This is a genomic window from Staphylococcus argensis (assembly GCF_002902305.1).
Classification (GTDB): Bacteria; Bacillota; Bacilli; order Staphylococcales; family Staphylococcaceae; genus Staphylococcus; species Staphylococcus argensis.
The window spans coordinates 1,129,404-1,187,074 of sequence record NZ_PPPX01000001.1 but is presented as its reverse complement, the minus strand read 5'-3'; the positions used below and the strand labels follow the sequence as shown (position 1 = coordinate 1,187,074).

43 protein-coding genes (2 of these 43 cut by a window edge) are annotated in these 57,671 nt (G+C 39.3%); 31 read left to right on the top strand and 12 right to left on the bottom strand.

What is annotated here, in order from left to right:
* From CD039_RS05680 to ccpA, 8 genes are all read left to right on the top strand, one after another.
* Positions 1-604, top strand: the 3' portion of a protein-coding gene (locus CD039_RS05680; protein WP_103371492.1) for a DUF1444 domain-containing protein. 260 nt of this gene lie to the left of the window's left edge; 604 of the gene's 864 nt are visible here — the last part of the coding sequence; the start codon falls outside the window, past its left edge; its stop codon occupies positions 602-604.
* Between the two features lie 12 nt (positions 605-616).
* A complete protein-coding gene (gene ytpR, locus CD039_RS05675; RefSeq protein WP_103371491.1) occupies positions 617-1,213 on the top strand; it encodes a YtpR family tRNA-binding protein in 597 nt (198 codons plus the stop codon).
* 18 nt (positions 1,214-1,231) lie between these two features.
* Complete coding sequence (locus tag CD039_RS05670) at positions 1,232-5,215, top strand: DNA translocase FtsK (protein WP_103371490.1); 3,984 nt, start codon at positions 1,232-1,234, stop codon at positions 5,213-5,215.
* A 26-nt stretch (positions 5,216-5,241) separates the two neighbouring features.
* Complete coding sequence (gene murC, locus CD039_RS05665; RefSeq protein WP_103371489.1) at positions 5,242-6,555, top strand: UDP-N-acetylmuramate--L-alanine ligase; 1,314 nt, start codon at positions 5,242-5,244, stop codon at positions 6,553-6,555.
* An 80-nt stretch (positions 6,556-6,635) separates the two neighbouring features.
* Positions 6,636-7,130, top strand: coding sequence for a DUF948 domain-containing protein (locus tag CD039_RS05660; protein ID WP_002471234.1), 495 nt, complete (start codon positions 6,636-6,638; stop codon positions 7,128-7,130).
* A gap of 78 nt (positions 7,131-7,208) precedes the next feature.
* A complete protein-coding gene (locus CD039_RS05655; RefSeq protein ID WP_103371488.1) occupies positions 7,209-8,969 on the top strand; it encodes a coiled-coil domain-containing protein in 1,761 nt (586 codons plus the stop codon).
* A gap of 312 nt (positions 8,970-9,281) precedes the next feature.
* A complete protein-coding gene (locus CD039_RS05650; RefSeq protein WP_103371487.1) occupies positions 9,282-10,370 on the top strand; it encodes a bifunctional 3-deoxy-7-phosphoheptulonate synthase/chorismate mutase in 1,089 nt (362 codons plus the stop codon).
* Between the two features lie 402 nt (positions 10,371-10,772).
* Complete coding sequence (gene ccpA / locus CD039_RS05645) at positions 10,773-11,762, top strand: catabolite control protein A (protein WP_103371486.1); 990 nt, start codon at positions 10,773-10,775, stop codon at positions 11,760-11,762.
* Positions 11,763-11,933: 171 nt separating this feature from the next.
* Here ccpA and CD039_RS05640 read toward each other — a convergent pair whose 3' ends face one another.
* Together CD039_RS05640 and CD039_RS05635 are read right to left on the bottom strand one after the other, a co-directional pair.
* Complete coding sequence (locus CD039_RS05640; protein WP_103371485.1) at positions 11,934-13,085, bottom strand: acetoin utilization protein AcuC; 1,152 nt, start codon at positions 13,083-13,085, stop codon at positions 11,934-11,936.
* A gap of 71 nt (positions 13,086-13,156) precedes the next feature.
* Entirely contained in the window at positions 13,157-13,789 is a 633-nt protein-coding gene (locus tag CD039_RS05635; protein WP_103371484.1) for a GNAT family N-acetyltransferase, read from the bottom strand.
* Positions 13,790-13,983: 194 nt separating this feature from the next.
* On the opposite strand from CD039_RS05635, the gene acsA reads away from it, so the two are divergent.
* Together acsA and CD039_RS05625 are read left to right on the top strand one after the other, a co-directional pair.
* Complete coding sequence (gene acsA / locus CD039_RS05630) at positions 13,984-15,693, top strand: acetate--CoA ligase (protein WP_103371483.1); 1,710 nt, start codon at positions 13,984-13,986, stop codon at positions 15,691-15,693.
* Positions 15,694-16,244: 551 nt separating this feature from the next.
* A complete protein-coding gene (locus CD039_RS05625) occupies positions 16,245-17,912 on the top strand; it encodes a formate--tetrahydrofolate ligase (protein ID WP_103371482.1) in 1,668 nt (555 codons plus the stop codon).
* Between the two features lie 100 nt (positions 17,913-18,012).
* Here the strand turns inward: CD039_RS05625 and CD039_RS05620 are convergent, their stop codons facing one another.
* Entirely contained in the window at positions 18,013-18,921 is a 909-nt protein-coding gene (locus tag CD039_RS05620) for a transglycosylase domain-containing protein (protein WP_103371481.1), read from the bottom strand.
* Positions 18,922-19,324: 403 nt separating this feature from the next.
* Between CD039_RS05620 and tyrS the strand changes: the two genes are divergently transcribed.
* Positions 19,325-20,587 (top strand): tyrosine--tRNA ligase, encoded by a 1,263-nt coding sequence (gene tyrS / locus CD039_RS05615; RefSeq protein ID WP_103371480.1) that lies wholly within the window; start codon positions 19,325-19,327, stop codon positions 20,585-20,587.
* Between the two features lie 489 nt (positions 20,588-21,076).
* Here the strand turns inward: tyrS and CD039_RS05610 are convergent, their stop codons facing one another.
* A complete protein-coding gene (locus CD039_RS05610) occupies positions 21,077-22,354 on the bottom strand; it encodes a S1C family serine protease (RefSeq protein ID WP_103371479.1) in 1,278 nt (425 codons plus the stop codon).
* Positions 22,355-22,516: 162 nt separating this feature from the next.
* Here CD039_RS05610 and CD039_RS05605 point away from each other — a divergent pair, with 162 nt between their 5' ends.
* From CD039_RS05605 to CD039_RS05595, 3 genes are all read left to right on the top strand, one after another.
* A complete protein-coding gene (locus tag CD039_RS05605; protein ID WP_103371478.1) occupies positions 22,517-23,134 on the top strand; it encodes a lysophospholipid acyltransferase family protein in 618 nt (205 codons plus the stop codon).
* A 234-nt stretch (positions 23,135-23,368) separates the two neighbouring features.
* Complete coding sequence (gene nagE, locus CD039_RS05600; RefSeq protein ID WP_103371477.1) at positions 23,369-24,850, top strand: N-acetylglucosamine-specific PTS transporter subunit IIBC; 1,482 nt, start codon at positions 23,369-23,371, stop codon at positions 24,848-24,850.
* Positions 24,851-25,084: 234 nt separating this feature from the next.
* Positions 25,085-26,116, top strand: coding sequence for an HAD family hydrolase (locus CD039_RS05595; protein ID WP_338112676.1), 1,032 nt, complete (start codon positions 25,085-25,087; stop codon positions 26,114-26,116).
* 274 nt (positions 26,117-26,390) lie between these two features.
* Here the strand turns inward: CD039_RS05595 and CD039_RS05590 are convergent, their stop codons facing one another.
* Positions 26,391-26,843 carry an SACOL1771 family peroxiredoxin gene (locus CD039_RS05590; protein WP_103371476.1) on the bottom strand — a complete coding sequence of 151 codons (453 nt, stop codon included), beginning with the start codon at positions 26,841-26,843 and terminating at the stop codon, positions 26,391-26,393.
* 75 nt (positions 26,844-26,918) lie between these two features.
* Between CD039_RS05590 and CD039_RS05585 the strand changes: the two genes are divergently transcribed.
* Positions 26,919-27,692 (top strand): glycerophosphodiester phosphodiesterase, encoded by a 774-nt coding sequence (locus CD039_RS05585; protein ID WP_103371475.1) that lies wholly within the window; start codon positions 26,919-26,921, stop codon positions 27,690-27,692.
* A 90-nt stretch (positions 27,693-27,782) separates the two neighbouring features.
* Here CD039_RS05585 and rpsD read toward each other — a convergent pair whose 3' ends face one another.
* Together rpsD and CD039_RS05575 are read right to left on the bottom strand one after the other, a co-directional pair.
* Positions 27,783-28,385 carry a 30S ribosomal protein S4 gene (rpsD, locus tag CD039_RS05580; RefSeq protein ID WP_103371474.1) on the bottom strand — a complete coding sequence of 201 codons (603 nt, stop codon included), beginning with the start codon at positions 28,383-28,385 and terminating at the stop codon, positions 27,783-27,785.
* 228 nt (positions 28,386-28,613) lie between these two features.
* Complete coding sequence (locus CD039_RS05575) at positions 28,614-29,078, bottom strand: GAF domain-containing protein (protein WP_103371473.1); 465 nt, start codon at positions 29,076-29,078, stop codon at positions 28,614-28,616.
* A 269-nt stretch (positions 29,079-29,347) separates the two neighbouring features.
* Here CD039_RS05575 and ezrA point away from each other — a divergent pair, with 269 nt between their 5' ends.
* From ezrA to CD039_RS05535, 8 genes are all read left to right on the top strand, one after another.
* Entirely contained in the window at positions 29,348-31,054 is a 1,707-nt protein-coding gene (gene ezrA, locus CD039_RS05570) for a septation ring formation regulator EzrA (RefSeq protein WP_103371472.1), read from the top strand.
* Positions 31,055-31,422: 368 nt separating this feature from the next.
* Positions 31,423-32,559 carry a cysteine desulfurase family protein gene (locus CD039_RS05565; RefSeq protein ID WP_103371471.1) on the top strand — a complete coding sequence of 379 codons (1,137 nt, stop codon included), beginning with the start codon at positions 31,423-31,425 and terminating at the stop codon, positions 32,557-32,559.
* Complete coding sequence (thiI, locus tag CD039_RS05560; protein ID WP_103371470.1) at positions 32,556-33,779, top strand: tRNA uracil 4-sulfurtransferase ThiI; 1,224 nt, start codon at positions 32,556-32,558, stop codon at positions 33,777-33,779. The genes CD039_RS05565 and thiI overlap by 4 nt, the downstream gene beginning before the upstream one ends.
* A 44-nt stretch (positions 33,780-33,823) precedes the next feature.
* A complete protein-coding gene (locus CD039_RS05555) occupies positions 33,824-34,597 on the top strand; it encodes a sulfite exporter TauE/SafE family protein (protein ID WP_103371469.1) in 774 nt (257 codons plus the stop codon).
* A gap of 158 nt (positions 34,598-34,755) precedes the next feature.
* Complete coding sequence (gene sppA / locus CD039_RS05550; RefSeq protein ID WP_103371468.1) at positions 34,756-35,751, top strand: signal peptide peptidase SppA; 996 nt, start codon at positions 34,756-34,758, stop codon at positions 35,749-35,751.
* 9 nt (positions 35,752-35,760) lie between these two features.
* Positions 35,761-36,315, top strand: a complete 555-nt coding sequence (locus tag CD039_RS05545) for an RDD family protein (RefSeq protein ID WP_103371467.1) — start codon at positions 35,761-35,763, stop codon at positions 36,313-36,315.
* Between the two features lie 664 nt (positions 36,316-36,979).
* Positions 36,980-37,927, top strand: a complete 948-nt coding sequence (locus tag CD039_RS05540) for a class I SAM-dependent methyltransferase (RefSeq protein WP_103371466.1) — start codon at positions 36,980-36,982, stop codon at positions 37,925-37,927.
* An 81-nt stretch (positions 37,928-38,008) separates the two neighbouring features.
* A complete protein-coding gene (locus CD039_RS05535) occupies positions 38,009-39,205 on the top strand; it encodes an acetate kinase (RefSeq protein WP_002471232.1) in 1,197 nt (398 codons plus the stop codon).
* A 251-nt stretch (positions 39,206-39,456) separates the two neighbouring features.
* Here CD039_RS05535 and CD039_RS05530 read toward each other — a convergent pair whose 3' ends face one another.
* The 3 genes from CD039_RS05530 to CD039_RS05520 form a co-directional block, all read right to left on the bottom strand.
* Positions 39,457-43,218: a putative mucin/carbohydrate-binding domain-containing protein gene (locus CD039_RS05530; RefSeq protein WP_142384372.1), complete on the bottom strand. Its 3,762-nt coding sequence runs from the start codon at positions 43,216-43,218 to the stop codon at positions 39,457-39,459.
* Positions 43,149-43,937 carry a hypothetical protein gene (locus CD039_RS05525; RefSeq protein WP_103371464.1) on the bottom strand — a complete coding sequence of 263 codons (789 nt, stop codon included), beginning with the start codon at positions 43,935-43,937 and terminating at the stop codon, positions 43,149-43,151. Before CD039_RS05525 ends, CD039_RS05530 begins: the two co-directional genes overlap by 70 nt.
* Positions 43,938-44,206: 269 nt before the next feature.
* Positions 44,207-44,710 carry a universal stress protein gene (locus CD039_RS05520; RefSeq protein ID WP_103371463.1) on the bottom strand — a complete coding sequence of 168 codons (504 nt, stop codon included), beginning with the start codon at positions 44,708-44,710 and terminating at the stop codon, positions 44,207-44,209.
* A 144-nt stretch (positions 44,711-44,854) separates the two neighbouring features.
* On the opposite strand from CD039_RS05520, the gene ald reads away from it, so the two are divergent.
* On the top strand, positions 44,855-45,970 hold the full coding sequence (gene ald, locus CD039_RS05515) for an alanine dehydrogenase (RefSeq protein WP_002471233.1): 1,116 nt from the start codon (positions 44,855-44,857) through the stop codon (positions 45,968-45,970).
* Between the two features lie 51 nt (positions 45,971-46,021).
* Here the strand turns inward: ald and CD039_RS05510 are convergent, their stop codons facing one another.
* A complete protein-coding gene (locus CD039_RS05510; protein WP_103371462.1) occupies positions 46,022-47,077 on the bottom strand; it encodes a M24 family metallopeptidase in 1,056 nt (351 codons plus the stop codon).
* A gap of 159 nt (positions 47,078-47,236) precedes the next feature.
* Here CD039_RS05510 and CD039_RS05505 point away from each other — a divergent pair, with 159 nt between their 5' ends.
* Complete coding sequence (locus CD039_RS05505; protein WP_103371461.1) at positions 47,237-47,926, top strand: metal-dependent hydrolase; 690 nt, start codon at positions 47,237-47,239, stop codon at positions 47,924-47,926.
* 180 nt (positions 47,927-48,106) lie between these two features.
* Here CD039_RS05505 and CD039_RS05500 read toward each other — a convergent pair whose 3' ends face one another.
* Positions 48,107-48,520, bottom strand: a complete 414-nt coding sequence (locus tag CD039_RS05500; protein WP_103371460.1) for a universal stress protein — start codon at positions 48,518-48,520, stop codon at positions 48,107-48,109.
* 215 nt (positions 48,521-48,735) lie between these two features.
* On the opposite strand from CD039_RS05500, the gene CD039_RS05495 reads away from it, so the two are divergent.
* The 6 genes from CD039_RS05495 to CD039_RS05470 form a co-directional block, all read left to right on the top strand.
* Entirely contained in the window at positions 48,736-50,028 is a 1,293-nt protein-coding gene (locus CD039_RS05495; protein ID WP_103371459.1) for a DRTGG domain-containing protein, read from the top strand.
* 202 nt (positions 50,029-50,230) lie between these two features.
* Positions 50,231-51,166: a DHH family phosphoesterase gene (locus CD039_RS05490; protein ID WP_103371458.1), complete on the top strand. Its 936-nt coding sequence runs from the start codon at positions 50,231-50,233 to the stop codon at positions 51,164-51,166.
* Between the two features lie 15 nt (positions 51,167-51,181).
* Positions 51,182-54,376: a DNA polymerase III subunit alpha gene (locus CD039_RS05485; protein ID WP_103371457.1), complete on the top strand. Its 3,195-nt coding sequence runs from the start codon at positions 51,182-51,184 to the stop codon at positions 54,374-54,376.
* Positions 54,377-54,587: 211 nt separating this feature from the next.
* Complete coding sequence (gene ystJ / locus CD039_RS05480; protein WP_103371456.1) at positions 54,588-55,823, top strand: NADP-dependent malic enzyme; 1,236 nt, start codon at positions 54,588-54,590, stop codon at positions 55,821-55,823.
* A gap of 288 nt (positions 55,824-56,111) precedes the next feature.
* Positions 56,112-56,978, top strand: coding sequence for an acetyl-CoA carboxylase, carboxyltransferase subunit beta (gene accD, locus CD039_RS05475; protein WP_103371455.1), 867 nt, complete (start codon positions 56,112-56,114; stop codon positions 56,976-56,978).
* A protein-coding gene (locus tag CD039_RS05470) for an acetyl-CoA carboxylase carboxyltransferase subunit alpha (RefSeq protein WP_103371454.1) crosses the window boundary here: on the top strand, positions 56,971-57,671 show its 5' portion. It continues 247 nt past the right edge of the window; 701 of the gene's 948 nt are visible here — the first part of the coding sequence; its start codon is at positions 56,971-56,973; the stop codon falls past the right edge of the window. The genes accD and CD039_RS05470 overlap by 8 nt, the downstream gene beginning before the upstream one ends.

The following is a 57,671-nucleotide window of genomic DNA, read 5'->3' as shown; positions in this document are numbered from 1 at the left end:
GATGCCAGTTATGAGAGCACCCAGCTTTCAAAAGGAAAATAATGAAGGCACACCTTTCATTTACGAAGAACATACTGCAGAAACATTAACATACTACGCGTTAGATCTTGGTAAATCTTATCGCCTAATCGATGAAGACATGTTGAAAGAACTTCAAATTACGAAACAACAACTGAAAGAAATGGCATTATTTAATGTCCGTAAATTAGATAATCCCTATAAGACTGACGAAGTGAAAGGGAATATCTTTTATTTTGTCAATTCCAATGATGGTTATGATGCAAGTCGTATTCTCAACACGCGTTTTCTTAACGAATTCGAACAACAATGTGAAGGTGAAATGCTTGTAGCAATTCCTCACCAAGATGTGCTGATCATCGCAGATATCCGTAACAAGACGGGCTATGACGTGATGGCACATTTAACGATGGAATTTTTCACTAAAGGACTTGTTCCTATTACGTCACTATCATTTGGTTATGAGCAAGGTCATTTAGAACCTATCTTTATTTTAGGTAAAAATAATAAACAGAAGAGAAATCCTAACGTGATTCAACGCTTAGAGGCGACACGTCAGAAATATAATAATAAAGATCAGAAATAAGGAGTTTGTCCAATGAATTTATTCTATAATCCAGAAGGTGTAGGGGATGTTGCATTTCTTCAATTAGAACCTGTGACAGGCCCTGTTAATTATGACAAGAAAGGAAACGTTGTAACGCTTTATCAAGATGATCAAGTTGTCGGCTTTAATATATTTGAAGCAAGTCAAGCAGGCGTTGAAGGTAATGGTCACATTAAATTAACAGAAGATCTTGTAAATGCTTTTCAACAACAACTCGACAAAGCAGGCGTAAACTATCAATTATCTGTTGATTTATCACCGAAATTCGTAGTGGGATACGTCGAAAGTAAAGAAAAACATCCTAATGCGGATAAATTAAGTATTCTCAAAGTAGATGTCGGTGACGAGCAATTACAAATCGTTTGTGGTGCGCCTAACGTCGAAGCTGAACAAAAAGTTGTAGTAGCTAAAGTGGGCGCAGTCATGCCAAGTGGAATGGTAATTAAAGATGCTGAACTTAGAGGTGTACCAAGTAGTGGAATGGTATGCTCAATGAAAGAACTCAACTTACCTAATGCACCGAAAGAAAAAGGAATCATGGTGCTTGACGATAGTTATTCAGTAGGTCAACCGTTTTTCGAAGACTAGAAGGAGGTAACGAACAGTATGAGCTGGTTCGATAAACTATTTGGAGAACAAGATAATCCTAATAAAGATTATCTCAACAAACGTAGCCATAGAAGACAAAAAGCCAAATATGATAATCAACATACGTTATTACCTCAAAATAATGATATTTACGAACGACCTAAAGGTAAGTTTAGATTTCCAATGCGTGTGCTAGAAGAGGAGCAACGTGAGACAACTTCGCATGACGATATGACTGAGAAGAGCTTTACACCTCATCAACAAGAGGAAGATACAACGCCTTCACGTAGCAGAAAACGTCATCGACATCGTGTGGAACCTCATGTTGAAGAACATAACAATGACACACCATCATTCGAGCGTGCAAGCGCTTCAACACGTACACGACGTCAAACTCAACCTAATAGTTCACATCAGCGTAAAAGTATTCAGACGGAAGCATTACGTGCTCATTCTAATCGAAGTCAAGATACTCAACCTCGTAACTATGCAACGAGAGAATTCAAAGCGTCTGAAGTACCGTCAGCCATCTTCGGAACACATCAACGCAGAAAGCTTGATAATGGTGTGATTCCACCGGTTGAAGAGGATAATGCACATGAAGATTCACGTCAGAATATCTCTCATAATACAAAGGATAATGACGCATTTAATCATTCTGATAGAGAGCTTCATGAACGTAGCGAGTCTTCAGAAACGAATGCGCAATCAACTAAGACGTCACAGAATGAGGCACCATCTCAGTCAGAACGAAGTGGACAACACAACGAAGCGCCTTCATCACGTTCAACTGCGTCATCAAACAATAGAACATCACAGCGTCCTAATACACGTGCACGTTCTCGTAACAATACGATTAATATTGAGAACATTTATGCGTCTCAAATTGTGGAAGAAATTCGTCGTGAACGTGAACGTAAAGTATTACAGAAGCGTCAGTTTAAGAAAGCACTACAACAGAAACGTCAACAACAACACGATGAAGAGGAAGATAGCGTACAACGTGCTATAGATGAAATGTATGCCAATCAAGCGAAACGTTACATAGGTGAAAGTTCACTAGATGAGGACGCAGACGAACAAGAGCAGTTACAACAAGGTGAGATGTATAATGAGGTCGATGAGGATACACCTTCTCATTTTAACTATGAAGAGGTGAACCTGGATGATGTGCGTAATGTGCAACAGGTAGATGATAGCGACGTCACAGTGGATGCCACTACTACAGATTCTGCAAACGATGAAACAGCTAATGATTCATCTTCAGAGTCGCATCAACTATCTGATGAAGGGGAAACGGCTGATCAGTCAGAAGATGAGTCTGAAATGCATGATGTGGAAGAAAAAGTTGAGGATGTTCAAGAAGCACCGCATGTATCTCAAGAAAATCATGAGGATTCTAATTCGAACGTTGAATCTCAAGATAGCTTCAATCAACAAGAGGTGACTGATGCACAGTACCGTGACTTAGACGAAGATGAGTCTAAAGATGAAGCTGAAGATCTTGCAGGAGCTGAAGAGGTTAAAAGTGCAGATCAAACTGCATCTTCTGAAGAAAGTATGTCATCTGAAAACGGATTAGATGCAAAAGAAGATAATGATAAAACAGCACAGCATCAAAAAGACGCTCAGCTACAAAATGATGCGCAACCTCAACTGGAAGAAACAGATGATCAATCATCAGCAGATAGCTCAGACGATGTATTTGATCAAACAGTTGATGCAGAACGTCAAGATGAAGCTACTGTAACTACTACGGATCAAACGCAACAGAAACAAGAACAGTCTGACGAGCAAGTTGCTACAACAACTGGTGAGCAGGAAGACGAAAAACAGGAAAAATCATCTCATTCAGAAGAACGCAATCATGATGATCAACAATCTCAGCCACAAGAACAGAAAGTTCAACATGCTACACCTAAGCAAAAACCAAAAATCCGTAAAGGTGCAAAACCGTTTAACGTTTTAATGACACCATCGGATCGTAAACGTGCAATGGATCGTAAGAAGAAAGACTATACAGTGAAAGAACCAGAGTTGAAACCTGAAATGAATTCGTCTCAAACAGAAAGAACTCAAACAGGTAAAGCGCAATCATCTCAAGGCTCTACTCAGCAACCAACGTCTTCTGAAAAAACGATGTCATCTGAAAATGAAACTCAAAAGAGTGACACACAAGAAGCAAAAACTAACACTGTAGCAGAAACAGAGACTCACAATCAGCCACAACAACAGAATGAGAACACTACTCACGCACACACGGATACGAGTCATGAATCTTCTGAAGCGCATCATAGACATGAACAAGATGTGAATAATCATTTAGGTGTTGAAACTGATACCCAATATAGAGATACTGAAGCGCTCTCGTCATCACAGGAAGATATGCATGAAGAGAATGAGCAGAATCAACAGAATGAACACCATCAACCACAAACGCAACAGCCTTATACCCAATCATCTCAAGAAATGAGTGGAAGCCAAGACGATGCTGCTGAAAGTGACCACTCAAATGCTCTAAATATGACAGATGCACAACAAACAGGGTCGGCTGCACAACAATCAGAAACTTCATCTACGCAACAGCCAAAGCAACAAATTCGCAAAGGGCCGAATTTAAACTTACCTAATATTAATTTACTAGAAGAACCAGAAGCACATGAAATTGATGAAGCGTGGATTAATGAGAAGAAAGAAGAGCTCAACGATGCATTCTATTACTTCAATGTGCCTGCTGAAGTACAACACGTCACTGAAGGTCCAAGTGTGACACGTTTTGAACTTTCCGTTGAAAAAGGTGTGAAAGTCTCACGTATTACAGCACTACAAGACGATATTAAGATGGCACTTGCTGCGAAAGATATTCGTATCGAAGCTCCGATACCTGGAACGAGCTTAGTCGGTATCGAAGTACCTAATAATTCAGCTACGAAAGTGAATTTACGCTCTATCATCGAAACAGATAGCTTTAAGAATGCAGAGTCTAAACTAACAGTAGCGATGGGTTATCGTATCAACAATGAGCCATTATTGATGGATATTGCGAAGACGCCACACGCACTCATTGCTGGGGCAACAGGTTCAGGTAAGTCGGTTTGTATCAATAGTATATTGATGTCCTTACTTTATAAGAACCATCCTGAAGAATTGCGACTATTACTTATCGATCCGAAGATGGTTGAACTCGCGCCTTATAACGATTTACCACATCTTGTTTCGCCAGTAATTACCGATGTTAAAGCGGCGACACAAAGCTTGAAGTGGGCTGTAGATGAGATGGAACGTCGTTATAAACTATTTGCGAAATATCACGTACGTAACATCAGTGCTTTCAATAAGAAAGCAGCATATGAAGATCGTATGCCTAAAATTGTAATCGTGATCGATGAGTTGGCAGATCTGATGATGATGTCACCACAAGAGGTTGAGCAATCGATCGCACGTATCGCTCAAAAAGCACGTGCCTGTGGTATTCACATGTTAGTGGCGACACAACGTCCTTCAGTGAATGTCATCACAGGATTGATTAAAGCTAACATTCCGACACGTATCGCCTTTATGGTGTCTTCAAGTGTCGATTCACGTACCATCTTAGATTGCGGTGGCGCTGAAAGATTGTTAGGTTACGGCGATATGTTATATCTAGGAAGCGGTATGAACAAACCAATTCGAGTTCAAGGTACCTTTGTTTCTGATGAGGAAATTGATGAGGTTGTCGACTACATTAAGAAACAACGTGAACCAGATTATCTATTTGAAGAGCAAGAACTGTTAAAGAAGAATGAAAATCAACCTAAAGATGAACTCTTTATGGATGTATGTCACTTTATGGTTCAAGAGGGTAATATATCAACTTCACTTATACAAAGACATTTCCAGATTGGATATAATCGTGCAGCACGTATCGTAGACCAACTAGAGCAACTCGGTTATATCTCAGGAGCAAACGGGTCTAAACCAAGAGATGTATATATAACCGAAGCTGATTTAGAACAGATTTAATTAAAGGATTTAAGGAGTTGTTAATTATGACCCACTATCACTTCGTTGGTATCAAAGGCTCAGGAATGAGTTCTTTGGCTCAAATCATGCACGATTTAAGCCATGAAGTTCAAGGCTCAGATATCGATCAGTATGTATTTACCGAAGTGGCTTTAAAGAATAAAGGAATCAAAGTGCTTCCTTTCAGTGCGGAGAATATTCACGAAGGTATGACCGTGATTCAAGGGAATGCATTTCCAGATACACACGAAGAAATTGTCAGAGCACGTGATTTGAACTTAGAAATCATTCGTTATCATGATTTCTTAGCTCACGTGATTAATCAATATACTTCAGTAGCTGTGACAGGCGCACATGGCAAGACTTCAACGACAGGGTTATTATCACATGTAATGAATGGCGACAAGAAGACGTCGTTCCTCATTGGTGACGGCACTGGTTTAGGTATTCCAGCGAGCGATTACTTTGCTTTCGAAGCTTGTGAATACCGTCGTCATTTCCTTAGCTACCATCCTGACTACGCGATTATGACAAATGTGGATTTCGATCATCCGGATTACTTTAAAGATATCGATGATGTCTTTAGCGCTTTCCAAGAGATGGCTGCTAATGTTAAAAAAGCGATTATTGCGTGGGGCGGCGACGAGTACCTCCGTAAATTATCCGCTGATGTACCTATCTATTACTATGGATTAGATAGTGAGAATGATATTTACGCGCAAAATATTCAAATTAGTGATGTAGGTACACAATTTGACGTTTATATTAAAGGTCAATATTATGATACATTCTTATCTCCTCAATATGGCGACCACAATATTCTCAACGCGCTCGCGGTGATTGCAGTATGCTATTTCGAAGGTTTAGATGTTGAGAATATTAAGGAAGCGCTAGAAACTTTTGGTGGTGTGAAACGTCGCTTCAATGAAACAGAGCTTGGAGATCAAGTTCTCGTAGACGATTATGCTCACCATCCGAGAGAGATTAATGCTACAATTGAATCAGCACGTAAGAAATATCCGAACAAGAAAGTCATCTCTGTCTTTCAACCACATACATTCACACGTACGAAAGCCTTCCTCGATGAGTTTGCGGAAAGCTTAAGCGAATCTGACCATGTCTTCTTATGCGACATCTTTGGTTCGATACGTGAGAACAGTGGCGAGCTAACGATTCAAGATTTAATCGACCGTATCGATGGAGCAGAGTTGATTAGTGAAGATACCGTTGATCAACTCGACGACTATCCTTCAGCGGTCATCTTGTTCATGGGTGCAGGAGACATTCAGAAGGTCTTACGGGCCTACACCGCACATGCCGGTAAAATAAGTGAATTTTAATACCATAACTGATGTTTATGTTAAAATAAGTTGGGTATTTAAAATAAATAACAACATATGTATTTTAGGAGGCGTTTTTAATGGAATGGATTTTACCCATTGCTGGAATCATCGCAGCGATTGCATTCTTAATTCTATGTATTGGAATCGTTGTCGTGCTCGTTTCAGTTAAGAAAAACTTAGACCATGTTGCGAAAACACTTGATGGTGTAGAAGGTCAAGTTCAAGGTATTACGCGTGAATCAACTGATTTATTACACAAAGTAAACCGTTTAACTGAAGATATCCAAGGCAAAGTTGAACGTTTAAATTCAGTAGTAGATGCTGTGAAAGGTATCGGCGACTCAGTTCAAACTCTTAACGGTTCAGTTGACCGTGTAACAAACTCTATTACGCATAATATTTCTCAAAACGAAGACAAAATTTCACAAGTTGTCCAATGGTCAAATGTCGCAATGGAAATTGCTGACAAATGGCAAAACAGAAGACAACGTAGAGAAAGTGCAAACTACAAATCAAACAGTGTAGCTAATGACCGCAATGCAAGCTATACTACACACGTAGAGAAAAAATAAATTATACTTAATATCATAATGCACTTAAATGAGGTATTACACTTTGTTTAAGTGCATTTGTTATAGGAGGCTTTAATTATGCAACACTATAATCGCGACGACTTTGAAAGAGGCGAACAAGATTTCAATATGAGACCCCATACGAGTCGCTATCAACCTAATAATTTCGTCTTTGGTTTCGTCTTCGGCACAGTAATTGGTTCAGCTATTGGCTTATTTGCTAATAATAAAGCAAAAAAGAAAAAGCAAGTACCTCAAGAAGAAGTGCAATTTAACCAACACCTTCACGAGATGACACGTCAAGAACAAGCTTTAGCTGAAGATCAAGTTGAAACAATCAAAGGTCGCATCGGCCATGCTTACAATCAAGATCAAACTCCAACTTCGGATGAACTCAGTGCCCAACAAGCAGCAATTCAACAAGAAAGTTCAGATCACCAACTCGCTGATACGTCACCAGTGGGTCAAGAGAACATTATATCTGAACGAGAAACGACTGATTCAGATCTTGAAAATATTGATGAAACAGAAACGCCATCACAACAAGAGTTAAACGCTCAACAAAGAGCGATTCAAGAAGAGACGTCTGATTTAGCGGATAGTACAACAACTGCAGATCCACAAGAATCTACGACTTCCTCATCTTCAGATGCGCAACACAAGCAAGGAACTGAATTGAATCAAATCAATTCAAATCAAGAACCTACAGCGCAAGAACGAGAAGCGCAACAAGCGGCGATTCAACAAGAAGAAGAAGAGAAGAATGATGCCTTACATCAAGTAGAAAAAGGTCAATATTCTTCAGCTCATCGTCTCGCTCAAGCGTCTCAACAGAAACGTTCTCAGCTTGAGAAAGATAATACAGTAGCGCAACGTACTGAAGCATTACTTGCAAGCCCAGGAATTGCATCATCTCGCAAAGGTTTTGAAGTACCCAACTTACTAGGTTCAAATAAAGGTAGTACTGAATTGGCTCGTGCAGCTAAAGATAAAAAGCAGGCGATGAACACCAATTCTAAGGTAGCTGAACAAACGCGTCAATTGTTTGCTGAAGCACCTATTGCGAGCCCTGGTAAGTCATTTAAGTTGCAACACTTAGTCGGTAAACAAAGCACGTCAATTCAAGGCCAAAGCCTTGCGAAAGCTGCTAAAGATAAACAAGCGCGTATGAAGCAAGATACTAAAGTAGCAACACGTACTGAGGCATTATTGACTGAAACACCGATTACGAAAGTTGCTAAACCTTACATCGTTCCAGCACTCACAGCTGAATCTATCGAGAAAGTGCCATCTTATGCAAAAGCAGTTGTTGCTTATACTGAAGCTCAAAAAGCAGCGAAAAAAGATGCTCAAAAGCAAGGTCAAGCTAAAAAAGCCCAAGCATCTAAAAAATCTGCTTCTACCAATAAAAAATCTGAAGCTAAGACAAAATCATCTCCATCAAATACTAAGAAGACGAAGAAATCATCCACGTCTTCTAATCAATCAAATGCTAAGAAGAAAACAACAGGTTCTCAAAAGAAATCAAACGCTAAAGGTACAAAGTCACAATCTAAATCATCATCTAAAAAACAAAATGTAACTAAACCTAAAGATGCTAAAAAATCAGCACCACAAACACATTCAAAAGCATCATTTGAAGATGGTCACATCCAACACGATAAAGCTGACAAATCATCAAAACAAAGTAAAAATAACATTGCTTCAGCTACAGAAAGCTCAACTGTAGATACAACGAAAGATCAACAATCTGTACCTTCTTACAACAATAAACAAAATAATACAAAAGGTAAGAAGACAAAGAACAAAATCGAAAAACGCACTTTCGACGATAAATAAAAAGTGATAACTACGAAATGATGAGTCATAAGAGACATATTCATATTACAACTCGAGTTACTCACTGTGTGCTCAAGGTTCAAGTCAAACGTATCAATCTGACTTGAACCTTTTTACTTTGAATAGAGTAGGAGAAAGTAATGGATCTAACGTTTTAAGAGCATGCTTGCTCATGACTTTAAAGCTATTGAATAACAAAAGAAAAATGTAACTTATTTGAAGTGTTTCACGTTAATTGTTAGAATGGACAATACTTAATATTTTATCGCTTTAAAGCAAGATATAACATGATTAAACATAGAGGTGATTATTATGGCTGACGAATTACAACAATTCAGAGAAGAAATTTTTGATATCAATGAACAGTTACTTGATTTATTAACTCAAAGAGGGAAGGTCGCTAAAAAAATAGGCGACGTCAAACGTAAACAGGGCATTACAGTTTATGATCCGAAACGTGAAAAGGAAATGTTAAATGCGTTAATCGATAAGAATGAAGGACCATTCTCAGATAGCGTAATCAAGCAATTATTTAAAGAAATCTTCAAAGCTTCTACAGATTTACAGAAAGCAGACAATGAAAAACACTTATACGTTTCACGTAAACTGAAACCAGAAGATACTGTCGTTCATTTTGAAAATGGTGGCGCAATAGGGGACGGCAACAAGTCATTCGTCTTCGGGCCTTGTTCTGTTGAATCTCAAGAACAAGTAGATGCTGTAGCTGAAGACTTAGCGAGCAAAGGTGAGAAATTTATTCGTGGCGGTGCTTTCAAACCACGTACATCGCCTTACGATTTCCAAGGTTTAGGTGAAGAAGGACTCAAGATCTTAAAGAACACGAAAGATAAATATAATTTAAATATTGTAAGTGAAATCGTAAATCCTGCAGACTTTGAGATGGCAGATCAATATGTGGATGTGTTCCAAATTGGTGCACGTAATATGCATAACTTTGAGCTATTGAAAGAAGCAGGACGTACGAATAAACCGATACTACTTAAACGTGGATTATCAGCAACAATCGAAGAATTTATTAAAGCAGCAGAATACATTGCTTCAGAAGGTAACCAGAACATCATCCTTTGCGAACGGGGTATCCGTACTTACGAGAATGCAACGCGTAACACACTAGACATTTCTTCAGTGCCTATTCTTAAACAAGGTACGCATCTACCTGTAATGGTTGATGTGACACATAGTACAGGACGCAAAGATATTATGCTACCAACTGCTAAAGCGGCATTAGCTGTAGGTGCAGACGGTGTAATGGCAGAAGTTCACCCTGATCCATCTGTCGCGCTAAGTGACAGTGGTCAACAAATGGATCTCAACGAGTTCAACCACTTCTACGATGAGTTAAAGCCTTTAATCGACAAGTACAATAACGGTGAGCTTTAGTCGATGATGGATAGTGAGCTATAGCGTAATTTTTACCCCACATCGTTGAGTAATAGTAAAATGAATAGTAATGACGAGGTTGTCAAAGGCAGATGTAGCTTTTGGCAACCTCGCATTGTCTTGGTGTGTCATAATTCTTGAGAATAATAGTGATACTTCAAACGTTGCAATAACTTGATTATTTTTCACGACTAGTCAAAATTAATAGGTTTAAAATTTAATTAATGTGTAAAAATAAAAGAAAGTCATATCGTTAATATGGAATTATTAATTTACTGGGTTTGACATGATTGTGACAAACGAGACGGAATCATTTTACTCAAACGGTATTTATGATAAACTATGAAAACAATTATGAAAGCGTATATGGCATACGTTGAAACGCTTACGAGGAGGTCGCTTATGACAGTAACGATATATGATGTAGCGAGAGAAGCTCATGTATCAATGGCCACAGTTTCAAGAGTTGTAAATGGAAATCAGAACGTGAAACCCGAAACACGTGATAAAGTAAATGAGGTTATCAAGAAATTAAATTATCGTCCGAATGCAGTTGCACGAGGTTTAGCGAGTAAACGTACGACAACTGTCGGAGTGATTATCCCTGACATTTCTAACGTTTATTATTCTCAACTCGCACGTGGTTTAGAAGATATTGCCACAATGTATCAATATCACTCTATCATTTCAAATTCGGATAATGATCCGGTGAAAGAAAAAGAAATCTTTAATAACTTACTAAGTAAACAAGTCGATGGCATCATCTTCTTAGGTGGTACGATTTCTGAAGAAATGAAAGACTTGATTAACAAAGCTTCTATTCCAGTAGTCGTTTCTGGAACGAACGGTAAGGATGACAATATCGCCTCTGTTAACATTGATTTCCAAAGTGCAGCAGAAGAAATTACACAGCATCTTATTGAGTCATGTGCACAATCATTCGCGTTTGTTGGAGGAGATTATTCTAAGAAAGCGCAAGAAGATGTACTCACAGGCTTAAAGCATGTATTATCTCAACACGATTTACAGCTCGACGATAAGATGATCTACAATGGAGACGAAACATATAAAGATGGTTTACGCGCTTATCAACAGCTCGATTTAACACAAGTCGATGCCTTATTATCTATCAGTGATGAACAAGCAATCGGTATCGTTCACAGTGCACAAGATAATGGTGTGAAGGTACCAGAAGAATTACAAGTGATTAGTTTCAATAATACACGTTTAGTTGAAATGGTACGTCCTCAACTTTCTAGCGTGATTCAACCGCTCTATGATATTGGGGCAGTAGGTATGCGTTTATTGACGAAGTATATGAAAGAGGAAGAAATCGAGGATCCAAACGTAATCTTGCCTCATCGCATTGAGTATCGCGGTACAACGAAATAGTAGTATAAAGAAGACATTGTGAGGTATCACTGCTCTATGAGTGAGCGACTTCACAATGTCTTTTTATGTAGTAAAAGGAAGGGAGTTGTCATGCTAGAGAAAGGGGCGAACTAGACCACACCTTAGCAACGACAGTTCATCATTTTTGTGCGAACCCATCATCTCAGCCACTTACTCAAACCAGCTGCAAATTTGTTGTGTTCGTTCCCAATTCTTCTTGCTGATTTCTTTCGCTCTCGGTACACTCTGATAGTTTTTACACTCATCTGTCCAAGTAGGTGGAAGCGGTTCTGAGCTATAAGGTTGCCATTTATTAATCCAGGCACCAGGAAGGGGACCACTCTGAATCGGTTGCCCTTGAAGCGCAAGATACACATGTGCCCATGCACGTGGTACCACATCCCATATATTATAGCCACCGCCACCAAACATGAGCACTTTACCATCAGTGTATCGTTCAGCAAGCTGTTGAATAATATAAGGAATTTGATACAAGCTTTGAAGTGTGCAACTCATATGTGTCAGTGGGTCTAAGTAATGCAAATCCACACCATGAACACTCAAGATTATATCAGGTCGAAAGGCTTCAATCACAGCGCTGATAGACGTTTTAAAACATTCCAGGAAAGAATCGTCTTCAGTAAAGGGTTCAAGTGGAAGATTGACGGAATGCCCATAACCATGCTCTTTACCTCGCTCTGTATAATGACCCGTCCCTGGAAACAGAAATTTGCCTGTTTCATGAATAGAATAATTTAACACATTTGGATTCGTATAGAACGACCATTGCGTGCCGTCTCCATGATGTGCATCTGTATCAATACAGAGTACGCGTGCATCATATTTCTCACTTAAATAAGCTGCTGTGACTGCCACGTCGTTGTAAACACAGAAACCATTGGCTTTACCAGGTAAGCTATGATGTAAACCGCCACCGAGATGACATCCGTTATCAACTTTGCCCGTCATGATCGCATCTGCGAGTTTCAATGCACCTCCCACAATACGTGCGCTATGTTGATGCATGTTCTTGAACGGACTGGTCTCTTCGTCCAGGCCATATTTACGCGCTTCGATATCACTTAATATGCCTCGAGATGCATGTTGAATCGCTTCGATGTAGTCGTAAGTATGAACGAGTGCTAACGTTTCTTCAGACGCAATTTCAGGCGTGATGATGTGATGCTGGTCTAGTGAACCCATCTCTTCCAGTAATTCAGTAGTAAGTTTCAGCCGCATTTGGTTAAAAGGATGTTCGTCCCCAAAGCGGTATTTAAGAAGCTCATTTGAGTAAACATACCCTGTTTTGATATCTCCCATCATTCCCATCTCCCTTTTTTAAAAATCGACAACCCCTTGTTTTTCGAGAAAAATCATTATCGCTTACAAATATATTAAAAGAAAAAGCGATTTTGAAAGCGTAAATCATCAAACGCTTGTTGCTGTTCTAAACTAATACGTGCGCCGATGCGTGCCATTAAACAATTTGCTGGATGACTCGTGATTTCAGGATCGTCTGTCGCAAAGATTTCTAATCCGCCGTGACCCATCAATCGCTGCATCAACCTTTTATATTCAAAGACGTCTAAACCACTCTGTTTCAAATCCCAATGCCAATAGTATTCAGTCGTAATGACGATGTAGTCTTCAAATTCATCACTATCAAGGCTGAGTTGAATCAACTGGCTTCCTAAATGAAGATGACGATAGGCGGCGCTTAACTCTACAGCACCTAATTCGATTAAATATTCAAGCTGGCCATCTGACCATCTCTCAAGTGGATCTGGATGATGATAGGTGACATAGCCGATGATGTGTTGATGCTGTCGTATGACATAAATACGTCCTTCACTCAATTCACTTATCTCTTTGAGCGCTTTAAATTGTTCTTTCGGTGGGCGGAATGCGTACAGACCTTGATCAAACGTCAATTGTTCTAATTTTTGACGTGATAGAGGTCCTTCAATGACGAATCGTCCTTCTTCCGTCTGTAATTCTCTTTTTTGAAAAGTTTTCACATGAATCATTATAAGCACTTCCTTTGCATTCACTAATCGTTCACAATGCAGTCTAGTTACTACTTCCCAAAGAATCATCCTTAAACTGAATTATACATAAAAGAGAATTAATTTGGAATTATTTATCGAATTATTTTGAAAATTGTTGATAATTGTTTATAATACAAATTGTAAGCGGTTACAACTAATAAGGGGGATTTTCTATGAAAGTTGAAATTTATAAAGGGGACAATGGGAATTTCAATCTTCAAGATTATGCAGAAACATATCGTAACTTTGATTGGTCAGAAGTAGAGAAAGCTTTCACTTGGTCAGAGACAGGTAAAGTAAACATGGCTTACGAATGTATCGATAAGCATGTCGATCAAGGTCGCGGAGACAAAGTCGCACTACATTATCAAGATGAACAACGCACTGAAAGTTATACTTTCAAAGAAATGAAAGATTATTCTAACCAAGCAGCTAATGTTCTAAAAGATAAAGCCAATGTTAACAAAGGAGACCGTGTATTTATCTTCATGCCGCGTACACCGGAACTTTACTTCGCCTTTATGGGAATTCTTAAGTTAGGTGCAATCGTTGGTCCGTTATTTGAAGCTTTTATGGAGAAAGCAGTGACAGATCGCTTGGAGAATAGCGAGGCGAAGGTCATTATCACGACAAACGCTTTACTCCCACGTATACCAGTGGATCAATTACCTCATCTAGAAACAGTCGTCGTTGTCGATGAAGAAGTGGATGCAGACTATATTGATTTCAACAGTGAAATGAAAGAAGCAAGTACAGATTTCGATATGGAATGGCTCAATTTAGATGATGGGCTTATCCTACACTATACATCTGGTTCTACAGGTCAACCTAAAGGTGTCCTTCATGAACAACGTGCTATGATGGTGCATTACATCTCTGGTAAATACGTGCTCGATATTCAAGAGGATGATGTTTATTGGTGTACAGCCGATCCAGGTTGGGTAACAGGCACGTCTTACGGTGTATTTAGTCCATGGTTGAATGGAGCGACGAACTGTATCGCAGGCGGTCGTTTCTCACCTGAAGCTTGGTATCAAATGATTGAAGACTTCAAAGTGACGATTTGGTACACAGCGCCAACTGCTTTACGCATGTTGATGAGTGCGGGTGATGATGTGATTAAGAACTATGATTTATCTTCACTCAGATCTATACTCTCAGTAGGCGAACCACTCAATCCTGAGGTAATCAAGTGGGCGAAAGACGTTTATGGTCTACGAGTGCTTGATACGTGGTGGATGACTGAAACAGGTGGTCACATGATCGTTAACTATCCGACAATGGATATGAAACTCGGTTCTATGGGCAAACCACTCCCAGGTATTGAGGCTGCTATCGTCGATGATCAAGGAAACGAATTGCCAGCGAATCGCATGGGTAATTTAGCTATTAAAAAGGGTTGGCCATCAATGATGGTAGCAATTTGGAAGAACCCTGAGAAATACGATTCTTACTTCATCGGTGATTGGTACGTCTCTGGTGACTCAGCGTATAAAGATGAAGATGGCTACTTCTGGTTCCAAGGTCGCGTCGATGATGTCATTATGACAGCAGGTGAACGTGTAGGACCTTTCGAAGTAGAGTCTAAGTTAGTAGAGCATGAAGCGGTTGCTGAAGCGGGTGTCATTGGTAAGCCCGATCGTGTCAGAGGTGAAATTATTAAAGCCTTTGTTGCGTTGAAAGAAGGATATGAACCATCAGATGAGTTGAAAGAAGATATCCGTCAGTTTGTTAAAAAAGGTTTAGCAGCACATGCAGCACCGCGTGAAATTGAGTTTAAAGATAAACTTCCTAAGACTCGTTCAGGTAAAATTATGCGTCGCGTACTTAAAGCTTGGGAACTCGATTTACCAGAAGGCGACTTGAGTACGATGGAAGATTAACGTTGTCTAACTATAATTTCTCTTACTGTTAATCAATAATGGACAGTTATCCAATAATGTTTGATTCTATGAAGAATGTAATCAATGTCGACCCCCATCCACGTTGATTGCTAAATGAAATAGAAATGATTAAGGTTCGGAAAAGTGTAGTGCTTTTTCGGGCCTTTTTTACTTCTATCGGTAAAAAGGGAACAGATTACCTTGTACTAGTAAATACGTAAGAGTTAAAACCTATTTTAAAAAGAGAATGAACCAACTGAGCATCCATACATTTATTTTTGTTTCTGAATTTGAAAAGAACATTTTTAAAATGCGATAGGGCAATCATCACTAACAAAGGACTATTTCAATCCTTACGTGCAATACTACAAAATGCGTCGATTTCGGCACATATCATATAAGAATACATGAATTACGTGAAAGCGTTATCTTAAAATAATCGACAAGGCGTAGAAAGTCAGTTAATATAAATATGTAAACGTTGTAACACAGTTTTATTCAATTACATGTTTCATTTTTTATTTTAATAATTAAAAAAGGGGCGAATAAAGTTGGCACAATTATCTGATTTAGATATTGCGAATCAATCGACACTTCAACCAATTAATGAAATAGCGAAAGCTGCAGGTATTCCTGAAAGCGCGCTAGAACCATATGGTCATTACAAAGCGAAGATTGATATTAACCAAATCAAAGGCAATGACAAAAAAGGTAAGGTTGTATTAGTTACTGCGATGAGTCCAACACCAGCAGGGGAAGGTAAATCTACAGTAACTGTAGGTCTTTCAGACGCATTCCACGCATTGAAGAAAAATGTTATGGTAGCGCTTCGTGAACCTGCATTAGGACCAACTTTCGGTATTAAAGGTGGAGCTACTGGCGGCGGTTACGCACAAGTACTCCCAATGGAAGACATCAACTTACACTTCAACGGTGACTTCCACGCAATCACTACAGCAAACAATGCGCTTTCTGCATTTATTGATAACCATATACATCAAGGTAATGCACTTGGTATCGACCAACGTCGTATCGAATGGAAACGTGTATTAGACATGAACGACCGTGCATTACGTAGCGTCGTAGTAGGTCTTGGTGGCCCAACTAAAGGTGTACCACGTGAAGATGGCTTCAACATCACAGTGGCATCTGAAATCATGGCTATCTTATGTCTTGCTACAGACATTAAAGACTTGAAAGAAAGATTTGCACGCATCACTATCGGTTATACAAGAGACCGTAAACCAGTAACAGTTGCAGACCTTGAAGTTCAAGGTGCTTTAGCAATGATCATGAAAGATGCGATCAAACCTAACTTAGTTCAATCTATCGAAGGTACACCAGCACTTGTTCACGGTGGACCATTCGCAAACATCGCACACGGTTGTAACTCAGTTCTTGCAACTCAAACAGCTCGCGAACTTGCTGACATTGTTGTTACTGAAGCAGGATTCGGTTCTGACTTAGGTGCTGAGAAATTTATCGATATCAAATCACGTGCGGCTGACTTCGAACCTTCAGCAGTCGTCGTTGTTGCGACAATCCGTGCGCTTAAAATGCATGGTGGCGTAGCTAAAGACGACTTGAAAGAAGAGAACGTAGAAGCAGTTAAGAAAGGTATCGTTAACTTAGAACGTCACGTTGACAACGTTCGTAAATACGGTTTAGAACCAGTTATTGCATTAAATGCATTCGTTCACGATACTGATGCTGAAACTGAATTCGTTAAAGAGTGGGCGAAAGAACATGGTGTACGCCTTGCTTTAACTGAAGTTTGGGAAAAAGGTGGTCAAGGTGGTATTGACTTAGCTAACCAAGTATTAGAAGTCATCGACCAACCACAAGAATTCAAACGTCTTTACGACTTAGACTTATCAATCGAAGAAAAAATCGAAAAAATTGTTACTGAAATTTACGGTGGTAAATCTGTATCATTTAGTAGCAAAGCGAAAAAACAATTACAACGCTTCAAAGAGAATGGTTGGGACAACTACCCAGTTTGTATGGCTAAGACACAATACTCATTCTCAGACGATGCATCACAACTTGGTGCGCCTGAAGACTTCGAAATCACTATCCGTGAATTAGAAGCGAAGACAGGTGCAGGATTCATCGTAGCACTTACAGGTGCTATCATGACAATGCCAGGTTTACCTAAGAAACCAGCTGCATTAAACATGGACGTGACAGATGACGGTCACGCAGTTGGCTTATTCTAATCACGCACTTAGAGTGAAAGTCATTTAATTGAATTGTTGTTATCCTAATAAAGACCTCACTTCCATGACGGAGTGAGGTCTTTTCAAATGTAAGCACGCTTTACTTAGCGGTTTGTAGATGCTGGGCAATATCATATTGCTTAGCTTGTTTATATTCTTCTTCACTAATTTTATTTTCAACACGCATGCGTCGTAGTACATAATGCTGACGATCAATACCCACTTGTAAACGCGCTTTCGTCTTAAGCGTGCCATCTTCATGATAAGGTGTATAAGTGTATGGACTTTGTAGTAAGCCGATAAGATAAGCAGATTCAGCTACATTGAGCTCATTAGGCGACTTTCCAAATAAACTATAGGACGCAGGGGCAATACCACTAATATTATTTCCTTTAAAATCTCTACCGAATGGTACGATATTTAGGTAAGTGTAGAGAATTTCTTTTTTACTCAATACATGCTCGGTGCGCATCGCTAAGACAATTTCGTTTGCTTTACGACTGTAGGTCTTTTCATTTGATAGGACTTGGTTTTTAACTAACTGTTGAGTAATCGTACTACCACCCGACGAAACAGGGGCATTAAAGATATCTTGAAACATTGCTCGGAATAAGGCTTTGGGCAACACACCTCTATGACGATAGAAAGATGTATCCTCTGATGCGAGTAGGGCATCTACCACATGTTTATTAACTGCGCGTGGCCCTACGACAAGACTATTGAGTGAATCATCATATTCGCTCGTCACATCTGAAACATCTCGGTTGAGCCCGTCGTCACCAGGAAAGTGGAGTAACTCGGCACGCAATTGATGATCAGAAATCTTGCTTTGAGCTTGCGTTAAGTGGTGAAAGTACAATAGTGTGACGATAAAGCTTAAACAGATGACTCCTGTCGCCACTAGAACGAGTAATGTGAGCCCTTGTTTAATACGATCGTAGTAGAAATCAAATCGAGCAAGCTTAGTATGCGAATGCTGTTCTGCCTTATTCTTGTCGTTACCGAGCATAGCGCACCTCCCAATTTATTTAAGATAAGTATAACATATTTGGAGTCATTGACTTTTAAAGCACTGTTACTTATAATATAAAGCAATTCGATATCTCTTTGGATTAGAGGACAAGTAGTGAAAGTCTATTATTTCAGAAAGCTAGTGGGTGATGCAAACTAGTATAATGGCTTTGACGAATACACCTCATTGTGAAGTTATAATCCAACGTTTCATTAATGAACGTATCATTAATAAAGCTGACTGAAAGTTAAGTATGGTGGTACCGTGCAATATGCGCCCTTACGTGATCGTAGGGGTATTTTTTATGTCTTTAAAAGGGATAAGGCGTATGCAAGGTTTGAGCTATAGCACTTTTTGTATAACATTTAGGTTAACTTTATAAAACTAGGGAGGAATCAACATGTCTAATGCATTAATTGAAGAATTAAAATGGAGAGGACTCATTTATCAACAAACGGATGAAGCGGGAATTGAAGCGTTATTAAATAAAGAACAAGTCACACTTTATTGTGGGGCAGATCCAACTGCAGATAGCTTACATATCGGCCACTTACTACCGTTCTTAACATTACGTCGTTTCCAAGAACATGGCCACCGTCCTATCGTCTTGATCGGTGGAGGAACAGGAATGATCGGCGACCCTTCAGGTAAATCAGAAGAACGTACGCTTCAAACTGAAGAACAAGTTCAACATAATGTTGAAGGTATTAGTCAACAAATGCATCGTTTATTTGAATTTGGTACAGAGAAAGGTGCCGTTCTCGTAAATAATAAAGATTGGTTAAGCCAAATCTCACTCATCGATTTCTTACGTGACTATGGTAAACATGTAGGCGTAAACTACATGTTGGGTAAAGACTCTATTCAAACACGTTTAGAGAATGGTATTTCTTACACAGAATTTACTTACACAATCTTGCAAGCCATTGACTTCGGTCACCTTAATCGCGAACTCAACTGTAAAGTTCAAGTCGGCGGCTCAGATCAGTGGGGTAACATCACTAGCGGTATCGAGCTCATGCGTCGTATGTACGGTCAAACTGAAGCGTATGGCCTTACGATTCCACTTGTAGTTAAAGCAGATGGTAAGAAGTTTGGTAAGACTGAAGGTGGTTCTGTTTGGTTAGATCCTGAAAAGACAAGCCCTTATGAGTTCTATCAATTCTGGATTAACACGACAGATGATGATGTTATTAAATTCCTAAAATACTTCACTTTCCTTGAGCATGATGAAATTGCGAAGTTAGAACAATCATTAGAAGAAGCACCGCATTTACGTGAAGCACAAAAGGCTTTAGCTGAAAATGTGACACGCTTCATTCATGGTCAAGAGGCTTTAGATGATGCAATCCGTATATCACAAGCTTTATTTAGCGGCGATTTGAAATCACTATCTGCTGATGAATTAAGAGCTGGATTTAAAGATGTGCCACAGGTTACTTTATCTAAAAACACAACGAATTTAGTTGAAGCGATTGTGGAAACGGGTATTTCTTCTTCTAAGCGTCAAGCGCGTGAGGATATTAGTAGTGGTGCGATTTATATTAATGGTGAGCGTGAGCAGGACTTGAAGTATGAGTTGAGTGATGAGGATAAGATTGAGGGCGAGTTCACCATCCTCCGCCGAGGCAAGAAGAAGTACTTTATGGTGACGTATGAATAAAGTTTATAACATGACATAATTTTCAATACTGCGTATTGTTTGGCGGTGCTTTCCTAGAGGGTCACACTCAACTAATTCTTTTCGCTCAAAGAGCTCAAAGAATGGATTTTCGTTGTGCCCTTAATCTCTCAGGAGTCACCGCCACAATACTTGTATTGAGAACTCGTATATGATTTAGAATTTATCTAAGACATAAAGCATTCTTCTTGGAGTTATATGTATTTTAGGGCGATTATACTAATATAGTATTGAATATGTGGTTATTATTGTTTGGCATGAATCAACACTACAATACTTTGTATTGAAAAGGGTGTTCGGTATAGTCCTATTAGTAAATAACACAACCATAAAGTATTCTTCTATGTATGTAACCGTGAATTTAGTTATCAATAGAAATATTATGTAAACTTAGATGTTTATATTTAAAATTATATCACACAGTAAAAGGGGGAACTTCAACATCTGAAGTTCCCCTCAATTTAGCGTTTATTATTCGAATGGATTAAAGAAGCTTTCGCTATCTTTTTCTTTTGATTTAGATTTGTGTTGTGACTTTTGTTCTTTAAGTTTAACTGAGACTGTTTTCTTCTTACCGTCGCGATCTAATGTTAATTTCACTGTGTCGCCTGGTTTTTTATGTTCGTAGAGGTAAGAGCGAACGTCTGTATCTTTTTCAACTTTTTCACCATCAATTTTCGTGATGATATCGCCTTCTTTAACTCCTTTAGCGCCTTCAACTTTAGCGACATAAACGCCTTTGTCTTTGTCGGTATCTAATCTGTCTTTGTACTCATCTGGAATTTCTTCTAGGTTGAGTAGGCCAACTCCGATAGAAGGGCGAGTGATTTTACCTTTCTCAACAAGTTGTTTAATCGTTGCTTGTACTTCGTTACTTGGAATAGCAAAGCCGATACCTTCAACTTGCTCGTTCGCAATCTTCATGGAGTTAATACCGACGAGATTACCGTTTAAGTCGACGAGTGCACCACCAGAGTTACCTGGGTTGATCGCTGCGTCAGTTTGAAGCACGTTAACTTTGTTAGGTCCTTCTGATGTTTGGGCATCGATTGTACGTTCGTTGGCTGAGATAATACCTGATGTTACTGAATTAGCGAATTCGAGACCTAGTGGGTTACCCATTGCGAAGACGCTATCTCCTGTCTTCACTTTACTAGAGTCTGCAAATTGAATGGCTTTGATACCTTTAGTATTATCGATTTTTAACACAGCCATATCTGTCATTGCATCTTTGCCTACAAGCTTTGCATCAACTTGTTTAGAGTTGTGTAACTGCACTTTAATCTTGCTTGCGCCATCAATGACATGGTTGTTAGTGACGATGTAAGCGTCTTTATTATTCTTCTGATAAATGACTCCAGAACCCACGCCAGCTTCTTGCGCTTTAGATTTCTTACCTTCGAGGAAATCTTCGAGGCTGTGAACTTTCTGCATGTTAACGACACCTACGATAGCTGGTGAAATATCGTTGACCATCTGATTGACGGAGTCGTATTTATCACTTTTACCGTCCATCGTATTGCCACTGCTACCACTGTGGGATTGATTAACTTTAGCGCCATCTTTCTCTGGCACAGTATGATCGACAACTTTCCCTATACCTAACACGATGAGCGCGCCGATGATTCCTGCGATGAGTGCAATGATTATCGTCTTAAACCAAGGGAATTTCGGTTTGTAACGCCTTGAACTCGGATAGGAGATAGAGTAATTGACGTTGTCTTGTCGTGTGTCTTTATTCTGAACCATATTAAACCTCCATTTTAATATTCATCTACTATTATGAGAGTTTTTGCAATATTTTTCTAGTAAATCACGTTACATTTCGAGAGTTTCAATCTTTTGTTGAGGCGGTATAGCGGAAATGGTAAAATTTAGTATTGTATAACAGTAATTAAAGTAGGTGAACGTATGTATAATTTTTGTCGAATTATCTTAACTTTTATCTTGATTAAGATTTGTAAAAGTTTAGAGGTTCATGGTAAAGAGAATATACCTCAACTTTATCGCTATGTCGTGACGTGTACGCATGAAAGCTATAATGAGGTTATCATGCTAGGTTTAGCTATCGCGCCAAACCAAATTCATTATATGGCGAAAAAGGAACTCTTTTATAACAAATATATTGGGAAATTCCTGAAATCTTTGAATGCCTTTCCGGTAGATCGTGAAAACCCAGGCCCAAGTACTTTGAAACAGCCGATCAAATTGTTGAAAAAGAATAAGACTGTAGGATTGTTCCCGGCTGGCCACCGTACGAAGAAAGATGAAGATGCACCATTGAAACGTGGAGCGGCAACCATCGCAATGATGGCAGAAACACCTATCGTACCAGCAGCTTATGTAGGCCCTAAAGACATCAAAGGATTATTCTTTGGTAAAGCGCATATTAAATTTGGAGAACCTATCGACACGAAGTCACTTCCTAAGTCGATGAAACGTAATGAGAAGTTAACTTACATCACAAAAGAATTAGAGAAACGTACGAAAGCATTACATCAAGAATTAGTTGAGACGTACGGAGATTAATTGTTCTTACGTCCGTTAATCTCACTACAATTGAAAAGTTGAACATAGAAGCTAAAGTGCGCAACTTCTGTCTTATCTGAATATTAGTCTAAGACTTGAGTTGTTGAACTTTAGCTTTTTTGTGTCGATTGAAGTTGTGCTATATGTCTTGCTGTGGTGCTATGTTAGTATAATATTGGTTATTAAGTTTGCACATTCAAATAACAATTAGAGATAGAGAAAAGAGGATATCGAATGTATAACTTTCTACAACGTTTAGGTAGATCACTGATGCTACCGATTGCAGTCTTACCAGCCGCTGCAATTATTACAGGTATAGGGAATTTATTGAAAGCACTTCAACTCTGGCCACATGTCGCTGAATTCTTTGCTCAGGGAGGTATGGCGATTCTCGATCAACTCGGCATACTCTTTGCAGTAGGGGTTGCATTGGGAATGGCGAAGAAGAACGATGGTGCAGTGACTTTAGCAGCTGTTGTCGGTTACTTTTTAACAACACAAGTGCTCAAGCCTGAGCATTTATCAGTGGTGCTAGGGATTGACGAGAAAGATGTCAACATGGCCTTTGAGCAAATGAATAATGGTAACGTCTTTGTCGGTTTGCTCGTCGGGTTAATCGCTGCATTTACATACAACCGTTTCAGTCAGACGGAGCTTCCTATGGCATTGTCTTTCTTTAGCGGTAAACGACTCGTACCAATCATGACAGCTTTCTTTAGTTTAGGACTAATCGTCGTATTGATGGTGGTTTGGCCATATATTTATGATGCGATTGTAACCTTTGCTAAATGGATTATTGGATTTGGACCAGTGGGTGCTTTCCTTTATGGATTCTTCAACCGTCTCTTAATTCCAACAGGTTTACACCACGCATTAAATTCTGTGTTCTGGTTTAATATTGCAGGCATTGATGACATACACAAGTTCCAGTCAGGACACGAAGCTGTGAAGGGCATAACTGGTCGTTATCAAGCAGGTTTCTTCCCAGTGATGATGTTTGGTGTACCAGCAGCCGCACTTGCGATGTATCATTCAGCTGAATCGAAACAGAAGAAGCGTGTATACGGTTTGATGTTAGCAGGTGCAGTTTCAGCCTTTATCACAGGTGTTACTGAACCGATAGAGTTTGCGTTTATGTTCGTTGCGCCATTACTCTTTGTCATCCACGCATTCTTAACAGGTTTATCTATGTTTATTGCTGCCGTGTTCCATTGGACAGCTGGATTCTCGTTCAGCGCAGGGTTGATTGATTATCTGTTATCTCTCGTCAATCCAGTGGCTAATCATCCATTGATGTTGGTTGTAGAGGGCCTCGTGTTCTTTATTCTGTATTACGTCATCTTCCGTGCCGTAATCAAGCTCTTTAATTTGAATACCCCAGGTCGAGGTACGAACTTACTTCAAGATCCTACAGCGGAAACGGATTCAACTTCTGATAGTAAAATGGACGTAGCATCAGGTAGCAAATATCATGCGATGGCTCAGCAAATACTTACAGGCTTAGGTGGAAAAGAGAATATTACATCGCTTACAAATTGTGCGACTCGGTTAAGATTAGAGCTTAAGGATAATCAACAGATAGATAAAGATAGGATTAAAAATGCTGGAGCAGTAGGTGTGACAACGAGTGGGCAACATAATGCCCAAGTAGTCATCGGTCCGCAAGTGCAACAAGTCGCAGATGAAGTAGAAAGCTTAATGAATGGTCAAGGATAACTATCACTTTTAACAAGTCACAGTTAAGAAGAGAATTGAATCAATGAGATTGAGAGCAAATAGTTCAGTGCTATTTGCTCTTTTACTATACAGATAGTAATATAGGCGTAGCACAGTTCAGTTATAAGGGAGTGGCATGGGAGAATGAAATCAATCTTGTTTGATGTAGACGGTGTCTTCTTAAGTTAAGATCGTTGTTTCGATGTCGCTGCACTCACAGTTTACGAAATTCTGATGAGTTCAGAGTACATCGGTCTACATCCTTCAATCGACTTCAGTCAGCTAACTGAAGAAGATATTAAAGAAATACGCGAACTCGTCTTTTACCAAGATGAGATTCTGCAACAGTTAAAATCAATGGGGCTCAATTCGAATTGGGACATGTTGTTTATCGTGCTCGCATTACATACAATTGAGATTTGTAAGTCGATTGACCCGAGAACGTTACAAGCCTTTCTTGAATCGGAAACAATCACTAGCGAAGCTTTACAATTTCTAGGACAGCATGTGAACGAAGTGGCACTCAACTTTGAGAGCCCCATGAAATTTTTACAACAAGTGAAGCATGGAAAGAATGAAATATTTGACGCTTTACAAGCACATGCTAAAGCGGCGTTGTACACAGATAAAGTAGATATGTTTGAAATGAGTAGATCATATTGGCAACTGGCTCAAGAGGTTTATCAAGAATGGTATTTAGGACATCAATTATTTGAAGAAGTGGAAAGGAAATCTGCTCAATCCACATTTAAAGCAGGCTATATTTATCATGAAGTGGTGCTCGCACCTGTTAAAGAAATTCAGACATTATTGCAAGATTTGGTAAATGCAGGTTATCAACTTGCACTAGCTACAGGACGACCCCGCACAGAAACTGAAGTTCCGTTTCGAAGTCTCGGCTTAAATGATTATTTCGATCAACAGCACGTCGTTACAGCGTCTGATGTCTTGAAAGCAGAACAAATATTACCTGAACAACGGCCGCTCGCTAAGCCTAATCCATTTACATATTTAGCTGCCTACTTTGGGAATGACGTGTCTAAATATAGTCAATATGCACAGAATCAAGTGCATCGACTCGAGGACGAAGAGGTTTATATCGTTGGTGATTCGTTAGCTGATTTACTTTGTGCGAAGAAGATAGGCGCCACATTTATCGGACCTCTAACTGGTTTAAAAGGTAAAGCGGCGAAAACAGAACTAGAAGATTATGGTGCAGACTATATTGTAGATGATGTGTTGCAACTAAGAAATATTTTATTGTAATTAGGAGCAAGACAGAGATTAGAGTCATTGCGTAGTCTTGCCCCGCGAGGTTGACTCGTATTTGAGATAGCGTCAGCTATCTCAAGTACAGTCAACAACTGCGACAAGCATGAGTTAATATATTTACAACAATTCAGTTCTATCTATATGAGTAGACTTCATATCTATAGGGTGTCCTTGATTTTTGTGCTACTCTTTATGAGTAAGACTGAATTTGAAATAGCGTAACAGCTTCTCAAATTCAGTCTATATTAATGTTAAGACGAAGCCCTTCTCAGTCCTCTAAGTATTGAATATTAGGCTCAATATCAATCGCTACGTTGCCACGTATAGAATTTGAAATCATACAGTTCTGATCTGCGAGTTTTAGTAGTTTTGATAGTTGACGATTGAGCCGTGTAGCGTCATCTTCATGTATTGTGATGGTTGGATAGTGGGTGATGGATTTCATTTTAAACTTACCTTGGTCTAACACAGCAGTACCTATAGAAGTTTGCGCTATCTCTACATCTTCAAAATGTGCACGCTCCAGCACGGCGGCAAGTGAAATAATATAACAAGAGGATGCAGCTGAGACGAGCATCTCGTCAGGGTTAGTGCCCACGCCTTGACCACCGAGACCGGATGGAATAGAAATAGATTCCTGAAGGACGTCGCCTTGAACTTCACCAACTGCATCACGACCGCCTTGCCAAGTCGTTTGTACCTTGAAATCATGTGCTTTCATGTGCGTTGACCTCCTCATGTAATGTGTTAAATTAAGTTTAGATGATTAATAGTGTAAATGAAAGAGTGAAGACTCATGACAGTCAAACAACTGATCACAATCGTTGCACATCGCGGCGATTCCTATAGCTTTCCTGAGAATACATTGGTCAGTATGGCGGCCGCACTTGAGACCGCAGCACCTATGATCGAAATTGATATACATATGACACGTGATAACCAGTTGGTCGTGATACATGACGAGAAATTAAATCGCACATGTAATCGCGTAGGGTATGTACGAGATTATTCATTAGCTGAGTTGAAGCGCTATGATTTCGGCATTTGGAGAGGAAAACATCATTCTAATCAGCGAATTATGACCTTTAAGGAAATCTTAGCATACATGCGAGATACATCCCGTCAGCTGTTAGTAGAATTAAAGTTACCGCATAAATACCCAGGTATTGAGCAGCAGTTAATCTCAGAAATTCGTGATCTGCAATTTCCTTATTCACAGCTAATCATTCAGTCATTCGATTTCAATAGTTTAAAGCAGTTACATCAGTTAGATGATGCACTTACGTTAGGCATATTGTTAAAACGCAAACATCTTTGGAAACGCTGGCCTCATTTAAAGGCTTATGCGCAAATCTGTAATTACATTAATCCGCATTTTAAAAATGTCACGCGGCGTTTTGTAAGAAAAATTCATCGACATCATGCGAAAGTGATGCCCTATACAGTGAATCGTCTCTTGCAAGGGTATCGGCTGTATCATAAAGGTGTGGATGGTTTGATTACAGATCGGCCGCAACTCATGTGCCAGCTCATACAGCGTTTAAGTGAGAATAGGGCAGGAGCAAAGTGAGAAGTGAACGATTGAATAATAGAATAGAAAGAAGTAAAGACCCGAGCAAACACCGTGTTTCGCTCGGGTCTAAATAGATAGAAAAAGTTATTATCTTGAGTAGTACTCAACGATAAGTTGTTCATTAATTTCAGCTGGTAATTCACTACGCTCAGGAATACGAACAAATTTACCAGTGAGGTTATCAGAATCAAATTCTAAGTACTCAGGTACGAAGTTATTGATTTCAACTGATTCGTTGATTACGTCTAATTTTTGAGATTTTTCACGTACTGAAATTTCTTGTCCTGGTTTTAAAGTGTAAGATGGGATGTTTACGCGACCACCATCTACTTCAATGTGACCATGACTTACTAATTGACGTGCTTGACGACGAGTACGTGCTAAACCTAATGAATATACCATTGCGTCTAAACGAGCAGCAAGTAATTGCATGAAGTTTTCACCGTGTACACCGTGTTGCTTACCAGCAAGTTCGAATGTGTTACGGAATTGTCTTTCTGTCATGCCATATAAGTAACGTAATTTTTGTTTCTCACGTAATTGTAAACCGTACTCTGACATTTTCTTACGTTGGTTAGGACCATGTTGTCCTGGAGCGTATGGACGCTTTTCTAATTCTTTACCTGTACCGCTTAAAGAAATTCCTAAGCGACGAGATTTCTTCCAGCTTGAACCTCTGAATCGAGCCATTATAAGACTCCTCCTTTTTCTTTTTTGTTGTTATGAATAACAAAAAAGAGTGTTGTATGCTTCAATCGATATGTTGTTTTATGTGTCCTCGCCTCATAGCTCCGGTTACACGGCACGTCCGCGTCGGGAACAACATAGAGCGATTCAATATACAACTGCTATTTTCGTTAATTCACACAAACTTAATTGTAACATTATCCGGCAGGGTGTCAATAGCTAATACCTATTTTACGTTAAATGATCTTCAATAATCGTCACGACGTCTTTAAGACCTTGTGCATCAGTTTCAGTGAATCGATGCGTCACAGGTGCATCAATATCAAGTACACCGATAATAGAACCCCCACGTCGTATAGGCACTACAATTTCTGATTGGCTATTTGGATCACACGCAATGTGTCCAGGGAAGGCGTTAACGTCGTCCACGAGTTGTACGGCGCCTTCGGAAACCGCGGAACCACAAACGCCTTTGCCAAGTGGGATATGTACACACGCAGGATGGCCTTGGAAAGGGCCAAGTAGCAGTTCTTCATTTTTAACAAGATAGAAACCTACCCAGTTGACGTTGTCGAGATGGTCATTGATTAACGCCGAGGCATTGCTGAGTATAGCGATTAAATCGTGCTCACCTTCAAGTAAACCTTTGAGTTGTTGCTGCAGCGCCCGGTAATTTGTAGTTGAATGTTGGGTCATAACTTTACCTCGATTCCTTTTTCTGTTTAGTATAATAACTATATATAGTTGAAACAATTATTTTAACCTCAACTTGTGGAGATTAAACTTTGTACTTTTTAAAAGGGTTAAATAGTGATGTTTAAAATTCTTTTAAGAAAGCGAAATGAAGAGTTGAAAGGGGTTAACAAATTTTTTGAAAATAATCTGACGTAAACATCTATTTTCTATTTAAATAGACAGCCGACTTACGTTATAATTAAAAATGATTAAATAGGAGGAGAAGACTTATGGTAATCTTGTATATTGTATTAGCAATACTGATCTTAATCGTTATTGCTGTTGGCGTCTTATTTTACATGCGCTCGCAAAAAACACGAATTATTGAACAAGCCGAGGAACGTAAAGAGAAGATTGAACAGCTTCCGTATGAGGATAGCTTAAATCAATTATCCGAGCTTGAAATGACTGGGGAAATAAAGGAGCGTTATAGACTATTACAACACAACGCTTCTGAAAGTAAGAATCAATATTTAGTCCCAGTTGAAGACAAGATTCAAGAAGCTGAAGCGCATTTAGACAAGTTCCGCTTTGCACAAGCACAAACTGAAATCGACGAAGCGCATGAGTTGATGGATAAATACGAGGAAAATTATAACTCTTTAACCACAGAAGTTGAAGAAGTCTTTTCCGTACATAAAGAAAACGATAAACTGTATGAAGCTTGTCAGACAGATTATCGTGAAATGAAACGCGATGTACTTGCGAACCGCCATCAATTTGGAGAAGCAGCAGCACCGCTTGAACAAGAAATTGAATCATTTGCGCCTGAACTTGATAACTATGTCACGCTTCAAGAAGAAGGGAATTACAATCAAGCGCATCAACATATCCAAACACTTCACGGGGATATGGAATACTTGAAAGCGGATATGGAAGAAATTCCTGATTTAATCCGTGAAGCGCAGAAAGAACTTCCAGGTCAATTCCAAGACTTGAAATATGGTTGCCGTGACTTGAAAGTGGAAGGCTATGATTTAGATCACGTGAAAGTAGATAGTAATCTACAGACGTTGAAGACGGAATTAAGCTTCGTTGAACCGATGATTAGTCGCCTTGAGTTAGATGAGGCTAATGATAAGCTCAATGCGATTAACGATAAGTTGGATGAAATGTATGACTTGATTGAACATGAAGTGAAAGCGAAGAACGAAGTAGAAGAATCTAAAGAAGTCATTACTGATAACTTGTTTAGAGCGAAAGACATGAACTACACGCTTCAAACTGAAATTGAATATGTACGTGAGAATTATTATATTAATGAAAGTGATGTTCAAAACGTACGCCAATTTGAAAACGAAATTCAAAACTTGATTTCAGTTTACGATGAAATCTTAAGAGAAATGTCTAAATCAGCAGTACGTTATAGTGAAGTGGAAGATAACTTAAAATACATTGAAGAACACGTAGCAATTATCAATGACAAACAAGAAAAACTTCAGAATCACTTAATTCAACTTCGTGAAGATGAAGCAGAAGCTGAAGAGAACATTTTACGTGTTCAAGGTAAGAAAGAAGAAGTTTATCGTCGCTTACTTGCTTCAAACTTAACGAGCGTTCCAGAACGTTTTATCATCATGAAAAATGAAATTGACTATGAAGTACGCGAAGTGAATAAGAAATTTAGCGTACGTCCAATTCATGTGAAACAGCTGAAAGATAAAGTAGCGAAAGTCGTGCTTCAAATGAATAAATTTGAAGATGAAGCGAACGACGTGCTCGTCAATGCTGTATATGCGGAACGCTTGATCCAATACGGTAACCGTTATCGTAAAGATGACTCCAGTATTGATAAAAGCCTTAACGAAGCTGAGCGTTTATTCAAGAATAACCGCTATAAACGTGCCATCGAAATTGCTGAACAATCTTTAGAATCAATTGAACCTGGCATCACGAAAAAGATTGAAACACAAGTAACAGAAGAACAGGATCTTTAATTTGAGTTACAATGCACCTCTCGAAAGTATGACAGAATACTTTTTGAGAGGTGCTTTTGTGTTGAGTGTGGTCTTGCCCAGTAGATGTGTGAATTCGAGATGAGTAACGCTATCTCGAACTAGGAGGCTATCGCTGCAGATACACAGATTTCTGTGTTTCTCCCAAGCAAGTGAGATTTTAACAGTGAAAATTAAACAACTTTAATTGTGATGCTGACTAATCACGTCACTTTAAATTTCGGTTGAAATGCGTATAATTTTATAGTGTTATGTGACATTTTGCCTTTCAATTTATAAAAAACAATCATCCTATAGTCACAAGAAATTAGAATATGATAAGATAAAGAGCGTTAAAAGGAGTGAGAGCCGTGATTTATCTAGATAATGCTGCAACTACCGCGCCTAATGAGGATGTCTTGCAAGCTTATTTACAAGCAAACCAATCCGTATATTATAACCCGAATAGTCCTCATAAAGCAGGCTTACAAGCAGCGCAATTATTAGAACAGAGCAAATCACAAATTAATCAAATCTTAAATTTAAATGATGAATTCGATATTATTTTTACCAGTGGAGCGACAGAATCGAATAATATGGCTCTCAAAGGTTTGGCATATCGTAAGAAAGATTCTGCGCCCGTCATCATCACGTCATTACTTGAACATCCTTCTGTACTCGAAGTCGTCCGTGCTTTAGGAGGAGAAGGATTTACAGTTAAATACTGCAATGTCACAAGAGAAGGGCGACTCGATATTGAACATTTGAAATCATTAATGTCGAGTGAAGTAGGGCTTGTAACGTGTATGCAAGTCAACAATATTATGGGTCAACGTCAACCTGTGCGCGAAGTAGCAGAAATCGTAGCGGCGTATCCTAAAGCATTTTTACATGTAGATGCAGTGCAAGCTGTAGGTAAGGTGCCATTAGAAACAGAGGGTGTTGAAAGCATCAGTGTAAGTGGGCACAAATTTAACGGTCTAAAAGGGCAAGGCTTACTACTTATACGCAACAAACATCACCTAGAACCTATTATCCAAGGTGGCGGCCAAGAATATGGATTACGTAGTGGAACAGTGAATTTGCCGATGGACATTGCAATCGTGAAAGCGTTGAAAGCTAACGTTCAGAATATGGATGAGAATTATACACGCGTACAAAGTTTGAGTGACGAACTCCGTCAATTTATTGCACGATATCCAGGAGTGTATTTGAATACGCCAGAAGGTGCGATTCCTCACATACTGAACATTGGCTTCCCTGGCGTCAAAGGAGAAGTGCTCGTCAATGCATTCTCACAACATGGTGTGATGATTTCTACTACGAGTGCGTGCTCGTCTAAACAATCTAAATTAAATGAAGTCTTACTCGCAATGCATATAGACGAGACACGAATTGAAGGAAGTATTCGTGTGTCACTAGGGAACAAGACGACTGAAGCTGATATTGAGCAGTTTAAAGAGGCATTTGACTCTGTATATCAAGAAGTTAAGGAGCTGTTAAGATGATTTATGATCATATCTTAGTGAGATATGGTGAACTCACGCTCAAAGGAGCAAACAGAAAGAAATTTGTGAATCAACTACGCGCTAATACGCAAAGTGCGTTATCTTCATTTGAAGAATTGAAGATTAAAGCGAATCGTGATCGCATGTATATTGAAATTACCGAAGAGACAGATGTTGAAAGTGTAATTGATCGCTTGAAAGAAATCATCGGAGTGAAGTCCGTGAGTCCTGTATTAAAGATTGACAAGACGTTAGAAGCAGCGAATGAACAAGCGGTTGCTTTCGCTAAGAGCTACGAAGATGGCGACACTTTCAAGATTAATGTGAAGCGTTCTGACAAGTCTTTCCCAATGGAAACATTTGAGTTACAACGTACAATTGGAGCTGCGGTGTTGCAGAATACCGACGCGCTTACTGTGGATGTTCATCATCCTGATCATACGATTCAAGTTGAAGTTCGTCGTGATGCAATTTACATTTATGATGCAATCATCCCAGGACCAGGTGGTCTACCAGTAGGTACAGGGGGTAAAACGGTGCTCATGTTATCAGGTGGTATTGATTCTCCTGTCGCTGGAATGGAAGTCATGCGTCGCGGTGTGACTATTGAAGCGATGCACTTCCACAGCCCGCCTTTTACAAGTGAAAAGGCGAAAGAGAAAGTCATTGAATTAACACGCTTACTTGCGAAGAAAGTCGGACCGATTAATTTACACATCGTGCCTTTTACAGAAATTCAGAAACAGATTAACAAAGTCGTCCATCCACGCTATACGATGACCTCTACACGACGTATGATGATGCGTATTGCGGATAATCTTGTGCACCGTGTGGGGGCAGACGCTATCGTTAATGGAGAGAACCTCGGACAAGTGGCAAGCCAGACGTTGAAGAGTATGTACGCCATTAACCATGTGACGTCAACGCCAGTGCTGAGACCGTTGCTGACTTTAGATAAAGAAGAGATTGTTAAAAAGGCGAGAGCGATCGGTACGTATGAGGTATCAATTCAACCTTATGAAGATTGCTGCACGATCTTCACACCGAAGAATCCTGTAACTGAGCCGAACTTTGAGAAAGTTGAAGAATACGAAAGTGTTTATGATTTCTCAGAGATGATTCAACGTGCTACAAATGACATTGAAACATTAACGATTACTGAAGACTATCAAAGCGAGAAAGAACTCGATACAGAAGATTTAGCAAATGATTTATTCTAATCTTAGGCTTCTAAGATAAGACCGCTAAGAGGGGATGGGTAGTTATGGATTGGAGTATCTCAATTATATTAATTATTATGGCGCTAGGATTTCTAGCTGCCTTTATTGACGCCGTTGTGGGTGGAGGCGGTTTGATATCGATTCCGACATTACTAGCAGTAGGTTTACCACCATCAATGGCTTTAGGTACTAATAAACTGGCGAGTGTCTTCGGCTCGATGACGAGCGCCATTCGTTTCATTCGTTCAGGTAAAGTTGACTTGAAATTAGTCGGGAGATTATTTATTCCTGTATTTATACTAGCGATGCTTGGCGCGAGTTTAGCGACTTTCTTACCTGCTCAACTTTTAAAGCCTATTGTCATCGTCATATTAACGCTCGTGTTGCTTTATACGATTTTTAAAAAGGATTGGGGCGACGTACGCAGAGTTCAGAGTTTCACAGTCAAGAAAGCGTTGCTGATCACTGTATTGTTGTCGTTAATAGGATTCTACGATGGATTTCTCGGTGGAGGTACAGGGTCATTCATGATGTTTATTCTCTTGATGTTTGGCTTTGACTTTCTAGGCGCTGCCGGGAACGCAAAAGTGTTGAACTTTGCCTCTAACCTTGGAGCACTCATACTGTTTATAATCTTAGGTGAAGTCAATTATCTTTACGGCTTGATTATGGCCGCAAGTATGATTGCTGGTTCCTATGTTGGTGCGATGTTCGCAATTAAGCAGGGCGTAGGTTATGTTAAAATGCTCTTCATCGTTGTTACTGCTTTATTGATATTGAAAAATGCATATGATTACGTTATGCAGTTAGTACATTAAGAGAACGCGTTATTTTGAAAAGAGTCTAAGTTCATTAGTAATAAATGAACTTAGGCTCTTTCTTGTTAGCGACAATCAATTGCCTACAACAGGAACTATACAGCCACTTATCATCTGTGTTTAAATAAAAAAGTAACACTATACATGGAGGTTGAAATATGTCGAAAAAGCGAATCATCGCAATCATCTTAGCCGTAGTCATCATCATTGGTGGTATTACGGTAAGTTCAATATCAGCTCTTGTTTCTGCTATGTTTAACAATCAAGGTATTGGTGACATCGATCCTTTTACAGAACAGGTGGAAAAGGATGGAAATAGTCAACATCGTATCGCACATCTTACGTTAAATGGTGAGATTATGAGTGGTGGCGAAAGTGGTGGACTCTTCGGTGGCGGAGAGTATAATCACGAGGCCTTTCTGAAGCAACTCGATAAAGTGAAAAATGACGATACCGTCGATGGCATGCTACTCACAGTTAATTCACCTGGTGGCGGTACTTACCCAAGTGATGAAATTTATCAAAAGATTAAACAGATTAAGAAAGCCGATAAGAAAGTTTATGTACAGATGGAAGACATGGCGGCATCAGGCGGTTACTACATATCAGCACCTGCAGATAAGATTTATGCAGGCCCACAAAGTATGACGGGTTCTATCGGTGTCATTATGTCTAATATTGATTATTCAGATTTACAGAAGAAATTAGGTATTAAAGAGAACGTGATTAAATCGGGTGATCATAAAGATATCTTAAGCAGTTCTCGTCATATGACGAAAGAAGAGAAACAGATTATGCAATCTGTCATTGATGATAGTTTTGATCGTTTCGTCGATGTCGTAAAAGATGGTCGTCACATGAGTGAATCGAAAGTACGCCATCTTGCAGACGGTCGATTATACAGTGCGCAACAAGCGAAAGACAATGGGCTCATCGATGAGATAGGCTACAAACAGACAGCACTGAAAGCCTTAAGTAAAGACATCGGCAAAGATGATCCTGAAGTCTTTGAGTACTCTATGGATGATGGTTTCTTCTCATCTATCTTCTCTGTTAAATCATCGATCGATGGCATCAAGAATGATGTTAAACAGTTGAAATCAGCGATTCATAATGATTCTAAAGCGAAACCAGAATATCTTTACGAAGGGTAGGTGAATGAGATGATGAATGCATATACGGGGGAAATGTTTCACAACACGGAGTCACATACAAGTCAACAAGCGAACTCGGATGAGCTCTCCAACTTGTATTATCAAGGTGTTCGTGAGCAAATCTATGCTGGCTTTGGTATACGACTTGTAAGTTTTATCATCGATGTATTAATTATTCACGGTCTTCAAAGACTTATTCTCGCACCTTTAAATCATTTCACACATATTCCAGACTGGAAGTTATGGATTAATTACTTCAGCGTCGATCATCTCGTCAAAGCGCTCATCTTCTATCTTTATTTCGTACTGCTAACCAAATGCTTTAAGCAGACTTTAGGAAAGATGATTTGCAATATTAGAGTTGAACGGGTGGATCGTGAAGCCCTTCGTTGGTCAGATGTGTTATTTAGAGAGTGGCTGGGTCGTATTGTAAGTGGCGTGATGTTATGTTTACCTTACGTCGTAGTCTTATTCACGCCTCAACATCGAGGCATTCATGACTACTTTGGTGACACTGTAGTGATTAAAAATAAATACGCAAAGCTCTTCTTTTTAAAAAAATGACGTCAAATGAATATTAAACGTTGTTAGAGACATATTGTAAGCGTTATAATAGCTTGTAAGGAAGTAATTCGTGGCGATAGGATAGTGAGTGAGCAAGGAGATACTCACGTAAAGATAGACTTTCTTCGTCGCTTCTGTGCGATGGATTGTCTTTAGGTAGAGGAGCTGAGAAAGTTGTTCGCCTATTAGAAACCACAATTACTTCTCAAGTTCACAAGCTTAACGCAAACAATGTGTCTTTATTTATATTTTTAAGAATATTAGCATCGCGAAGAGAATTGATACTCGAACGATGTACTTTGTAATACGTTAAGAGTGAACAATTAACAGAGAATATATAGAGAAATAAATAGCAAGTGTGCGGTTAGTTGTCTGAATTATACAAATTAAGTGTTAATTTAGATTCAACTACACATTCGATTGTGCGACATTAGGTGTAAGATACGGTGTTTGAACTCGCATTTTAAAAATGGAATCAGTAAAAGTAGTAAATCGTATCTTAAGGGTAAGCAGTTCGATGACATTGACAATAATTACTATTCTGTCCATAATTATTGAATACGCTAAATTGTAGCAGATTGTTAAAATGAAGTTAACGACTGTCTCATTTACAGATGTATTTAATAGCATTTAACCAGGACTTTATAGAGAAAGGACTAATGTCATGACTGAAGAACAAACTGTAATGGAGAAACTCTTCACAACGTTAGATGAACAGGCGAAAGCATTGCACAAGGAGAATGGACAAAGTTTAATTGAGAACTTAGGTCTCGCGATGGAACAGGTGTACACGAATCAGCGCGACTTATTAGAACAAGCGACTTTACAAGACCGTCGTAAAGCATTTCAATTCGCTTACTTAAGTTTATTACAAGAAGAGGATGTTCAAGCGAATCACCAAATCACACCTGATTCAATTGGCTTGATCCTAGGCTTCTTAGTCGATAAATTTATGTCTGATTACGAAGAAATGCATGTTGTAGATTTAGCGAGTGGTGCGGGTCACTTGAGCGCTACAGTGCATGAAGTGTTAAAGAATACAACACTTATGCATCATTTGGTTGAAGTGGATCCGACGTTATCTCGCGTGAGTGTTCATTTAGCTAACTTCTTAGAAATTCCATTTGATGTGTACCCACAAGATGCGATTATGCCACTTCCATTTGAAGAAGCAGATGTCGTAGTGAGTGACTTACCGATTGGATATTATCCATTAGATGAACGAAGTCATGAAATGAAACTTGGCTTCGATGAAGGTCACAGCTATTCACATTACCTATTGATTGAACAAGCGATTCAAACATTGAAACCGACAGGCTACGCATTTCTCGTCGTTCCGAGCCAAATATTCGAGGGCGACCATGTGAAACAGTTGCAAAGTTATATTGCAACAGAAGCAGAAATGCAAGCTTTCCTACATTTACCGAGCACTTTATTCAAGAATGAAAAAGCACGTAAATCTCTGTTAATCCTACAGAAAAAAGAAGCTAATGTTACTAGACCTGTAGAGGTATTGCTAGCTAACATTCCAGACTTCAAGAACCCACAACAGTTTCAAGGATTCATTCAAGAGCTCAATGATTGGATGGGGGAAAATCATTCTGAGAAATAAACTGTATTACTCTTGATAAAAAACTGTATTAGTGGTTAAATAGAAATTGAATCAAACATCTGTAAATTGGAGGCAGCGGGTATGTCAAAATTAATTTTAGCAATCAATGCTGGTAGTTCATCATTGAAATTCCAACTCATTGAAATGCCAGAGGAGAAGTTAATCACTAAAGGTTTAATCGAACGTATAGGATTAGATAATTCTATCTTCAAGATTGAATTGAACGGTGAGAAGATTAAGGAAACGAAAGATATTCCTGACCACGACAAAGCAGTACATATCATGTTAGATAGTTTAAAAGAACATGATTTAATCAAAGATGTTAACGATATTGATGGTACAGGACATCGTGTCGTTCACGGCGGAGAGTCTTTTCCTAAATCAGCTTACATCACAGATGAAGTTGAACGTGAAATCGAAAGACTTAGTGATTTAGCGCCACTACATAACCCAGCAAACTTAATGGGTATTCGCGCTTTCCGCAAACTCTTGCCTGAGGTCCCACATGTAGCTGTATTCGATACATCATTCCATCAATCTATGTCGCAAGCAGCTTACATGTACAGTTTACCTTATGAGTACTATACAGACTATCGTATCCGTAAGTATGGATTCCATGGTACAAGCCATAAATATGTGAGTCGCCGAGCTGCGAAATTACTTGATAAACCAATCGAAGACTTAAAGATTGTTTCTTGTCACATCGGTAATGGTGCTTCTGTAGCTGCAGTAGTTAACGGTGAATCTGTTGATACTTCAATGGGCTTTACACCGCTTGCAGGTTTAACGATGGGCACACGTTCTGGTAATATCGACCCAGCACTTGTACCATTTATTATGGAAAAAACAGGTAAGACAGCAGCAGAAGTGCGTTATACTCTCAATAAAGAGTCAGGTTTACTCGGTTTAACTGGTAAGTTTAGTGACGTTCGAGATATTGAAATGGACGCTAAGAACGGTTGCGAACGTTGTGAACTTGGTTTACAAGTTTACGCTCGTCACATTCATGGTTACATTGGTGCGTATGCAGCACATATGCAAGGTGCCGACGTGATTATCATGACAGCTGGTGTAGGTGAACACTCTCCAGAAACGCGTGAACGTGTACTTCAAGGTCTCGAATTTATGGGTGTGAAGTTAGATAAAGAGAAGAACCAAGCGATGACAGATGGTGAAGGACTCATTAGTACAGATGATTCACCTGTTAAAGTCTTGGTTATTCCGACAAACGAAGAAGTGATGATTGCTAGAGATGTTGTTAAATACGGTGAAGTGTAATTTTTAAACTGTATGAATTAGACTAGCTTTCTAAAATTGTAAGATGATAATGGCTTGAGGTAAGTTGAAGATGACTTATCTCAAGCCTTTTTATGTATTATGGTGCATTTTAAAAGTAGGTGATTAGGTTGAATTTGAAAATATACAGTATAGATAAGAAGTAAAACATCCCTTAGGTCTTCTTGTAGTCAAGAAAACCTAAGGGATGTATTTTATGACTCAAAGTTGTGTAGATGTGATTGAGTTAATTTTTATTGTTGGTTGTTAGATTTACGTTTTCTCCAACGTAAAGTAAAGATTCCAGCGATTAAGGCTAAAGTGCCCCATATAGGACCATTATGGGATTCATTTCCTGTATCAGGTAATTGTAACGCTTGTGCTGTACTATCTTTGTGAGTAGGTGTTGTATTTTTAACCTCCTGAACAGTTGGTGCAGTTATTGGTTGAATGGCTTCGTAACCAGATTGTTGAACAAGATCTGAATTTAATTTCAGTTGATGTTCTGACATAAGCGAACTGTTCACAACAGTATTAGTAGGGTGGTCTGTCTCTTCTAATAGAGGTGCGTGAGATTGAATAAGCGATTGAGACGTTACTCCATCCTGTAATACTGAATTCTGATCTACAAGAGCAGTTCCACACGTATTTCCATTAAGGTGGTCTATCACTTGAGTTGTGTGAGTACTCGTATTCGTTGTTGATGAATGACCTTCTGATGGTGACTGATCTTGTTCTTTCGGTGTAACAACTGTAACAGGCGCTTGATTATCTGGTTGTTGTTCTGGTTGGGGTTCTTGAATCGTAACTTTGCCTGGTTTGGATTCCTCTTGTGATGTTTCGCCAGATGGTTGAGTAATCGTTACACTACCTGGATGAGATGGTGTTGGTTCAGATGGTGGAGTGCTGTTGTCCTCTGAGTGTGAATCATCTTTGCTAGGTTGAGTAACATCATTACTTGAACCATTTGATTGTTCTTCGTCACCCGGTTGAGAAGGTTGTTCTATATCTCCCGGTTCGGATGGTACTTCTGAATCTCCTGGTTGAGTAGAGTGCTCATTATCGCCTGGTTGCTCTGAATCTCCTGGGTCAGTTTCGTTATCGCCCGGTTGCTCAGAATCTCCCGGATTAGTTTCGTCAACACCAGGTTGCTCGTTACTATCTCCAGGTTCACTAGGTTCCTCGGAATGACCAGGTGTCGTAGGATTGTCTGTACTACTTGGGTCTTCAGAGTTGTTGTCATCATTACCTGGTTGAGTTGTGTCATCTCCAGGTTGATTATCATCGTTACCAGGTTCGTTTGGTTCTTCTGAATTACCGGGTTGATGAGAATCGCCTGGTTGATCTTCACTATCGCCAGGTTGAGTAGGTTGTTCATCGTTGTCACCCGGTTCACTAGGGTTTTCGCTATTGCCTGGTTCTTCATCATTGCCATTGTTATTATCATCAGCGCCAGGATCAGAAGGTTGTTCAGAATCTCCTGGATTAGTTTCGCTATCACCAGGTTGCTCTTCATTGCCTGGTTCAGAAGGTTGTTCTTCGTCATCGCCCGGTGTGGTAGGGTTGTCTTCATTACCCGGATCTACAGGATTATCAGAGTTGTCATCTTCATCTCCTGGATTAGAAGGCTGTTCATAGCCGCCACCCGGTTCACTAGGGGCTTCGCTATTGCCTGGTTCTTCATCATTGCCATTGTTATTATTATCATCGCCAGGATCCTCAGAATCGCCTGGAGTCGTTTCATCACTTCCTGAATCGCTAGGATCGTCAGTACTACCTGGGTCTTCTGGATTCTCAGAATTGTCATTATCACCATCGCCAGGTTCACTAGGTTCTTCTTCGTGATTATCGTCATTCGCATCTTCTGATTCAATAACTCCTGTTTTTTCAAGAAGGTCACGATAATCTTCGATGAATTGTTGTTTATCCTGATCTTTTAAATTATTAATTTCAGCATACAAACCACTCACGATTTTACGACTATCAAGATCTGGATGTGCCTCTAAATCTGCTTGTTTATTCTCAAGTTCTGCTTTCAAGTTATCGAGATAGCGTTGATAGGCTTCATCTTCATCCGTTTTAGTTAAACCATAAGGCGTGAAATGATACGTCGTCGTCTTATCTTTAGTCTCAAGTGCAGAAATAGGCTGGTTAGTATTGTTATTACTAAACTTCAAACGTCCTGGCTCGGCATGATAAATTTCAAGCGTATCACCTGGTTGAACATCGACCTCTTCAATATTATCACCAGTACGCGCTTGGTTACCGATCATCTCTTTTTGATATTTGACTTCACCATTTTTATCTTTAATCGTCATCGTGATGTAGTCCGTTTTAAAATACACATGAGGTGCTTTGAGTGAATCCGCAATCTTCACTTTATTAGTCGTTGGGTTGTAAGTCAGACTTGCGACATTGTCATTGCTTAAACCTAGGAAGTTTGCTACCTCTGAGTAGTCGGATTTCGCTTCAGCAGGGTAGTTGAGTTCTAGCTGATTATCGTCATGGGCTTTCATAACAATATATTCTGTCTTAGGTAATTTACCATCTGTTGTAAAAGGCGCCTCCACTTTATAAACGCCAATAGGTACCTCATCAAAGTGAACTTGATTATCTTTAACTTGAGCTGTAGCGACTACACGTTTGCCATCTAATAGTTTCACTTCAGCGTTATCTCGGAGCTGATTGCCATTTAATTTCAAATCAATTGTAGAAGATGTAGTTACACCCGCATCTTTCAACGCATCTGTCGAAATTAAATCGTGACGAGATACCATGTGTTCACTTTCTTTAATGCGGTCTTGCTCAGATTCGTCAGATGTAAGAAGTGATAATGGATAAAGAATCGTATTGCCTTGTTCGTAAATGCGTTCTTTGACACTGTCGTTGACTGGTATTCCTGCTAAATCGAAGTAGGGGATGAGATTGACATCACTTAAGTTACCCCATTCTTCCGCGAGTTGATCGTTAATCGAGCGTTCTTTAACTTTATTACCCATTTCACGCATGTATTTATTAAATTTGATAAAGCTTTCTTCACCTGTACCACGTACTAGCGTTGCCATAATGTTGAGTCGTGATTTAAATGATTGACGAATAAATTGATAATCGTCGCCTTGTTGCGTCATTTTATCTAATTCTTGTTTCTGATACGCTTCTTGCTTACCTCCATAAAGCCAATCACCTTGTTTAGAGTCTACAGTAGAAACCATCAAGTTTCCGTAAATATTATTCCAAGTTTCGAGTAAAACAATATCAGTCGCTGTATTCGGATGTACTACGTAGCCGTCGTAACCATGTCCTACTTCGTGTAAGAGTAACCAACTTCTAGAGAGGAACGGTACGACTGAATCGCCATTTGTGGCTGTGTGATCAGGATTGTAATAAGCTGCACCAGCACCTGTCTTATCTGCACGGATAAAGTATTGTTGTGGCGAGTTAGCATGAATATCACTACTGTCGTCAAGTCCGAGCCAGTGATCATAGTGCTTTAACATATCTTCATGGTAATTGAGTGTCTCATCTAGCGATTTAAAGCCACTAGGACCTGCAGCATCTTCCATGTTGAGTACGTAATCTTTGTCGACATGAGGAATCAAGATTTGAGAATGCTCAGATTCTGCTACAGCAAACGCAGCATCTGATTCTTGCCAATCGCGTTTGAACTTCTCGATATCGCCATTCAATTTGTAGTGAGGCATGTCGACACCTTTGTTACCTTCAACGTAATACTCAACATCGACAGGACCATCGAGATCAGATGGCGTCTTGATGAAGAGCGCACCATCTTTAGAAGCTTGGATCTCATGCCAATTATGATCTAACGCGAAATTAGTACGTGCATCACTTTTAGAGGAATCTGTTATTAATTCCGCTGTAAGTTGTTTCTTGTTCACTACATCTTTTGAACGGATATACGCTTTCGTGTTGGCGGGTACAACGATGTCTAAACTTTGGCGCATATGATTTTGTCCACGAAGCGTTCCTGCTTGTGTCGTATTACTTCCTCTGACCACATTTTAATGGTCGTTGTCTTAGTATTTTCCATAGGTGCTGAAGTTGCCTCTGGTGTTTCAGCGTTTGAGGTTGCTCTAAACATCGGTTGTGATGAGGTAGGGCGATTTTGTTGCTCATCTGACGTATCTGTTGAGTCAGAGGACGTGTTGTGCTGTGTTTCAGATGCATGATCGTTTTGTGTGTGCTTGTCTTGCTGTGACTGTGTTGCTTGGTGCCCTTGAGTTGATGGTTCTTGTTGAGGGCGAGTACCACGAGCTTGGTCAGTTGCTTGTCCTTCAGATTGAGGGTGGGTCTCATTTTCGGCTTTATCGCTTTCTTGAGGTTGCTCTGCTGAAGGTTGTAAATGACTATCAGAAACTTGTGATTGTTGTTGGTTATCTGTAGTCGATTTAGATGGTTGAGATGACTCAGATTGAGCACGACCACTTTCTTCATTATTAGTAGGACTAGCATTGTGTGTTACGTCAGAGTTTTGATCTGCTTTATTAAAAATGCTAGGAGTTGTTGTTTCGGTATGATTTGAAGCATCATTCACTTGTGCTTGATGAGATGCTAACGGTGTTTCATTATTTGAGTTATCTGCTTTCGAATTATTCACTGTCTGCGTTGGGTTCGATTGCATTTCGGCTGCATAAGCATTGTGAATGTGTTCAGAAGCGACAAAAGTCAGGCCTCCGACAACTGTTAAACTTAATGCAAATTTGTATGTGTGTTTCATATTTATTATTAAAATCCCTTCGTAGTTGTATTCTTATCTATTATACCCATACTCCATTAAAATAAAAATAATTTTTTGCAATATGATAGAAGATAATAGAAATTTTACAATTTTCGCTGAGAAAAAGCGTTTTCATTATTAAAGTATGCAGTTTTATAATAGTGTGGAGAAAATAGGTGAGGGCTTAGTGAGTGTTATCAGCACGGCAACTAAAAAAAGACCAACCCCTTACAATAAGGAGCTGGCCTAAAAAGTATAAATATTTAATATTAGTGAGATTGATATTTCGCTCTGAATTCGTCTGTAGCAACTTGAGGTTGGAAGTCCTCAGGCATTTCTTCAGTACGAACTACAAGAACGTCACATGGAGAGTGGCGTACGATAGATTCTGAAACTGAACCAACGATAAAGCGTTCGACAGCGTTAAGACCTGAAGTACCACACATGATAAGGTCAATGCCTAATTCTGTAGCTAATTTCTTAGGAATAATCGCTTTAGGTGAACCAAATTCTAAACGTGTAGTCACTTGAGTTACGCCTGCGTTTGAAGCGACTTCTTTATAACCTTGTAATAAGTCTTCTGAGAAGTTCTTAGATTTCTCAGTGAATTGAGCATCGTACACTTCATATGAAGAATATGTTCTAGAATCGATGACATTGACTACTGTGAGTTGAGCGTCATTACGTTTAGCTACTTCGACCGCTTTGTTGAACGCCCATTCTGCTTCGTGTGATCCGTCTACAGCGATAAGAATATTTTTATAAGTTAACATCGCTTGTACCCCCTTCAGCTTTTCTTATTTATATTATACCACACTGATATAAATCTTAATAATAAGTATAATTGTAAAATTTTAACAACTTTGTGATTGCGCTTTCATGCGTTTCGCGTTACTATAAATTTGGAGGTGGAGAACATGATTATTGGTATTCCAAAGGAAATCAAGAATAATGAGAACCGAGTGAGCTTATCACCAAGTGGAGTTCACGCGTTAGTAGATCAAGGTCATAAAGTATTAGTAGAGGCATCAGCAGGTGAGGGATCTTATTTCGAGGATAAAGATTACGAACAAGCTGGTGCTACTATTGTGGATTCACAACAAAAAGTATGGGATGTCGACATGGTTATGAAAGTTAAAGAACCATTGGAAGAAGAGTACCAATACTTTAAAGAAGGACTTATCTTATTCACTTACTTACACTTAGCTAATGAAGGTGAATTAACGAAAGCATTACTTGATAGCAAAGTTGTAAGTATCGCTTATGAAACAGTGCAACTACCAGATCGCTCTTTACCACTCTTAACTCCTATGAGTGAAGTAGCAGGAAGAATGTCTTCACAAATCGGAGCAGAATTCTTACAAAAATATAAAGGCGGTATGGGTATCCTACTTAGCGGTGTGCCTGGTGTTGCTAAAGGCCGCGTAACAATCATCGGTGGTGGCCAAGCAGGTACAAATGCTGCTAAGATTGCTTTAGGTTTAGGCGCAGATGTAACAGTATTAGACGTTAACCCTAAACGTTTACAAGAACTTGAAGATTTATTTGATGGACGTGTACACACTATCATGTCTAACCCATTAAATATTGAAGAGTGCGTTAAACAAAGTGATCTCGTTATCGGTGCCGTACTTATTCCTGGCGCGAAAGCACCTAGTCTTGTAACTGAAGACATGGTTAAACAAATGAAAGACGGTTCAGTTGTAGTAGATATCGCAATCGACCAAGGTGGTATCTTCGAAACTACTGATAAGATCACTACACATGATGATCCAACTTATAAGAAACATGGAGTAGTACACTACGCTGTAGCTAACATGCCAGGTGCAGTGCCACGTACATCTACAATTGCTTTAAATAACGCAACATTACCTTATGCGCAACAAATTGCGAATAAAGGTTATGAAAAAGCGCTTAAAGAAAATGAACCACTTTCTTACGGCTTAAATACAATTAACGGTAAACTTACAAACAAAGCAGTAGGGGAAGCGTTAAATCTTGACTATATTTCAGTCGAAGAAGGCTTAAAATAATATAGCACTTAAAAAGATTGTCCCGCTCCATTTCGAGCGAGACAATCTTTTTTAATGTTTCGGATAATTTGTTAAGCTACGCGCACCATCTTCAGTTACGACGATATCATCCTCAATCCGTACACCTGCAACATTAGGAACATAAATACCAGGTTCAATGGTAATGACCATACCTGCTTCCAACGCATTATTATTTTGACTTGAAATATCTTGATATTCATGTGCTTCGAGCCCTAAACCATGACCCAGTCGGTGTGTGAAATAATCCCCGTAGCCCGCTTCAGTAATAATATTTCGCGCGATATCATCAATCTTGGAAATCTTTTCACCTGGTTGAATCGCCTCTATCGCTTGTGTTTGCGCCTCTAACACAACTTGATATATACGTTGTGCCTCTTCGGAAGGTGTACCAAACGCCACAGTTCGTGTAATATCACTACAATAGTGATTATAGACGACACCAAGGTCAAAGAGTACATATTCATTCACTTGCAAACGACGATCGCCAGGAATGCCGTGAGGAGATGCAGCGTGGTCGCCAAACAATACCATCGTATCGAAACTCATCTCATTGACCCCATAACGTTTAATTTCGTGTTCGATATGATTGACGACTTCTCGTTCGGTGCGACCTTCTTCTAGAAAGGCGACACCTATTTCAATACATTTATCAGCAAGTTCTGCAGCGATTGTAAGCTCCGCAATTTCACCAGTAGATTTATTATTGCGTAATTGTTTTAATGTGAGATCCACATCAGCAAACGTTTCAGTATGTAGATATTTAGTTAGTTTTCGTTGACGGTGCACAGTTAAATGTTTCGCTTCAATCAATAACTTAGTATATGTTTCATTAAGCTTACTTAATGGTGCTTCAGTATCGAGGTAGCCAATTACTTCGCCTTCGAAAGGAGAGTTGTTGACATCAGCTACTTCCATTTGAGGGCAGAAGAGCACTTGTTCACCAGTAGGCTTAATGAGTAAAGCGAAGAGTCGCTCATTTGGATTGCTGTGATAGCCGGTAAGGTAGTAGATGTTAATCGGTCGTGTAATCCATGCGCCATCCGCTTGTTCACGTTCTATCGTGTTAATTAAATGATCTATTTTCATAATATTCACACCCCTGTTATTTTTCTTTATTGTAAAATAACGGCTATGAATAATCAAAATGCGTGTTTTTCTATTCAACTAAAAAACAGTCCTATAACGTTATAAAACGCGTAGAGTAGGGTATAATACAAAGTAAACATGATTTGGGGAGGATTTATAATGAAGTTATCATTTCATGGACAATCAGCAATTTATTTAGAAGCAAATAACAAAAAAGTAATTGTAGATCCATTTATTTCAGGCAATGAACTATCTGACTTAGATGCAGATAACTTAGAAGTTGACTACATTATTCTTACACATGGTCATGGCGACCATTTCGGAGACACAGTAGAATTAGCGAAGAAAAACAATGCTACAGTAATTGGCTCTGCAGAAGTGGGAGATTATCTATCTACAAATAAAGGTCACGATAATGTGCGTCCAATGAACATTGGTGGTAAAGTTGACTTCGACTTTGGTTCAGTTAAATTTGTGCAAGCATTCCATAGCTCAAGTTTAACAGACGACAATGGTGTACCTGTTTATTTAGGAATGCCAATGGGTGTGATTCTTGAAGTTGAAGGTAAGACGATTTATCACACTGGTGACACTAGTTTATTTAGTGATATGAAACTTATCGCTGATCGTCATCCTGTAGACGTTTGCTTTATCCCTATTGGTGACAACTTTACTATGGGCATCGACGACGCAAGCTATGCAATCAATGAATTTATCCAACCTAAGATTACAGTTCCAATCCACTATGATACTTTCCCTTACATTGAACAAGATCCTGAAGAATTTAAATCAGCAGTCAATGTTGGTGAAGTTCAAATCGTTAAACCAGGTGAAGATGTAGAACTTTAATAATATCTATTAAGATGGGGATCTCGAGTCGGCATTGAAAATAGATGTTTAGTTTATTATTGATAAAATTCTTCTAAAAGCTTAAATTTCTTACAGAAAACGGCAATTTCTATCAATCCAACTTAGAAATTGCCGTTTCTCTATTATTATGATTTTGTGATACGAAAGAAAGCGCTACGCTTATTTGACGATCAATACAGGGATGTGGGCACGTTTCGCTACTTTGTGACTGACACTACCGAGCACGAATTTCTTCTTGTCTTCTGCTTTGCGGTTGCTGAGTAAGACGATATCGTATTTACCACTATTAGCCTGTTTCACTAGCTTTTCTTTAGCGTTACCTCTCACAATCATTTCTTCATACTCGATGCCATAATCTTCTAAGGCTTGACGAGTAGGTGCTAACCCTTTACTACGTTGTTCTGTTAACTTGTCTAGATGAATTCCAGATTTGATTGACGCTTGCGCATCTTGTTCGCTAATAGCATTGAGAATAGTTACGACTGTACCTTCTCCAGCAAGTTTCGAAACTTCTTTCAAAGCTTTCTCATTCGTTAATTGTGTATCAACACCCAACAGTATATTTTTGAACATTGTTCATCCCTCCTCATCTTCATTTTAGTAAAATTTTGGCTCCTATTGCAATAAAATTGTTATACTTTTCAAATAAGTAATCAAATTTTTTATTAACAGCTGTCGTATTTGTATAAAAAAGTAACAAACCTAAAAATACTAGTTACATAAATCGCATTTCCTTGCGTAAAAAGTTATAATATGAGTACAAAATTTTTAAATAAGAGGTACATAGGATGACTAAACATGAACAAATACTAGCTCACATAGAATCGTTATCTGTTGGATCAAAAATATCAGTACGTAAGATAGCTAAAGTCTTACGCGTATCAGAGGGAACGGCGTATCGAGCAATCAAAGATGCTAGTCACATGGGGCTTGTGGCTACCATTGATCGGGTAGGGACCGTGCGCATTGAGAAGAAAGCGCGCGAACGTATAGAGCAATTAACTTATAATGAAATCGTGTCGATTGTGGACGGAAAGGTACTCGGTGGCAGAAGAGGCCTTTATAGAACTTTAACGAATTTCGCTATCGGAGCAATGGAAGTCGATGATGTGATGAAATACTTAAGCTCTCATACGTTGCTCATCGTCGGTAATCGTCTTGAAGTTCAATATGAAGCTTTACGAAAAGGGACTGCAGTACTTATCACTGGCGGATTCAATACATCTAAAAGTATTATCGATTATGCTGATAAATACGATATACCAGTGATTTCTTGCAATTATGATTCGTACATGGCTGCAAATATCATTAACCGTTCATTATATAATAAGAAGATACGCACAGAAGTACTCGTCGTCGATGATATTGTGAAAGATATTGATGAAACATGTGTCCTCTTTGAAGGAATGACTTTAGAAGATTATAAATATCATGCAACGACTACGGGACATTCCCGCTTCCCAATTGTCGATCAAGATTGGCGTTTAACTGGAATCTTAACGAGTAAAGAGATTATTAATATGCGCAATGGTGATCGTGTCGAGCGGTTTATGACGCGTCCACCGATATACGCGCAATTGCACACCACAGTAGCAAGTTGTGCGCACATGATGATTTGGGAAGGTATTGAGCTTCTACCTGTCATCTCTCCGAGTAAAAAATTGGTCGGTGTCATCACCCGTGAAGATGTCTTGAAAGCGATGCAAGTCATCGGTCAACAACCACATGTAGGGGAAACGATTAACGATCAAATCGCGAAACACATTACGATTAACAATGATGGTATCCACTTACAAGTTTCACCACTGTTAACGAATCAGTTTGGTATGTTAAGTAAATCAGTTATTGTGGCAATAATTGAAGAAACGATTCGCTTTGAAATGCGTAAGTATAAAAAGCTAGAAGTCATGATTGAAAGTTTAAATATCGTCTACATTAAATCGTTACCAATTGAATCAGATATTGAAGTGAACTATGATATGTTCGATGTAGGTCGTAACTTTGCTAAGCTTGAAGTCAATATGTCGAGTGGTACACAGAAAGTGGCGAATGCAATCATTATGTGTCAGCTCATCGATTAGATATATTGTAGCAACTTTGATGTAAATTATTTAAATAAAATCACTGAGGTGACTCGAAACGTTAATCACGTTATTCGGGTCACTCTCGTTATGTATGAGCTTGCACAAACATCTGATATAATGGAAGTAAATTTTAAAAAGATGAATACGTGAAAGTAATGATCTAGAATACAGGCGTGAATACATAGAGGAGGAAATTGGAATGGCCAAAGAATTTGAATTAATTATGGATCGTGTGAAAGAGAATGAAACAGTGATCATCCATCGACATGTGCGACCAGACCCAGATGCATATGGTTCTCAATTAGGGTTACAGCGTTACTTACAACTTAAATTTCCTGACAAAGCAATTTATGCTGTAGGAGAAACTGAGGCTTCGCTCGATTTCATGGGAACGACAGACAATGTAAATGACGACTTGTACAAAGATGCGCTCGTCATCGTCTGCGATACTGCAAATGCACCTCGTATAAGCGACCAGCGCTATCAGGATGGTGCCCATGTGCTGAAGATCGATCATCACCCAGCGACTGATCAGTATGGGGAAGTGAACTATGTTAATGTAGATGCTTCTTCCACAAGTGAGATTATTTACGATATGATTACACACTTTAATGATCAATCTATTATTGATGCCGAAGTAGCACGCTTACTTTACTTAGGAATTGTAGGGGATACTGGGAGATTCCTCTTCAATAATACAACCCCACATACCATGCATATCGCAGCTGAGCTATTGAAATATGACTTTGATCACATGAAAGCATTAAATCAAATGGCTGAGAAAGATCCACGACTCTTGCCGTTCCAAGGCTATGTCTTACAGAATTTTGAGTTAAATGAGCAAGGCTTTGCGAAAGTGCAAATTACTCAAGATGTACTTGAACAATACGAACTTGAGCCTAACGAGGCATCTTTATTTGTCAATACGATTGCCGATATCCGTGACTTGAAGATTTGGGTCTTTGCAGTGGATGAAGGTAATGACATCCGCTGTCGTATTCGCTCGAAAGGGATTGTCATTAATGATGTGGCTAACGACTTTGGTGGTGGAGGCCATCCAAACGCTTCAGGTGTCTCTGTTCGAGATTGGAACCGTTTCGATGAACTTGCTACTGCGTTAAATAATAAGTTGTAAAAAGGAGGAGAACTGATGGTAGCACATCTCAATATTCATACATCTTATGATTTACTTCACTCAAGTATACGTATTAAAGATGTGGTCAAAAAAGCAGCTAATGAGGGTTATGAGGCGCTCGCAATTACGGATACGAATGTTCTATATGGCTATCCTCAGTTCTTTGATGCCTGCAAGGAAGCGGAGATTAAACCTATTTTCGGTATGACAACGTATCTCACTGACAACCTAGACACCGCAGAAATTGTCTTGCTTGCACGTGATAATCAGGGGCTAGAAGATTTATATCAATTGTCTTCTGCTATGCAACTTGAATCTCAGGAAGAGATGCCAACAGAATGGTTATTAGACAAGTGCGAACATCTTATTGTTATTTTTAAAAAAGTATCGGCCAACGACACATCACTTGTAAACGTCATCGCACAGAAAGCGACTGTCTATCTCAACCATGAGAGTGAACCGGTCACTGACATACCTCGGGTGTGGATGCAAAGTGCGTATTATCTCAACAAGGAGGATGCGGACACGATTCCTGCCTTACATGCAATTAGGGATAATACGAAATTAGATATCGTGAGTGAAACACAAGATTTAAACCAACATTTATACCAACGTGAAGAACTTAAAGAACTGCCGTTAGATAAGGAGATTTGGCAGAATACGCAAGAGGTAGTAGAGCAATGTCATGCTGAAATTGAGTATCATCAGTCTTTACTTCCTAAATTCGAGACACCGGATGGCAGCAGTTCAAAAGATTATCTCTGGCAACTTCTTCAACAAGGCTTACAGGACAAAGGGCTAACTACCGAGCAATACGAAGAACGTTTGAAACATGAATATGACATCATTACTACGATGGGATTTGAAGATTATTTCTTAATCGTCAGTGATTTAATTCACTATGCGAAGACGCATGACGTGATGGTGGGGCCAGGCCGTGGTTCAGCAGCCGGCTCCTTAGTGAGTTATCTATTAAATATTACGACAGTTGATCCGTTAGAATTCGATTTACTGTTCGAACGTTTTCTTAATCCAGAAAGGGTCACAATGCCGGATATTGATATCGACTTTGAGGATACGAAACGTGAGCGTGTCATTTCTTATGTGCAAGAGAAATATGGCAATTCACACGTTGCAGGTATTGTGACGTTTGGTCATTTGCAAGCACGTGCTGTAGCGCGCGATGTAGGTCGCATAATGCACTTTGATGATATCACCTTAAACGAAATCTCTTCGTTAATCCCTCATAAACACGGGATTACGTTAGAGGAAGCGGCTCAAGGTAAGAAATTCCAGGCTTTTATTCATAGAAATTATCGTCATGAGAAATGGTTTGAGATTAGTAAAAAGTTAGAAGGCTTGCCACGACATACTTCTACACATGCGGCAGGTATCATTATTAATAATCATCCATTACAACAGTATGTACCACTCGTTATGGGAGATAATGGTGTGTTAACGCAATGGACGATGACCGAAGATGAGCGTCTAGGTCTCTTAAAGATAGACTTTCTTGGTCTTAGAAACCTATCTATTATTCATCAAATTATTAAGCAAGTAGCGTATCATCATAAACAAGACATCGATATTGAACAAATACCGTTCGACGACCCTAAAGTTTTTAAATTATTATCACATGGTAATACAACAGGTATATTCCAGCTCGAATCAGACGGTATTCGTAACGTGTTAAAACGATTAAAACCGCAACATTTTGAAGATATTGTAGCTGTGACATCATTGTATCGACCAGGACCGATGGAAGAGATCCCTACTTATATTGCTCGTCGTCATGATCCGTCCAAAGTGGCGTATATTCACCCAGATCTAAAGCCGATTCTCCAAAATACTTATGGCGTTATTATCTATCAAGAGCAGATTATGCAAATCGCTAACCGCTTTGCTAATTTCGGTTATGGTGAAGCGGATATCTTACGCCGAGCGATGAGTAAGAAGAAGTTATCTGTACTTGAAAGTGAGCGTCAGCACTTTATCGAAGGTGCACGTTCTAATGGTTACGATGATAGTGTAAGTACTCAAATATTCGATTTAATATTGAAGTTTGCTAACTATGGGTTTGCCCGTGCTCACGCTGTCAGCTACTCAAAGATCGCTTATATCATGGCTTATCTTAAAGTACATTATCCACAGTATTTCTTCGATAATATATTAACGAATGCGATTGGCGGAGGTCAGAAGACGAAGATGATGATTGATGAGGCGAAACATCAATCTATTCCTATTTTGCCTCCAAACATTAATGAAAGTTATTGGTTCTATCGCGCGACGCCGAAAGGAATCTATTTATCTTTAGGTGCGATTAAAAGAGTAGGGTATCAAAGTGTGAAGTCGATCGTCGATGAGCGCAAGACAAATGGACCGTTCAAAGATTTCTTTGACTTTGCGAGACGTTTACCTAAGCGTGTAAAGACACGTTCGCTACTCGAAGCGCTAATTCTAGTAGGGGCTTTTGACCACTTCGGTCTTAATCGGGCGACATTACTTCATTCAATTGATGAAGTGTTAGATGATGTGAGTGATGTTGAACAAGATGGCTTTATCTTTGAAACACTTACCCCAAAGGTGAATATCGAAGAGAAAGAGGAATTACCAGACAAAGTCTTGAGTGATTATGAACGTGAATATTTAGGGTTTTACATTACGAAACACCCGATGGAGAAATTATTCGAGCGAAAGCAGCAATATGGTATGTTCCAAATTGCGAATAGTAAAGACAACCAGCCGTTGCTCATTCAAATAGATGAGGTTAAACGAATTCGTACTAAAAAGGGTCAGAACATGGCGTTTGTTACTCTAAATGATGGTAGAGATACGTTAGACGGTGTGCTCTTTCCAAATGTTTATAAAAGATATGAGTTAGATCTACAAGATGATCAACCGATGATTTGTTACGGCAAATATGAAACGCGTAACGATAAGCTTCAACTCATCGTCAATGAATTAATACCTGTGGAACACTTTGAAGAACAAAAGATGAAACAAGCGAAATATATTGTAATACGGCAACAGCTGCAAAATGATGCTCAGAAAGAGTTGCTTAACCAACAAGAAACTGAACACGATTTACCAGTATATTACTACGATCAATCACAGCAACAGATTCAACCCATAGGCGTTATTGAGCGTAACAAAGAGACGATTCAAGCTTTTCTTGAATTGTTCTCGCCTCGGGATGTAAGAATTGTATAACTTTAATCGCTGTATAAGGTATGATATAGTTAACTGATGGTTCGCATTGAGCAGCCATCAGTTTTTATCATATTTAAAGGATGAATCATCTCCTCACTATACATTTTTATTACATCACTTAAGAAGATAAGCATGTTAATTTCTGGATAGTTATGTAATAAAAGTGTATATTGATGGTTAACTTGGAATAGCTAGATAAAGGAGTGTTCAAATGACTTTAAGAGATGAAGCATTAGAGATGCACAGAAGAAATCAAGGTAAACTCGAAGTTGCGCCTAAAGTTAAGGTGACAAATAAAGACGAACTGAGTTTAGCTTATTCTCCAGGTGTAGCTGAACCTTGTAAAGAAATTCATGAAGACCCTCGCAAGGTATTCGAGTATACCATGAAACGTAATACTGTAGCTGTAGTCAGCGACGGCACAGCAGTATTAGGTTTAGGCAATATCGGAGCAGAAGCCAGCATTCCTGTAATGGAAGGTAAAGCCGTCTTATTCAAGAGCTTCTCTGGTATCGATGGTGTACCAATTTCACTTAAGACTACAGATACAGATGAAATTGTTAATACTGTGAAATTATTAGAACCCAACTACGGTGGTATCAATTTAGAGGATATTTCAGCACCGCGTTGCTTTGAAATTGAAGAACGTCTTAAGAAAGAAACGAACATTCCAGTATTTCATGATGACCAGCACGGCACAGCTATCGTTACTGTAGCAGGACTTATTAATGCTTTACGTATCGTTGATAAAGACATGTCAGATATTAAAGTTGTCTTAAATGGTGCTGGTGCTGCAGGTATTGCTATAGTAAAATTATTATATTCCTATGGTATTCGCGACATGATTATGTGCGATTCTAAAGGTGCGATTTATGAAGGCCGTCGTCACGGTATGAATGAAACAAAAGAACAAGTGGCGAAATGGACCAATCGCGATAAAACAGAAGGCGATCTTGAAGAAGTAATTCAAGATGCAGACGTCTTCATCGGTGTCAGTGTGGCCGATATCTTAACACAAGATATGGTACGTTCTATGGCAGACGACCCAATCATCTTTGCGATGGCTAATCCAAATCCTGAAATTAATCCTGATGATGCGAAAGAAGCTGGAGCTAAAGTGATTGGTACAGGTCGTTCTGACAATCCAAACCAAATCAACAATGTGCTTGCATTCCCAGGTATCTTTAGAGGTGCGCTAGACGTTGAAGCAACACATATCAACGAAGAGATGAAACAAGCTGCAGTTGAAGCGATAGCTAATCTCATTGATTCAGATGAACTCGATCCAGATTATTGTATTCCTGGACCGTTTGATTCTCGTGTAGCACCATCTGTTGCCCGTGAAGTAGCTCGTGCGGCTATGGATTCTGGCGTAGCACGTATTGAAATTGACCCACAAGATGTTTATGATAAGACCATGAAATTAACTGATCTTAATGATCAATAAACAATAGCTTATGAGTTAGGGTTGAGCTAGTATCGTTAGTTCTTAATGCTCAACACCTAACTTGCTGATACATATTTTACTCAGCTACATATGAGAAAGATGCGTGGCATTAAGAGAAATAGAGCGGATTCGCACTTCTATTACAAGCAATGGTTGAATTGAAGATGGCCGACGCAAGTTCATTCACCGAAGTTGATGCAAAAGATCGTTATCTTGTCTGAAAGTTATACGAGATGCTTTATGAAATCAATGTGTAGCTACTACCATATGGCAATTGGAGGTTTACTGATGTTTAAAGACTTTTTTAACAGAAGCAGTAAAAAGAAAAAATACGTGACAGTATCGGATTCGAAACAGAATGAAGTTCCAGCTGGAATCATGACGAAATGCCCAAAATGTAAAAAAATTATGTATACGAAAGAATTAGCTGAGAATTTGAATGTCTGTTTTAATTGTGATTACCATCTCATCCTTACAGCACACGATCGTATCAATGCGATTGCTGATGAAGGAACGTTCGAAGAATTTGATAAAGGGATGACGTCAGCGAATCCACTCGATTTCCCAAGTTATGAAGAGAAAGTTCAGAAAGACCAGAACAAGACAGGCTTGAATGAAGCTGTCGTAACGGGTACAGCACAACTTGAAGGTATTAAATATGGCGTAGCATTCATGGACTCACGTTTCCGCATGGGCAGCATGGGCTCTGTGGTAGGTGAGAAGATTTGTCGTATCATTGAACACTGTACGAAAGAACGTCTTCCATTTATCCTCTTCTCAGCAAGTGGCGGTGCACGAATGCAAGAAGGGATTATTTCACTCATGCAAATGGGTAAGACGAGCGTCTCCTTGAAACGCCATATGGATGCAGGTTTACTTTATATTTCATATATTACGAATCCTACAACTGGAGGCGTCTCTGCAAGTTTCGCTTCGGTAGGCGATATCAATATCAGTGAACCTAAGGCACTCATCGGCTTTGCTGGTCGTCGTGTTATTGAACAGACGATTAATGAGAAATTGCCTGATGACTTCCAAACTTCTGAGTTCTTACTTGAACACGGTCAACTCGATAAAGTTGTACATCGTAAAGATATGCGCAACACGTTGGCTAATTTATTAAAAATGCATCAAGAGGTGAATGAGAATGCTTGATTTCGAGAAACCACTTTTTGAGATTAAAAGTAAAATTGAGTCCTTAAAAGAATCACAAGAGAAGAACGATGTCGATCTTCAAGAAGAAATCGATATGCTAGAAGCGTCACTCGACCGTGAAACGCAAAAGGTTTACACGAATCTCAAGCCTTGGGACCGTGTGCAACTCGCACGTTTACAAGAACGCCCAACATCTCTTGATTACATTCCTTATATCTTTGACTCCTTTATCGAGCTACACGGTGATCGTACTTTCCGCGATGACCCAGCTATGATTGGTGGCATTGGCTATTTAAATGGTCAAGCTGTGACAGTCGTAGGGCAACAACGAGGTAAAGATACAAAGGACAATATTTATCGTAACTTCGGTATGGCGCACCCAGAAGGGTACCGTAAAGCTTTACGCTTGATGAAACAAGCAGAGAAATTCGGTCGTCCTATCTTTACATTTATCGATACGAAAGGGGCGTACCCAGGTAAAGCTGCTGAAGAACGTGGACAAAGTGAGTCTATCGCACGTAATCTTATCGAAATGGCTTCACTCTCTGTACCCGTGATTTCTATCGTGATTGGCGAAGGTGGTAGTGGTGGTGCCTTAGGTTTAGGTATTGCTAACCGTGTGCTCATGTTAGAGAATAGTACGTATTCCGTCATCTCTCCAGAAGGTGCAGCAGGTATTCTATGGAAAGATAG

Excerpts from the sequence above, each read along its gene's own strand:
- ytpR (WP_103371491.1), top strand. The coding sequence starts at position 617 with ATGAATTTATTCTATAATCCAGAAGGTGTAGGGGATGTTGCATTTCTT.
- CD039_RS05670 (WP_103371490.1), top strand. The coding sequence starts at position 1,232 with ATGAGCTGGTTCGATAAACTATTTGGAGAACAAGATAATCCTAATAAA.
- murC (WP_103371489.1), top strand. The coding sequence starts at position 5,242 with ATGACCCACTATCACTTCGTTGGTATCAAAGGCTCAGGAATGAGTTCT.
- CD039_RS05660 (WP_002471234.1), top strand. The coding sequence starts at position 6,636 with ATGGAATGGATTTTACCCATTGCTGGAATCATCGCAGCGATTGCATTC.
- CD039_RS05655 (WP_103371488.1), top strand. The coding sequence starts at position 7,209 with ATGCAACACTATAATCGCGACGACTTTGAAAGAGGCGAACAAGATTTC.
- CD039_RS05650 (WP_103371487.1), top strand. The coding sequence starts at position 9,282 with ATGGCTGACGAATTACAACAATTCAGAGAAGAAATTTTTGATATCAAT.
- ccpA (WP_103371486.1), top strand. The coding sequence starts at position 10,773 with ATGACAGTAACGATATATGATGTAGCGAGAGAAGCTCATGTATCAATG.
- CD039_RS05640 (WP_103371485.1), bottom strand. The coding sequence starts at position 13,085 with ATGATGGGAGATATCAAAACAGGGTATGTTTACTCAAATGAGCTTCTT.
- CD039_RS05635 (WP_103371484.1), bottom strand. The coding sequence starts at position 13,789 with ATGATTCATGTGAAAACTTTTCAAAAAAGAGAATTACAGACGGAAGAA.
- acsA (WP_103371483.1), top strand. The coding sequence starts at position 13,984 with ATGAAAGTTGAAATTTATAAAGGGGACAATGGGAATTTCAATCTTCAA.
- CD039_RS05620 (WP_103371481.1), bottom strand. The coding sequence starts at position 18,921 with ATGCTCGGTAACGACAAGAATAAGGCAGAACAGCATTCGCATACTAAG.
- tyrS (WP_103371480.1), top strand. The coding sequence starts at position 19,325 with ATGTCTAATGCATTAATTGAAGAATTAAAATGGAGAGGACTCATTTAT.
- CD039_RS05610 (WP_103371479.1), bottom strand. The coding sequence starts at position 22,354 with ATGGTTCAGAATAAAGACACACGACAAGACAACGTCAATTACTCTATC.
- CD039_RS05605 (WP_103371478.1), top strand. The coding sequence starts at position 22,517 with ATGTATAATTTTTGTCGAATTATCTTAACTTTTATCTTGATTAAGATT.
- nagE (WP_103371477.1), top strand. The coding sequence starts at position 23,369 with ATGTATAACTTTCTACAACGTTTAGGTAGATCACTGATGCTACCGATT.
- CD039_RS05595 (WP_338112676.1), top strand. The coding sequence starts at position 25,085 with ATGAGTTCAGAGTACATCGGTCTACATCCTTCAATCGACTTCAGTCAG.
- CD039_RS05590 (WP_103371476.1), bottom strand. The coding sequence starts at position 26,843 with ATGAAAGCACATGATTTCAAGGTACAAACGACTTGGCAAGGCGGTCGT.
- CD039_RS05585 (WP_103371475.1), top strand. The coding sequence starts at position 26,919 with ATGACAGTCAAACAACTGATCACAATCGTTGCACATCGCGGCGATTCC.
- rpsD (WP_103371474.1), bottom strand. The coding sequence starts at position 28,385 with ATGGCTCGATTCAGAGGTTCAAGCTGGAAGAAATCTCGTCGCTTAGGA.
- CD039_RS05575 (WP_103371473.1), bottom strand. The coding sequence starts at position 29,078 with ATGACCCAACATTCAACTACAAATTACCGGGCGCTGCAGCAACAACTC.
- ezrA (WP_103371472.1), top strand. The coding sequence starts at position 29,348 with ATGGTAATCTTGTATATTGTATTAGCAATACTGATCTTAATCGTTATT.
- thiI (WP_103371470.1), top strand. The coding sequence starts at position 32,556 with ATGATTTATGATCATATCTTAGTGAGATATGGTGAACTCACGCTCAAA.
- CD039_RS05555 (WP_103371469.1), top strand. The coding sequence starts at position 33,824 with ATGGATTGGAGTATCTCAATTATATTAATTATTATGGCGCTAGGATTT.
- sppA (WP_103371468.1), top strand. The coding sequence starts at position 34,756 with ATGTCGAAAAAGCGAATCATCGCAATCATCTTAGCCGTAGTCATCATC.
- CD039_RS05545 (WP_103371467.1), top strand. The coding sequence starts at position 35,761 with ATGATGAATGCATATACGGGGGAAATGTTTCACAACACGGAGTCACAT.
- CD039_RS05540 (WP_103371466.1), top strand. The coding sequence starts at position 36,980 with ATGACTGAAGAACAAACTGTAATGGAGAAACTCTTCACAACGTTAGAT.
- CD039_RS05535 (WP_002471232.1), top strand. The coding sequence starts at position 38,009 with ATGTCAAAATTAATTTTAGCAATCAATGCTGGTAGTTCATCATTGAAA.
- CD039_RS05525 (WP_103371464.1), bottom strand. The coding sequence starts at position 43,937 with ATGAAACACACATACAAATTTGCATTAAGTTTAACAGTTGTCGGAGGC.
- CD039_RS05520 (WP_103371463.1), bottom strand. The coding sequence starts at position 44,710 with ATGTTAACTTATAAAAATATTCTTATCGCTGTAGACGGATCACACGAA.
- ald (WP_002471233.1), top strand. The coding sequence starts at position 44,855 with ATGATTATTGGTATTCCAAAGGAAATCAAGAATAATGAGAACCGAGTG.
- CD039_RS05510 (WP_103371462.1), bottom strand. The coding sequence starts at position 47,077 with ATGAAAATAGATCATTTAATTAACACGATAGAACGTGAACAAGCGGAT.
- CD039_RS05505 (WP_103371461.1), top strand. The coding sequence starts at position 47,237 with ATGAAGTTATCATTTCATGGACAATCAGCAATTTATTTAGAAGCAAAT.
- CD039_RS05500 (WP_103371460.1), bottom strand. The coding sequence starts at position 48,520 with ATGTTCAAAAATATACTGTTGGGTGTTGATACACAATTAACGAATGAG.
- CD039_RS05495 (WP_103371459.1), top strand. The coding sequence starts at position 48,736 with ATGACTAAACATGAACAAATACTAGCTCACATAGAATCGTTATCTGTT.
- CD039_RS05490 (WP_103371458.1), top strand. The coding sequence starts at position 50,231 with ATGGCCAAAGAATTTGAATTAATTATGGATCGTGTGAAAGAGAATGAA.
- CD039_RS05485 (WP_103371457.1), top strand. The coding sequence starts at position 51,182 with ATGGTAGCACATCTCAATATTCATACATCTTATGATTTACTTCACTCA.
- ystJ (WP_103371456.1), top strand. The coding sequence starts at position 54,588 with ATGACTTTAAGAGATGAAGCATTAGAGATGCACAGAAGAAATCAAGGT.
- accD (WP_103371455.1), top strand. The coding sequence starts at position 56,112 with ATGTTTAAAGACTTTTTTAACAGAAGCAGTAAAAAGAAAAAATACGTG.